48 protein-coding genes (1 of these 48 running past the window's edge) are annotated in these 57,671 nt (G+C 48.6%); 24 read left to right on the top strand and 24 right to left on the bottom strand.

What is annotated here, in order from left to right:
• From CSQ88_RS08475 to cysB, 4 genes are all read right to left on the bottom strand, one after another.
• On the bottom strand, nucleotides 1-141 hold the beginning of the coding sequence (locus CSQ88_RS08475; RefSeq protein ID WP_099397670.1) for a thiol-disulfide oxidoreductase DCC family protein. It extends 249 nt beyond the left edge of the window; 141 of the gene's 390 nt are visible here — the first part of the coding sequence; it begins with the start codon at nucleotides 139-141; its stop codon lies off the left edge, out of view.
• A 134-nt stretch (nucleotides 142-275) separates the two neighbouring features.
• Nucleotides 276-824, bottom strand: a complete 549-nt coding sequence (locus CSQ88_RS08470) for a GbsR/MarR family transcriptional regulator (RefSeq protein WP_099397669.1) — start codon at nucleotides 822-824, stop codon at nucleotides 276-278.
• 89 nt (nucleotides 825-913) lie between these two features.
• Nucleotides 914-1,729: a hypothetical protein gene (locus CSQ88_RS08465; protein WP_099397668.1), complete on the bottom strand. Its 816-nt coding sequence runs from the start codon at nucleotides 1,727-1,729 to the stop codon at nucleotides 914-916.
• Between the two features lie 151 nt (nucleotides 1,730-1,880).
• Nucleotides 1,881-2,816, bottom strand: a complete 936-nt coding sequence (gene cysB / locus CSQ88_RS08460; RefSeq protein ID WP_099397685.1) for an HTH-type transcriptional regulator CysB — start codon at nucleotides 2,814-2,816, stop codon at nucleotides 1,881-1,883.
• 183 nt (nucleotides 2,817-2,999) lie between these two features.
• On the opposite strand from cysB, the gene CSQ88_RS08455 reads away from it, so the two are divergent.
• The 11 genes from CSQ88_RS08455 to CSQ88_RS08405 all read left to right on the top strand — a co-directional run bounded on the left by CSQ88_RS08455 (nucleotide 3,000) and on the right by CSQ88_RS08405 (nucleotide 14,461).
• Entirely contained in the window at nucleotides 3,000-3,776 is a 777-nt protein-coding gene (locus CSQ88_RS08455; RefSeq protein ID WP_099397667.1) for a sulfite exporter TauE/SafE family protein, read from the top strand.
• 24 nt (nucleotides 3,777-3,800) lie between these two features.
• Nucleotides 3,801-4,484, top strand: coding sequence for a phosphoadenylyl-sulfate reductase (locus CSQ88_RS08450; protein ID WP_099397666.1), 684 nt, complete (start codon nucleotides 3,801-3,803; stop codon nucleotides 4,482-4,484).
• Nucleotides 4,485-4,813: 329 nt separating this feature from the next.
• Nucleotides 4,814-5,692 carry a BadF/BadG/BcrA/BcrD ATPase family protein gene (locus CSQ88_RS08445; protein ID WP_099397665.1) on the top strand — a complete coding sequence of 293 codons (879 nt, stop codon included), beginning with the start codon at nucleotides 4,814-4,816 and terminating at the stop codon, nucleotides 5,690-5,692.
• Between the two features lie 20 nt (nucleotides 5,693-5,712).
• The gene (locus tag CSQ88_RS08440; protein ID WP_099397664.1) at nucleotides 5,713-6,453 is read left to right on the top strand and encodes a GntR family transcriptional regulator; all 741 of its coding nucleotides are present in this window, start codon (nucleotides 5,713-5,715) and stop codon (nucleotides 6,451-6,453) included.
• A gap of 491 nt (nucleotides 6,454-6,944) precedes the next feature.
• Nucleotides 6,945-8,207 (top strand): ABC transporter substrate-binding protein, encoded by a 1,263-nt coding sequence (locus CSQ88_RS08435; RefSeq protein WP_099397663.1) that lies wholly within the window; start codon nucleotides 6,945-6,947, stop codon nucleotides 8,205-8,207.
• A 179-nt stretch (nucleotides 8,208-8,386) separates the two neighbouring features.
• Nucleotides 8,387-9,631: an ABC transporter substrate-binding protein gene (locus CSQ88_RS08430; RefSeq protein WP_099397662.1), complete on the top strand. Its 1,245-nt coding sequence runs from the start codon at nucleotides 8,387-8,389 to the stop codon at nucleotides 9,629-9,631.
• Between the two features lie 97 nt (nucleotides 9,632-9,728).
• Nucleotides 9,729-10,604: a carbohydrate ABC transporter permease gene (locus CSQ88_RS08425; protein WP_257212529.1), complete on the top strand. Its 876-nt coding sequence runs from the start codon at nucleotides 9,729-9,731 to the stop codon at nucleotides 10,602-10,604.
• Nucleotides 10,605-10,622: 18 nt separating this feature from the next.
• A complete protein-coding gene (locus CSQ88_RS08420) occupies nucleotides 10,623-11,462 on the top strand; it encodes a carbohydrate ABC transporter permease (protein WP_240928939.1) in 840 nt (279 codons plus the stop codon).
• Between the two features lie 88 nt (nucleotides 11,463-11,550).
• The gene (locus CSQ88_RS08415) at nucleotides 11,551-12,651 is read left to right on the top strand and encodes an ABC transporter ATP-binding protein (protein ID WP_099397661.1); all 1,101 of its coding nucleotides are present in this window, start codon (nucleotides 11,551-11,553) and stop codon (nucleotides 12,649-12,651) included.
• A 119-nt stretch (nucleotides 12,652-12,770) separates the two neighbouring features.
• On the top strand, nucleotides 12,771-13,508 hold the full coding sequence (locus CSQ88_RS08410) for a polysaccharide deacetylase family protein (RefSeq protein WP_180273593.1): 738 nt from the start codon (nucleotides 12,771-12,773) through the stop codon (nucleotides 13,506-13,508).
• Between the two features lie 191 nt (nucleotides 13,509-13,699).
• The gene (locus tag CSQ88_RS08405; protein WP_180273592.1) at nucleotides 13,700-14,461 is read left to right on the top strand and encodes an HNH endonuclease; all 762 of its coding nucleotides are present in this window, start codon (nucleotides 13,700-13,702) and stop codon (nucleotides 14,459-14,461) included.
• A gap of 818 nt (nucleotides 14,462-15,279) precedes the next feature.
• Here the strand turns inward: CSQ88_RS08405 and CSQ88_RS08400 are convergent.
• From CSQ88_RS08400 to CSQ88_RS08385, 4 genes are all read right to left on the bottom strand, one after another.
• Complete coding sequence (locus CSQ88_RS08400; RefSeq protein ID WP_099397658.1) at nucleotides 15,280-15,822, bottom strand: GNAT family N-acetyltransferase; 543 nt, start codon at nucleotides 15,820-15,822, stop codon at nucleotides 15,280-15,282.
• A gap of 134 nt (nucleotides 15,823-15,956) precedes the next feature.
• On the bottom strand, nucleotides 15,957-17,369 hold the full coding sequence (gene thrC / locus CSQ88_RS08395; RefSeq protein WP_099397657.1) for a threonine synthase: 1,413 nt from the start codon (nucleotides 17,367-17,369) through the stop codon (nucleotides 15,957-15,959).
• 324 nt (nucleotides 17,370-17,693) lie between these two features.
• Nucleotides 17,694-19,004 carry a homoserine dehydrogenase gene (locus tag CSQ88_RS08390; protein ID WP_099397656.1) on the bottom strand — a complete coding sequence of 437 codons (1,311 nt, stop codon included), beginning with the start codon at nucleotides 19,002-19,004 and terminating at the stop codon, nucleotides 17,694-17,696.
• Nucleotides 19,005-19,019: 15 nt separating this feature from the next.
• On the bottom strand, nucleotides 19,020-20,249 hold the full coding sequence (locus CSQ88_RS08385) for a pyridoxal phosphate-dependent aminotransferase (protein WP_099397655.1): 1,230 nt from the start codon (nucleotides 20,247-20,249) through the stop codon (nucleotides 19,020-19,022).
• A 160-nt stretch (nucleotides 20,250-20,409) separates the two neighbouring features.
• Between CSQ88_RS08385 and CSQ88_RS08380 the strand changes: the two genes are divergently transcribed.
• The 5 genes from CSQ88_RS08380 (at nucleotide 20,410) to CSQ88_RS08360 (ending at nucleotide 26,391) form a co-directional block, all read left to right on the top strand.
• The gene (locus CSQ88_RS08380; protein WP_099397682.1) at nucleotides 20,410-20,778 is read left to right on the top strand and encodes an Mth938-like domain-containing protein; all 369 of its coding nucleotides are present in this window, start codon (nucleotides 20,410-20,412) and stop codon (nucleotides 20,776-20,778) included.
• Between the two features lie 283 nt (nucleotides 20,779-21,061).
• Nucleotides 21,062-22,264: a sodium/glutamate symporter gene (gltS, locus tag CSQ88_RS08375; RefSeq protein ID WP_099397654.1), complete on the top strand. Its 1,203-nt coding sequence runs from the start codon at nucleotides 21,062-21,064 to the stop codon at nucleotides 22,262-22,264.
• 135 nt (nucleotides 22,265-22,399) lie between these two features.
• Nucleotides 22,400-23,542 carry a glycerophosphodiester phosphodiesterase gene (locus CSQ88_RS08370; RefSeq protein WP_099397681.1) on the top strand — a complete coding sequence of 381 codons (1,143 nt, stop codon included), beginning with the start codon at nucleotides 22,400-22,402 and terminating at the stop codon, nucleotides 23,540-23,542.
• A gap of 256 nt (nucleotides 23,543-23,798) precedes the next feature.
• Nucleotides 23,799-24,269: a molybdopterin-dependent oxidoreductase gene (locus tag CSQ88_RS08365; RefSeq protein ID WP_099397653.1), complete on the top strand. Its 471-nt coding sequence runs from the start codon at nucleotides 23,799-23,801 to the stop codon at nucleotides 24,267-24,269.
• 4 nt (nucleotides 24,270-24,273) lie between these two features.
• Nucleotides 24,274-26,391 (top strand): ATP-binding protein, encoded by a 2,118-nt coding sequence (locus tag CSQ88_RS08360; protein WP_099397652.1) that lies wholly within the window; start codon nucleotides 24,274-24,276, stop codon nucleotides 26,389-26,391.
• 8 nt (nucleotides 26,392-26,399) lie between these two features.
• Here the strand turns inward: CSQ88_RS08360 and CSQ88_RS08355 are convergent, their stop codons facing one another.
• From CSQ88_RS08355 to CSQ88_RS08340, 4 genes are all read right to left on the bottom strand, one after another.
• Nucleotides 26,400-26,642 (bottom strand): DUF2917 domain-containing protein, encoded by a 243-nt coding sequence (locus tag CSQ88_RS08355; protein WP_099397651.1) that lies wholly within the window; start codon nucleotides 26,640-26,642, stop codon nucleotides 26,400-26,402.
• A 184-nt stretch (nucleotides 26,643-26,826) separates the two neighbouring features.
• A complete protein-coding gene (locus tag CSQ88_RS08350; protein ID WP_099397650.1) occupies nucleotides 26,827-27,489 on the bottom strand; it encodes a DUF3226 domain-containing protein in 663 nt (220 codons plus the stop codon).
• A complete protein-coding gene (locus tag CSQ88_RS08345; protein WP_099397649.1) occupies nucleotides 27,489-28,679 on the bottom strand; it encodes an ATP/GTP-binding protein in 1,191 nt (396 codons plus the stop codon). Before CSQ88_RS08345 ends, CSQ88_RS08350 begins: the two co-directional genes overlap by 1 nt.
• Before the next feature lie 339 nt (nucleotides 28,680-29,018).
• Complete coding sequence (locus CSQ88_RS08340; protein WP_099397648.1) at nucleotides 29,019-29,786, bottom strand: helix-turn-helix domain-containing protein; 768 nt, start codon at nucleotides 29,784-29,786, stop codon at nucleotides 29,019-29,021.
• Nucleotides 29,787-29,878: 92 nt separating this feature from the next.
• Between CSQ88_RS08340 and CSQ88_RS08335 the strand changes: the two genes are divergently transcribed.
• From CSQ88_RS08335 to CSQ88_RS08325, 3 genes are all read left to right on the top strand, one after another.
• Entirely contained in the window at nucleotides 29,879-31,069 is a 1,191-nt protein-coding gene (locus CSQ88_RS08335; protein ID WP_099397647.1) for an MFS transporter, read from the top strand.
• 379 nt (nucleotides 31,070-31,448) lie between these two features.
• Nucleotides 31,449-32,843 carry an amino acid permease gene (locus CSQ88_RS08330; protein WP_099397646.1) on the top strand — a complete coding sequence of 465 codons (1,395 nt, stop codon included), beginning with the start codon at nucleotides 31,449-31,451 and terminating at the stop codon, nucleotides 32,841-32,843.
• Between the two features lie 268 nt (nucleotides 32,844-33,111).
• Entirely contained in the window at nucleotides 33,112-33,810 is a 699-nt protein-coding gene (locus tag CSQ88_RS08325; protein ID WP_180273591.1) for an ABC transporter substrate-binding protein, read from the top strand.
• On the opposite strand, the gene CSQ88_RS08320 is transcribed toward CSQ88_RS08325, so the two are convergent.
• The 8 genes from CSQ88_RS08320 to CSQ88_RS08275 all read right to left on the bottom strand — a co-directional run bounded on the left by CSQ88_RS08320 (nucleotide 33,800) and on the right by CSQ88_RS08275 (nucleotide 45,308).
• On the bottom strand, nucleotides 33,800-34,165 hold the full coding sequence (locus CSQ88_RS08320) for an MmcQ/YjbR family DNA-binding protein (protein WP_099397644.1): 366 nt from the start codon (nucleotides 34,163-34,165) through the stop codon (nucleotides 33,800-33,802). The two genes, CSQ88_RS08325 and CSQ88_RS08320, sit on opposite strands and share 11 nt — an antisense overlap.
• Nucleotides 34,166-34,217: 52 nt before the next feature.
• The gene (locus CSQ88_RS08315) at nucleotides 34,218-35,033 is read right to left on the bottom strand and encodes a polysaccharide deacetylase family protein (protein WP_099397643.1); all 816 of its coding nucleotides are present in this window, start codon (nucleotides 35,031-35,033) and stop codon (nucleotides 34,218-34,220) included.
• A 419-nt stretch (nucleotides 35,034-35,452) separates the two neighbouring features.
• Nucleotides 35,453-35,968 carry a GNAT family N-acetyltransferase gene (locus CSQ88_RS08305; RefSeq protein WP_099397641.1) on the bottom strand — a complete coding sequence of 172 codons (516 nt, stop codon included), beginning with the start codon at nucleotides 35,966-35,968 and terminating at the stop codon, nucleotides 35,453-35,455.
• A gap of 25 nt (nucleotides 35,969-35,993) precedes the next feature.
• Complete coding sequence (locus CSQ88_RS08300) at nucleotides 35,994-36,740, bottom strand: ABC transporter substrate-binding protein (RefSeq protein ID WP_099397640.1); 747 nt, start codon at nucleotides 36,738-36,740, stop codon at nucleotides 35,994-35,996.
• 751 nt (nucleotides 36,741-37,491) lie between these two features.
• Nucleotides 37,492-38,631 (bottom strand): TonB family protein, encoded by a 1,140-nt coding sequence (locus tag CSQ88_RS22945; RefSeq protein WP_180273590.1) that lies wholly within the window; start codon nucleotides 38,629-38,631, stop codon nucleotides 37,492-37,494.
• Nucleotides 38,631-39,212 carry a biliverdin-producing heme oxygenase gene (locus CSQ88_RS08285; RefSeq protein WP_099397638.1) on the bottom strand — a complete coding sequence of 194 codons (582 nt, stop codon included), beginning with the start codon at nucleotides 39,210-39,212 and terminating at the stop codon, nucleotides 38,631-38,633. The genes CSQ88_RS22945 and CSQ88_RS08285 overlap by 1 nt, the downstream gene beginning before the upstream one ends.
• 110 nt (nucleotides 39,213-39,322) lie before the next feature.
• Complete coding sequence (locus CSQ88_RS08280; RefSeq protein ID WP_180273589.1) at nucleotides 39,323-42,229, bottom strand: TonB-dependent receptor; 2,907 nt, start codon at nucleotides 42,227-42,229, stop codon at nucleotides 39,323-39,325.
• A gap of 178 nt (nucleotides 42,230-42,407) precedes the next feature.
• Complete coding sequence (locus CSQ88_RS08275) at nucleotides 42,408-45,308, bottom strand: TonB-dependent receptor (protein ID WP_099397636.1); 2,901 nt, start codon at nucleotides 45,306-45,308, stop codon at nucleotides 42,408-42,410.
• Between the two features lie 323 nt (nucleotides 45,309-45,631).
• Between CSQ88_RS08275 and CSQ88_RS08270 the strand changes: the two genes are divergently transcribed.
• Entirely contained in the window at nucleotides 45,632-47,263 is a 1,632-nt protein-coding gene (locus CSQ88_RS08270; protein WP_099397635.1) for a methyl-accepting chemotaxis protein, read from the top strand.
• Between the two features lie 33 nt (nucleotides 47,264-47,296).
• Here CSQ88_RS08270 and CSQ88_RS08265 read toward each other — a convergent pair whose 3' ends face one another.
• Together CSQ88_RS08265 and CSQ88_RS08260 are read right to left on the bottom strand one after the other, a co-directional pair.
• Nucleotides 47,297-48,268: a FecR family protein gene (locus CSQ88_RS08265; RefSeq protein ID WP_099397634.1), complete on the bottom strand. Its 972-nt coding sequence runs from the start codon at nucleotides 48,266-48,268 to the stop codon at nucleotides 47,297-47,299.
• The gene (locus CSQ88_RS08260; RefSeq protein WP_099397633.1) at nucleotides 48,265-48,750 is read right to left on the bottom strand and encodes an RNA polymerase sigma factor; all 486 of its coding nucleotides are present in this window, start codon (nucleotides 48,748-48,750) and stop codon (nucleotides 48,265-48,267) included. The genes CSQ88_RS08265 and CSQ88_RS08260 overlap by 4 nt, the downstream gene beginning before the upstream one ends.
• A gap of 215 nt (nucleotides 48,751-48,965) precedes the next feature.
• Between CSQ88_RS08260 and CSQ88_RS08255 the strand changes: the two genes are divergently transcribed.
• Nucleotides 48,966-49,763, top strand: coding sequence for a GyrI-like domain-containing protein (locus CSQ88_RS08255; RefSeq protein WP_099397632.1), 798 nt, complete (start codon nucleotides 48,966-48,968; stop codon nucleotides 49,761-49,763).
• Nucleotides 49,764-49,797: 34 nt separating this feature from the next.
• Here CSQ88_RS08255 and CSQ88_RS08250 read toward each other — a convergent pair whose 3' ends face one another.
• Complete coding sequence (locus tag CSQ88_RS08250) at nucleotides 49,798-50,331, bottom strand: 5'-3'-deoxyribonucleotidase (RefSeq protein ID WP_099397631.1); 534 nt, start codon at nucleotides 50,329-50,331, stop codon at nucleotides 49,798-49,800.
• Nucleotides 50,332-50,600: 269 nt separating this feature from the next.
• On the opposite strand from CSQ88_RS08250, the gene CSQ88_RS08245 reads away from it, so the two are divergent.
• A complete protein-coding gene (locus tag CSQ88_RS08245) occupies nucleotides 50,601-52,088 on the top strand; it encodes a glycoside hydrolase family 13 protein (RefSeq protein ID WP_180273588.1) in 1,488 nt (495 codons plus the stop codon).
• Nucleotides 52,089-52,197: 109 nt separating this feature from the next.
• On the opposite strand, the gene CSQ88_RS08240 is transcribed toward CSQ88_RS08245, so the two are convergent.
• On the bottom strand, nucleotides 52,198-53,262 hold the full coding sequence (locus CSQ88_RS08240; protein ID WP_099397680.1) for a M35 family metallo-endopeptidase: 1,065 nt from the start codon (nucleotides 53,260-53,262) through the stop codon (nucleotides 52,198-52,200).
• Between the two features lie 685 nt (nucleotides 53,263-53,947).
• Between CSQ88_RS08240 and CSQ88_RS08235 the strand changes: the two genes are divergently transcribed.
• Nucleotides 53,948-56,866, top strand: a complete 2,919-nt coding sequence (locus CSQ88_RS08235) for an HD domain-containing phosphohydrolase (protein WP_099397629.1) — start codon at nucleotides 53,948-53,950, stop codon at nucleotides 56,864-56,866.
• A 19-nt stretch (nucleotides 56,867-56,885) separates the two neighbouring features.
• Nucleotides 56,886-57,380 (top strand): molybdopterin-dependent oxidoreductase, encoded by a 495-nt coding sequence (locus CSQ88_RS08230; RefSeq protein ID WP_099397628.1) that lies wholly within the window; start codon nucleotides 56,886-56,888, stop codon nucleotides 57,378-57,380.
• Nucleotides 57,381-57,671: the final 291 nt, after the last annotated feature.

Genomic DNA, 57,671 nt, shown 5'->3' with positions numbered 1-57,671 from the left:
AGCCGCACTGCTGGTGTCAAAATTGGCTGAGCTGATATCAATCAGGGTAAAGCACTGATGGATATCACGTTGTTTAAGCCTGAGCATTTCAAAACGGCACATCGGACAGGCGTGATCATAAAATATATCGTAGCGTGGCATGGTGCGGCTCCTGATTCATCGGTGATTGAGGCCAGGGTGGGCAAGTTTTTATGCTCTTTAGTGCTCTGTTTGCCTGGGAGCCGTGCCCACCCTGAATGCTTAAACAGCTGGCGCTTTATTGACCGGCACGCCAGTTACTTCTCTTCATCTTTACCAAACATCGCGGCCAGCTGGCCTATTTTTCCACCCATTTTTAACAGCTTGAGCAATACGCTGGGTGGCAGATTTTTAAAATCGTCGTAGCCATGCAGCAGCACTTCTAAAAACTCCAGCACCTGATCCATTTTGACGCGGGTGGCGGCTTCAATCTGGGTATCGGTTTCGGCTTCAATAGCGCATTGGCGCAGCACAGTAAGGGTGGGATCCAGCTCGCGTTTTTTGCGCTCTTCGGTGATTACACGGAAGATTTCCCATACATCCTGCAGGGCAATATAGTAATCACGCCGGTCACCCAGCAGCAGCTGCACTTTTTTGATGAGGCCCCAGCTTTGCAGTTCTTTCAGGCTGTTGCTGACGTTGGATCGTACTAAATTGAGCGTGTCGCTGATTTCTTCGGCGGTTAAGGGCTGATTTACCAGAAACAACAGCGCGTGAATTTGCGCCACGCTGCGGTTCACCCCCCATTTCGTCCCCATCTCGCCCCAGTGAACGATGTATTTCTCCATAGTCGGGCTGAGCTGCATGTTATTTCCTTTATTTCTGTCTTAAGAGAAATTAAACGCCAAATGCAGATGCAATGCAAGTAAAAAGATTAAGAATGCGGATCAGCGGGCTACAGCCAGTGTGCCAGCCTGGCTAAGGCGTAGATGCACAGGCCGGTCAGTGCAAGCAGAGCCGGGGTTTGCCGTTGCCGGTTGATCAGGCAGGAGAGGGCGATTTGCAGCAGGCAGCAAACCAGCCAGCCCCATGCGTTTGGCAGCATGCCCAGCAGCCATGCCGATGGAAGAAGCGGCAGCAGCCAGCTGCAGGCTTTAAAGGCCTTTGCATGCCGGCTTTCGGCGGGGGGAGCCAGCTCGGGCAGATGGCTGAGTAAAGGCGCCAGGTGGGTGTTTATATCCTGGCGTAAGCCTTTAATCAGGCTCTGTGCCAGGGCGGGCTCCAGCTCTTTTGCTATTAAAATGCCGTAAAGGCCAAGGCTGGCTTCCGCGCCGGGCAGGGTGTTTTCTGGTTCTGCAGGCTGCGTGATGCGGGTGCGCCATATTTGCCATGCTGCACCTGTAATAGCCAGCAGCCACAGGGAAAACTGCATGGAAGCGGTAAGGCGGTTAAAGCCAGCAAGCAGGGTGATCAGGCTTAAGCCCAGCAACAATGCATCATTCAGGCTTTGCCTGATCAGATTGAATCGCTGCCGGGCGGCGGGCAGATAAAGCGCTGCGCCACTGACACCCCGCCTGATCATGCCAGGGGCAAGCAGTGCAGGGCCCAGCCACTTAAGTAAAAAAAGCCAGAAAAGGGCGCGCCGGGTGCGTGGCGCTTTGTCTTCCAGCGCGGCCAGCTCCAGAAAAAACCATTGCCGGGCCGAGCCTGATTCCAGATCAGAGAGCGCGCAGAGCAGGGCGTATTTTTCGGGTGAGTTAAATGGCTGCATAAAGGAGGCGTGATGGCGATGATTTTGAGGCAAAAAACGAGGCCAGATATGGATTGCGCCATGATGGCCGGTGCTGCGAACCGCCCTGAGGTTCGCAGCTAAGGGCGCTTGTTGCCGTGCTGCAGGGCAAGGTCATTTGCCCCGGCAACGCTTACTCTTCGGTATCGCACATCAGGGCCGCCTGTACAACTTTGCGGCTGAGGTGCGGAGCAAACAGCTCGATAAAGTCATAGGCATAGCCGCGCAAATAGGCGTCTTTACGTATCCCGATGCGGGTAGTGGAATCATCAAAGAGATGGGATGCATCAATTGCAACCAGCTGCTGGTCTCTGTCTGCTTCAAAGGCCATCGTGGCCAGAATGCCGATCCCTAATTCCAGACCCACATAGGTTTTAATCACGTCAGAATCAATGGCGGTGAGCACCACATTAGGGGTGATGTCACGGGCTTCAAAGGCCTGGTTGATTTTATTACGGCCGGCAAAGGCAAAGTCGTAAGTAATCAAAGGCCACGCTGCAACTTCTTCCAGTGTGATTTTGTGATCGAGCCGGGTCAGCGGGTGGCCAACAGGCACAACAATGCTGCGATTCCAGTTATAGCATTCAAGCATGGCCAGCTCGGAATAATGATCAATCCCTTCGGTGGCAATCGCGATATCGGCCGCGCCTTCTACAACCATTTCACTGATCTGTGTGGGGCTGCCTTGCTTGATCGACAGGCGCACCTTTGGGTAGCGCAGCATAAAATTATGGATGGTGGCGGGCAGGGCGTAGCGTGCCTGGGTGTGCGTGGTGGCAATGGTGAGGCTGCCGCCCTCTACATTAATAAAGTCTTCACCGATACGTTTTAAGTTTTGCGCCTGCATCAGCATGCGCTCAGAAATACGCAGGATTTCTTTACCGGGTGCGGTCACGTCGACGACGCGTTTACCGTTGCGAATAAAAATTTGTACGCCCAGCTCGTCTTCTAAAAGGCGAATCTGTTTGGATATGCCAGGTTGAGAGGTGTGGAGTTTCTCGGCTGCTTCCGAAACATTTAAGCCTTGTTTGGCCACTTCCACCAGATAGCGTAGCTGTTGCAACTTCATGGCAAATCCTTTCACAAAAATAACATCGCCCGAGCATAACGAGCTTTGTGGTACGCAGATGGCGCATACAAAAAGCAAAATCATGCCTACATAACCCATTCGTATAAAATCTTAACATATTCGTCTATAGAATTATAAAACGAGTTGCTATGCTTGCGAACTATTTAGTTTTCAGGCGACATCATGGAATACGGATATATTGTCGCTGGCTTGCTGGTGGGATTTATTGTCGGCATGACGGGGGTGGGCGGTGGCTCGCTGATGACGCCAATTTTACTTTGGTTTGGAATCAGCCCTGCTACTGCAGTAGGTACAGATTTACTTTACGCGGCCATTACCAAGGGCAGCGGTATTTTTGTACACCATAAAAAGAAAAATATCGACTGGAAGATTACCGGCTGGCTTGCCGCAGGCAGCGTGCCAGCCGCTGTGGCTACTTTGTTTTTGCTGAAATATCTGCACACAGATATGAAAGCCATCAACGCTTTGATTAAGCAAGCTTTGGGTGTTGCGCTCTTACTCACTGCAATTGCCATTATTTTTAAGCCGCTTTTGCTGCAATGGGGGCAAAAGCATGCTAAATCCTGGTTTCATTTACCCCCAGCCAAGCTTAATGGAATGACCTTACTGGTGGGCGTGGTGCTTGGCGCAATCGTGACTTTATCGTCGATTGGTGCTGGTGCGCTGGGGACTGTCGCTTTATTTTTGCTCTACCCGCTGATTCCTACTTCGCGCCTTGTGGGTACTGAAATTGCGCATGCCGTGCCGCTTACTCTGGTGGCTGGCCTTGGGCACGCGGGTTTGGGCCATATTGACTGGCACTTGTTATCCTTTCTGTTGATGGGCTCTTTGCCGGGTATTTATTTTGGCAGCCATCTGACGGGCAGGGTGCCTGAAGCGGTGCTTCGCCCTTGCCTTGCGGTGATGCTGGCCGTGATTGGCAGTAAACTGGTTTTTTAAGTGCCGTAAAATGGAGGTTTGAAAATGAGTTTCGAAGAAAAACTGGCCGATACGATTGCACTTCTGCACAAAATTGCTGCTGAATACAGCCCTGCCGTGTTTGCCAATTCGTTTGGCGCAGAAGATATGGTGATTACCGATTTAATTGCCAAAGCCGGGGCTGATATAGAGGTCTTTAGTCTTGATACGGGGCGTCTACCGGCGCAAACCTATGCCCTGATGCAAAAAACGGCAGCGCAGTATGCCAGCCACCCTATCAGGGTGTTTTTTCCGCAAACAGCTGCAACTGAAAATTTTGTGAATCAATACGGCATCAATGCTTTTTATGAATCTGTTGAGCTGCGTAAAACCTGTTGCCAGATTCGTAAGCTGGAGCCATTAAAGCGGGCATTGGCCGGTAAAAAAGCTTGGGTTACGGGCCTGCGTCGTGAGCAATCCCCGACACGAACTGATTTGGGCAATCAGGAATTTGACAGCGGCAATGGCTTAGAGAAATTTAACCCGCTGATCGAGTGGACAGAAAAAGAAGTCTGGGCGTACATCAAAGCGAACAATGTGCCTTACAACGCTTTGCATGACCAGCATTACCCATCCATTGGCTGCGAGCCCTGTACGCGGGCAATTTCGATGGGGGAAGATGTTAGAGCGGGCCGCTGGTGGTGGGAAGATCCGGCCAATAAAGAATGTGGTTTACATGTAAAAAAATAAAACGAATGCCTGCATCAAGCGGGCATTTTTTTTGGACAGAAGAAAACTTGTGCTCTTTTTTACGCTGCTTGCACGGGCTATGGCAAAGCACTCATGCTCTAAAAGCTCTTCAAAACGGTGGTATTTTTTATAACTTACAGCAGAATGTCTGAGTCATCCCATTGACATGGTTTATCGGTCTGGCTAGATTGGTACGGTACATCTGCTGTTTCTATGCTCTTTTTCGCGAAAAATAAGCGATTTTCACGGTTTGTACGGTGTTGAATTGGTATTACCTATTGTTTTAATTGGTATTAAAATAAAACCACAACAAGATGAAGAGACCCAAAATGAGCAAGATTCAATATTTAATCGGCGTAGATGGCGGCGGCACGGGCACACGTATTTGTATCGCAGGCCCGGATGGTATCGAAAAAATACGCAGCGATGGCGGTGCATCGGCTTTAGGGCAGGGTATTGATAAAGCTTGGCTTAATATTAGTCAAGCCATTAAGGCGGGCTTTGCTGCGCTGGGAATTGATGAGCCGGATTTTGCACAATGTGCTGTAGGCCTAGGGATGTCGGGTGTGCACAATCCGGCATGGGCGGAAGAATTTAAGCAAAAGAACCCCGGCTTTGCCAAAATTGTAGTCGAGACAGATGGCTTCTCTACGTTGCTGGGTGCAACCAATGGCCAGCATGGCGGGATTATTGCCATTGGTACGGGCTCGATTGGTGAGGCATGGTTGCCAGATGGTCAGCGGCTTGAAGTGGGCGGCTGGGGGTTTCCAACTTCAGACGAAGGCAGCGGCGCATTTTTAGGCTTAAAAGCGATTAATCATGTGCAGCGCATCATTGACGGGCGTCGCCCTGTTACTGATTTTGGCCGTAAATTACTCTCAATTACCGGCCAGACTAAAGCTGAGATTTTTAACTGGATGGGCCAGATGAAGCAGGGTGAATGTGCTTCACTCTCACCTGTTGTGATGGAGTTTGGCGCTAGTGATGAGTATGCTCGCGCTTTCTTGCAGGAAGCAGGCCGGGAAATTGAGCAGATTGGTCTGGCTTTGCGCGCGCATCATGCCGATTTGCCATTAGCAATTTGCGGTGGCGGCTTATCCGAAGCGCTGCGGCCTTATATTCCGGCAGATTTCCTTGCTAGCACGCTGCACCCGCAGAAAGATTCCTGCGCAGGTGCTTTAATTCTGATTTACCAAGCTTTAGCTTAATTTTACTTAAAGAGGCGATCATGCTGCCGCAACAAAAACTTTTGGTTCTCCGGCCTGATGCAGATAGTGCAACGCCTCTTTATTTACAACTGGGCCACAAACTGGCGGCGGCGATTCATGCGGGTTTCTGGCTTGCTGATGAGCCTTTGCCATCAGAGCGTAATTTATGTGAAATCCTGGGCGTTTCCCGCGTAACGGCCAGAAAAGCGCTGGATATTTTACTGGCCGATGGGCTGATTATTCGGCGGCATGGTGCAGGCACCTATATCACCCCCAAATTAGAGCAGCCATTAAATAAGCTGACCAATTTATCCGAGATGCTGATTCAGCGCGGCTTTACGCCGGGCTCGCGCTGGATAAAGCGCGAAGTTGCGCTGGCCAATGCCGAAGAGCAACTCAAGCTTAATCTTTCATCCAGCAGCCGTGTAAGCCGCTTGCAGCGGGTGCGAATGGCCAATGATGTGGTGATGGCATTAGAAGAAACCACGCTGCCTTTTACTTTTGTGCCTGACCCCAATTTAGTGGGCGATTCCTTATATGCTTATATGCGCGGAGCACGTTTATCTGTTGTACGTGCGATACAAAACATCGCAGCAATCAATGCAACTCAGGCTATTTCAGAATTAGTTGATGTAGCACCGGGTGACGCTATGCTGCATTTAACGCGTATTGGTTATCTGGAGAATGGAGCTGCAATTGAGTTAACTCACTCCTATTTTCGCAATGATTACTACGATTTTGTAGTGGAGCTTAATAAGTAAGTGATTGTTATATAAACTTATATTTATTTTGCCAAGTGTTTAATTTGTAGTTTTCAGTCAATTGTATTCGTTGTTGCCTACATTTTTTTTTTGTGGACCATTTACCTGCCTCCCCGCTTATCTGCTCCTTATGCCACTTCTCCTTTGTACTGGCTATTCACCATCTCGTTAATTTGTTGTAATCTGAGTCCGCGTAAGTAAAAACACTAAGTCCAGTTTTGAGTGTTTTTTTAATGGTTAATCGATGAAAAGTCTTATTTCAAGCCACTTTTAATCAGTTTACTATTCGCCAGCTTGATACCACTTTGGCCGAAGACGTTAAACCGACAGCAGGCAGGATCCGCTGGGGAAACGTCTGATGACAAGAGGATAAAGCGCGCTCAGAGCCACTTTTTCCGGTTTTTTAAATTGATTGACGCATAACGTAAATTTTCATTATGGTTGCCGCGCCAGTCTTGCCAGTACAAACGTTTTACTTTGGAGATGCAGTAATGAAATTGAAATTCATTTTAGCCGTATCCGTAGCGGTTTTTTCAGCAAGCACCATGAGTGCCTTAGCAGCAGAAAAAGTAAAAGTCGAGTATTGGTCTAACAGCCTTTCGCCAAAATACGACGCAACCATGAAAGAGCTCACCACTAAGTTCAATGCATCGCAAAATGATGTAGAAGCAGTGTGGGTTGATGTGGGTTGGGATGCTTTCCAGCAAAAAGTCATTACTGCTGTAGCCAGCGGCAATGTACCTGGTCTTGTTAATTTGCCTAAGCCTTGGATGGATCAGTTTGCTCAGTCAAAAATGATTCAGCCTATTACTAAGCAAGTTGCAGGCTTTAAAAATGTTTACACCACAGGTGCACTCCAGGATGCAACTTATGTGAGTGATAAGCAAATTTACGGTTTGCCTTGGTATCAGGTAACAGGCGTGCTGTTTTATAACAAAGATCTGTTTGCAAAAGCAGGTATTAAAGAAGAGCCAAAAACATTTGGCGATTTATTGAAAGTAGCCACTCAGATCAAATTAAAAACCGGTGTAAGTGGTTTTGCACCAAAACTTGATGAAGATACTTCCGGCTGGTTCTTGTATGAAGGTCTTGATGTTGTAAAAAATAATAAAGCGGTATTTAACAGCCCGGCTCATGTGAAATATATTGAGCAATTTAAAACAGCATATGCTGCGGGTGCTTTCCCGAAAGATGTTTTCAAGATGCAGTTTGAAGACCGTATTGCAGCTTATGGCGCGCAAAAACTGGCCATGTTTACCGATGGCGCACATGCAATCAAACGGACTAAAACTGATTCCCCTAAAGTTTATGACGCCACAGGCGTAGCGGGCTTCCCGATTGCGGGTGGCAAAACCCCTCTGGGCGGCTTCCTGTTTATGTGGTCGGTACCAACAGGTGCTAAAAACGTAGATGCCGCAGTGAAGCTGGGTAAATACCTGACCAGCGATGATGCACAGCTGGTATTTGCTAAAGCGTCTTCTACATTCCCATCTACCAATAAATCGCTGGATGATGCTTACTTCCAGGCGGGTGCCAAATCTGCAGATCCGGTAGAAAAAGGCACTGCAGTAGCCGCAACGCATATTAAAGCTTCACGCACGCTGACCGTAACAGGCCTGCCTGATGATGTGTCAATGAATAAGAAATTAAATGAAGCAATTCAGGAAGCAATTACTGGCCGCAAACCAGTTAAAGCCGCATTGGATGAAGCGGCTGCATTCTGGAATGAAAAGTTTGCAACTGTAAAAAAATAATGATCTGATTTGATTCTGTTTTGAATCAAATTCTTCCGGGTAATTTGTTGCTAAAATTACCCGGAAGAATAAAAAAACCGTAAGATTAATTGGAATAGCAATTAATCAAATGCGGTAATATAAAAGTGTGGATTTAAATCCATATAATATTTGTCGAAAAACCCAAGAGGAAAGACAAGATGAAGCTCAAAAAAATGCTGATCGTTGGCGCCGCATTATTTGCTGGTGTTAATGCACAAGCTGCAGATACAGAATTAGAATTCTGGACAATGAATCTTGCTCCAAAGTTTAATTCTTATTTCGAACAAACGACTGTGAAGTTCAATGAAGCTAACCCAGGCTTTAAAGCTAAATGGGTAGACATGAACTGGGATCAGATTCAGCCTAAGCTGACTGCTTCGATTGCTGCCGGCAATCCTCCTGCACTGGTTAACTTCAATGTGCCTTGGGTACACGAGTTTGCAGCGCAAGGCCTCATCTTGCCTGTTGATCAATATCTGGGTGCAGCTAAAGCGGCTTACTCCACCAATGCAGTGAAAGATGTACAAGTGAAAGGCCAGATGTTTGCCTTCCCTTGGTACAACTCCACACAAATCATTGCTTACAACAAAGACATTTTTGCTAAAGCTGGTATCAAAGCTGCGCCTAAGTCTTTTGCTGAATTTGTTGCCATGGGCAAGCAAATTAAAGCGAAAACCGGCCAGGCTGCTTTCGCTCCTAAAATGAGCGATATGATTGGCTTCTTCTACTACGCTGGCTTGCCAGTTGTAACAGATGGCAAGGCAGTATTTAATTCGCCTAAGCACATTGCTTTTGTTCAAACCTTTGCTGATTTGTACAAAGCCGGTGTAATGCCTAAAGATGTATTCAAAATGGCATTTGAGCAAGAAATCGCTGCCTATAACAGCGGCAAGATTGCCATGATGACCACTGCGGCTCAAGGCCTGAAGCGTACTGAAACAGACGCTAAAGCCATCTACGACAAAACTGAAGTTGCGCCATTCCCACTGGATGCCGGTAAGCTGAACCTGGGCTCATGGATGATGGACTTCGTTATTCCTAAGGGTACAAAAGATCCGGCAGCTTCGGCTAAGCTGGGTATGTTCCTGACTAACGACGAACAGCAACTGGCTTTCTCTAAAGCCACTGAATCCACCATGCCTTCTACTAAGAAAGCAAACCTGGATCCATACTTCCAGTCTGGTGCCAAGAGCGCAGACGTAGTGGACCGTGCACGTGCCGTTGCTGCTAAATCAATGGATAACGCACGTACACTGACACTGGCTCCTGGAACATTGCCGGATGAAGTAGTGATGACTAAAAAACTGCAGGAAGAAATTCAAGCTGCAGTTGAAGGCCGTAAATCTGTGAAAGATGCATTGAATACAGCGGCAGCTGCATGGAACGAAAAGCTAAAGAAGTAAAAAATAATTAGCCGTTCTGTGTGTTAATGAACGGAATTACCCCCTTGGGTAATTCCGTTTTCTCCCCGAATTATTATAATTACAGTCGAGTAGCGCCGTGAAAAACTCCAGCAGCTATACAGGCATTGCCTATTTATTTTTGGCGCCGGCCCTTATTCTGATGGGTATATTTACCTTTTGGCCAGTAGGGTATAACGCATATTTAGCGTTTAACGATTACAGCATCGCAGACGGTGCCGCCACTTGGAATAATTTCGAGCACTTTAAATATATTTATAAAGAAGAGTTATTTCACAATGCGCTGAAAAACTCCTTAATTTTTCTGCTGATTGTGCCGGTTATTCAGATTTGCGCTTTATTGCTGGCCAAATTAGTGAATAATAAATTGCCCGGAATGACATTCTTCCGTGCGGCATTTTATATTCCTGTAATTACTGCGATTTCAATTGCCGGTGTGGTTTGGGTTAACGTATATAAATACGACGGTATTCTCACCTGGTTTTTGCAAACCCTGCATCTGATCCCACAAGGCTCTGAAGGGCAGGTTGATTGGCTGGGTAACCCTGCAATTGCCTTATTTGGCGTGATGTTGTTTACCTTCTGGCGCGGTATCGGCTGGTTTATGGTGCTCTACCTTGCCGGCTTGCAAGCCATCCCTAAGGAAGTAGAAGAAGCCGCAATCCTGGATGGTGCCAACGCATTCCAGCGCTTCTGGAAAATCACTGTGCCGATGGTGAAGCCAACCATCCTGCTGTGCAGCCTGATGTCTACCATTGCAGCGATGAAGATTCTCCAGGAAGTGGTGGTGCTGACTAAAGGTCAGGCAGATACCTACACGGCCCTGTTCTATGTATACGATCAGGCGTTCCGCAATTACAACTTTGGCCGTGCCGCTGCGGCGGGGCTGGTTGTCACCTTCTTCTGCATGATTCTTGCGGCCATTCAATTTCGCTTTTTCGGCGAAAAGAAATAATTCGAGGAATAAGAAATCATGGCAATGGGTAAACAACTGCGAACCGCGCTGGCAATGACTGGCCAGTACGCTGGCCTGATCGGGTTTGGTATCTTCACTACATTCCCTTTTATCTGGGCTTTGTCTGTGGCGCTGTCGGCTGATCCTTCTAATACCTGGCTTTTCCCACGCTCATTCTGGCCTACCGATGTCAGCCTGATGTGGTTTAAGCGTGTATTTGATGAAATGCCGTTTATGACTTACATGAAAAACTCCACCTGGATGACCTTGCAAACGATTGTAGGCGTGGTGGTGTTATCGATCCTGGCGGGTTATCCGCTGGCCCGTTTGCGCTTTCCTGGGCGTAACTTCATTTTTGTGTCGATTCTGGCCACGATGATGATGCCGACCGAAGTCGCGATTATTCCTAACTTTATTACCCTGAAGCACATGGGGCTCTTGGATACCCAGCTGGGCGCGATTATTCCTAATCTGTCTACCGCCTTTGGTATCTTTTTGATGAAGCAGGCTTTTGAAGCAGTGCCTCAGGATCTGGTTGATGCAGCACGGGTAGATGGCGCTACAGAGATGCAAATCTTATGGCGTGTGATGGTGCCGGTTTCTGGCCCATCTATTGCATCACTGGCGATTTTCTCACTGGTGAATGCCTGGAATGATTACCTCTGGCCTTCGATTGTGATCTCATCCAAAGACAAATTACCGCTGGCAGTGGGTGTGTTTAATGATCTCACCGGTCCGTTTGCTACTTCATACAGCATGGTGATGGCAGCGATCGTGATGACGGTTATCCCTGTATTGATTTTCTTTGCCTTTACCCAGCGTTACTTTATTGGTGGCCTGGATGGCGCGGTGAAGTAAACAAGCGATGCTTGTTGCCCCGGCGGGGCAACATAACCCTGCACCTGCAGGCCCCCATTTAGAAATAGAGTTCGCAAGGAATCGAGATATGGCTTCGGTTACGCTAAGTAGAATCAAGAAAAACTACACCAAAGATGTATGCGTTATTAAAGGTGTGGATTTAGAAATTAAAGACGGCGAGTTTGTGGTTTTCGTTGGCCCGTCGGGCTGCGGTAAATCCACTCTGCTGCGCATGATTGCCGGCCTTGAAGACATCACCGAAGGCGAGTTAAAAATTGGCGATGTGGTTGCCAACGATTTGCACGCTTCCAAGCGTGGTATCGCCATGGTATTCCAGTCTTACGCCCTCTACCCGCATATGAGCGTGTACGACAATATGGCGTTTGCGCTGAAGCTGGCAGGTACGCCAAAAGAAGAAATTGATCAGCGTGTTAAGGGCGCTGCCGAAATTCTGCAAATGACGCATTTGCTGGATCGTAAGCCCAAAGCATTGTCTGGCGGTCAGCGTCAGCGTGTGGCGATTGGCCGCTCGATTGTGCGTAATCCAAAAGTGTTCCTGTTTGACGAGCCTTTGTCTAACCTGGATGCATCCCTGCGCCTGCAAATGCGCGTTGAGCTGTCCAAGCTGCATCAGGACCTTAAAACCACCATGATCTACGTGACCCACGATCAGGTGGAAGCGATGACGCTGGCTGACCGCATCGTAGTGTTTAACGCCGGTGTGATTCAGCAGGTTGGCTCGCCGCTGGAAATGTACGAAAACCCGTCTAACCTCTTCGTAGCAGGCTTCCTTGGCTCGCCGAAGATGAATCTGCTTGAAGCTGATCTGGTGGCCATCGAAAAAGGCTCTGCCCACGTTCGCCTGCCGGATGGCATTCAGATTCGCGCAGCTGTGGATGCATCACCATGCAAAGTGGGCGACAAAGTCACCATCGGTATTCGCCCGGAGCATATGCAGCTGGCAACTGCCGAAGCTGCAAACTCGGTGCCTGCCCGTGTTGATCTGGTAGAGCACTTAGGTGATATCGTATTGGCCTATATCCAGGTGAAAGGCATCAGCGAAATTCTGTGCATGAAATTGCCTGCCGAATCCGATGTGATTAAATTTGGCGACAATATCCATGTGGTATTCCCGGAAAAGAATTGCCTGCTGTTTGATGCGCAGGGTATTGCACTAAAACGCGTTTAATTAGCTGTTTTGAAGGAAAGCTCACTAAGTAATTAGTGAGCTTTTTTTTATCTGTCTTAATGGGATAAGGAGTGGTTATTTTGAAAAAACATTATGCATTGCTCATTGGAGTTATGGCTATGGCGGTATTAAATGCAGGCGCAGCAGAGCAGAAAATCCGCACTCCTTATTTGGATGGTTGGGATCAGGTGCCGCTGAAAGAAATGGAGCGCCAAGCTGCGGCTTTCCCTGGACAATACTGGATTGCTGGTCCTGGCGAGCGCAAACAAATCGCCCTAACTTTTGATGATGGCCCCACCGAGCAAACCAGCGAATTATTACAGGTGCTCGAAAAGCACAATATCCACGCCACTTTCTTTTGGCTGGGCAAACAAGCCGAACAGTTCCCAGAGATTGTGAAAGCCGCCGCTGCTGCTGGGCACACCATTGGCAATCATTCTTATGATCATCCTTATTCCAGCAAAATCAGCACCGAAGTCTTTACCCAGCAGCAATTTGCCCCCACACAAAAAGTCTTCCAAAGCATTCTGGGCTTTGCCCCGACCCTATTTCGCCCACCCTATGGCGATTTAAGCGATGCCGAAATGCTGAGCCTGCAAAAGAATAAAATGCATGCCATTAGCTGGTCGATTGATACACGGGATTGGCTGGTCGCCTGGAAAAAAGGCCAGCCCAGCGAGATTGAAAAAACCGTACTCGATTACGCCCACCCCGAAGCCATTGTGCTGATGCACGACGGCGGCGGCCCCCGCCAGCGCACCATCAACGCGGCGGATGCCTTTATCCCTAAGCTGAAACAACAGGGGTATGAGTTTGTGACGGTGGATAAGTTATTGGGGGTGGCTGGGAAGCAGTGAGGGTAGTGTTTGAGCTAGTTTATTTGCTAACCCCGGTTAATTAAGTGTGAATATATGAATGTAATTTCAGAAAATAATGAAATTTTGAATTCATCAGTTTCTATCTGTGGAATTGAGGGAGTATTCGGTCTTGTTATTGAGTCAAGGGGGGGGCTATAGGAACCCCAAGCGAAAGAAATACGGATTATTTCTTGGCTCTTGACGCGTTATTGCTACGGCTTCGGAATCGTGGGCTAGAGAAGATTCGTATTCACATCGTTTCTTCTAATGCAATCAAGATATGGAAGCCAGAAGATCGGATAATCGAAATTGATGGTAATTTAGATATTTCTCTCAAAGTTGAAGATTTAAAAGATTTACGTGGAAAAATATCTAAAGCTCAGCAAGAGAAAAAGGAAGATCCTACAACCAAAGGTGGGAGTCCAACAAAGCGCATATTGATTGAAGCAAATCTATCTGAAGGTGCATGGAAGGAGGTTGTCTTTGGAGTTAATCCTACAGCGGTTCCTGTATCAGAGGGGGATCTGGAAATTGATCTTGCTGAGTTTTTGTCTGAAGATGGAGTTGTAGCAAAGGAAAAGGTAATACGGGCTGTTGCACTTCGTAGGGGCCAACCAAAGTTTCGTAAAAAACTACTCACGGCTTATAAATGTAGTTGTGCGGTAACAGGTACTCTATTTTCACCAATTCTTGAGGCTGCACATATTATTCCATATATGGGAGCGAAGACTAATCATGTAACAAATGGCATTCTTTTAAGGGCTGATATACATACCCTGTTTGACTTAGGTTTATTGGGAATAAACCAGGATTATAAAGTAGTGGTTTCATCCTCAATGAAAGAGACTGAATATGAAGCTTACAATGGTAGAAGGATCATACTTCCTGAAAATGAAGCAGAGTGGCCAAGTTTGGCAGCACTTAAAAGTCGGCCATTGCCAAGCAGGCACTAATAAAAAAGTTTGGTAGGCTGGACTCTAGTAGGTTGGAGTTGAGCGCAGCGAAGCCCAACGTCTATGGTGCCAATATATAGCCGGTGCGGGTTAATTCTGCATCGGATTTTGTTTTATTAAGTGCCTTCGGCACAGTGATTTGGGTGCGGGAATCCCCCGCATGGGACTTACTTTCTTGCTTCGCCAAGAAAGTAAGCAAAGAAGGCGACCCCACGAAACACGAAAGCCCCTCTCTGCGGATAAGCAGCTCGGCGAAAAAGGCTGCGCGCTCGCTGCCTCGCTACCCCTTTTCCTAAACCCCGAGCTGCTTATTCCTCGTTCGGCGTGTTTCAAGGGGAAATTTAAGCCCTGTGCGATGCGTTGTAATATTGATTGATTGGGTTTGATTATTTGCTAAAGCTAAAGCCAAAGTTAGAATTAAATTTAAGAAGAAAAATTAACTTTTTTCTTCTTCTGTATGTTTTTTTATTTATTTGTTGTTATTTATTGTTAGCAATTTGAATTACTAATTATTTCAAAATTTGTCGCATGGGGCTTAATTATCCCCTTGAAGCACGCCGAAGCGAGGAACAAGCGGGCGGGGTTTCGGCGAGGACTGTTTGAGCGAGCTTGCGAGCGAGTTCCGCAGCCGCCGCTCGATTGTCCGCAGATGAGGGGCCTTCGTGCTTCGTGGGGTCGCCTTCTTTGCTTACTTTCTTGGCGAAGCAAGAAAGTGAGTCCCCTGCGGGGGATACCCGCTCCTAAATTAATGTGCCGCAGGCACTAAATTTGAACTTATAGAGTTAACTTGCTTAATCAGCTCGACAGGCTGGGTTTCCTTATTGCTGCTGTGCTGTGCGAAGTCCAACGCTTGCACTAAGTCTGCGCTGCAGCAGGATGTGCTCTTCAGGGATGGCCCAATCCGTTTGGCTGGTTGACACCTGCGCAAATTCAAGTTGTTCTAGAAGGCGGATGCTGGGTAAGTTGTTTAGCGCTACACCCGCAATCACATGCTTATAGGCCAAGTGCTGGGCGGTGCTGGTAAGGAGAGCACCAATGGCTTCTTGTGCCAGACCTTGATGCCACTCGCTTGGTGTCAGCCAGTAGGAAAGCCAGCAGGTCTCTGCTGCTTGTGTGGCAATAAGCGCCACCGTGCCGATGCAGGTATCGCTGCCAGTTACGGTGATGGCCCACAGCTGTGGGGCGGTGGCGGTTATGCGTTGCAGCCATGCTGCAAGTGTGGATTCGCGCTGCATGCGGGCAAGAGGCAGATCTGGTGGAAAGCGGGGATCAGCAAGACCTGTTTCTATGGCTGGCAGATCAGCTATTGTTGCCGGGCGCAGCTGGAGTCTTGAGGTTGAGATGATGGGCCAGTGCGGCACAGTGCTTCCTTAGATAGCTAACAAATATCAAGCCTTCAATCACTGGAAATGGGGGAAGGCTGCCGCTTTTGCCATGCTGGCTAAGCGAGCGGTGTGCAAGCAAACACTTTGCACACCGCCAGATAGCCAGCTTGTTAGGCTTTAATTCTTTCCACCAAATACGCCTTCAGCGCCGCAACATCGGCTTCCAGCACATCAAAGCGCTGTGGTAAATCTTCTAAGTTTTGCAAGGCAGCCGGGCGTTGTGGTTTCTGGCCGGTGGCTTCCAGCATGGTGTCTTCAAACTTGGCTGGCAGGGCGGTTTCAAGAATCACCATGGCGATGCTGGCATCTCTGTGCTCAATAGCTGCTTTATAGCCATCGGCGGTGTGAGGGTCGATTTCTACGCCGTAGGTTTCAAACACGCTGCGGATATTATCGAGGCGATCCTGATGCGTGCTGCGGCTGGATCTGAAGCCATATACATCACGCATTTTGGCAAAATCGTCCGCGCTTAAATCAAAGCCTATGCCTGCATCGATGCCTTTCCACAGAGCGGATAATTTGCCTGCATCACGGCCCAGCAAATCGAATACAAAGCGCTCCAGATTAGAAGCCTTGGTGATGTCCATCGAAGGGCTGGATGTTTCGAAAGTGCGGTCAAGGCCGCGTGGATGATAGCCGCCGCTGCTGAAAAACTCGTCCAGCACATCGTTTTCATTGGTGGCTACAATCAGGCGGCGAATCGGCAGGCCCATCTGCCGCGCCATATGGCCCGCACAGATATTGCCAAAGTTGCCCGATGGCACGCAGAAATCCACCGGCTCGCCCACGGTTTTGGCTACGGCAAAATAGCCTTTGAAGTAGTAGCAAATCTGCGCGACAACGCGGCCCCAGTTGATTGAATTCACCGCGCCAATTTTGTAATCCTGCTTAAACGCGGCATCGTTATTGATGGCTTTGACCATATCCTGGCAGGCATCAAACATGCTCTTTACCGCGATATTGTGGATATTGGCGTCTTGCAGGCTAAACATCTGTGCGCGCTGGAAGGGGCTCATTTTGCCAGCTGGGCTGAGCATAAATACATTCACGCCCTTTTTGCCGCGCATGGCGTATTCCGCCGCTGAGCCGGTATCGCCTGAGGTTGCGCCGACGATATTGATTTCTTTACCTTCTTTGGCCAGCACGTATTCAAACAGATTGCCCAGCAGTTGCATCGCCATATCTTTAAAAGCCAGCGTCGGGCCATTAGAGAGCTGTTGCAGATGCAAATTGGGGGCCAGCGTTTTGATCGGAGTGATGTCGGCCGAGCCAAACACCTCTGCCGTGTAAGTCTTGCTGACCAGTGCTTTTAGATCTGCTTCCGGGATATCGTCCACAAACAGACGGATCACTTCAAAAGCCAGCTCGGCATAGGGCAGGGGAGCAAGGCGTTCTAAATCGGCTTGCGTCAGGCGCGGGCACTCTTCAGGCATCACCAGGCCGCCATCGGGCGCTAAACCGCCGAGCAGGATTTCAGAAAATGACTTAGGCGGCATACCGCCGCGGGTAGAGATATAGCGCATGATTTTTAGACCTTTCAATAAACCCTAAAGTCTGTAGACACGGAGAAGGGCAAGCACGAGGAAAACCAAATGAAACTTGCGTTGATTAGAGCTGCATGGGGCGGGTGAAACTTATCAATTTAATCCCTACGCCCATGTAGGTTGGGTTAGCTGATTTGTCGGCCTTGGGGCCACAAATTAGCGTAACCCAACATTTAAGCGCAAAAGAATGTTGGGTTACGCGATAAAGCTGCTAACCCAACCTACAGTTTTCTCAGCTTTTCCTCGCCTTTGCTTTTCCCCGTGTTTTCTGTGTCTACAGAACTTTTAGATTTAGAACTATGGTTAGCCGTTTAAATGCTCAAGGCGTAAGCGCACAACGGCGCCGGTGATGCTTGGCAGGGCTTCGATGCCTTTGATGGCGGTGTTCACACGCTTTTCTACCGCCAGATGCGTGATGATGATGATATCGGCACGCGCTTCACCTGCAATCGGGCGCTGCAGCATGGCATCAACCGAAATACCGTTGTCGGCTAAGAGGCGCGTGATATCGGCCAGCACACCAGGCTTGTCTTCGGTGTTGATGCGCAGGTAGTAGCAGGTTTCGATTTCGTCGATAGGCAGAATCGGCAGATCGGCAATTTGCGATGGCTGGAAAGCCAGATGCGGCACTCGCTGCTCCGGGTCTGCGGTATGCAGGCGGGTGATATCCACCAGATCGGCAATCACGGAAGAAGCGGTTGGCTCGGCACCTGCGCCCGGGCCGTAATACATGGTGGCGCCGACGGCATCACCCTTCACCAGAATGGCATTCATCACGCCATCTACATTGGCAATCAGGCGGCTGGCAGGGATCAGCGTTGGGGCAACGCGCAGCTCAATGCCCTGCTCGCGGCGGCGGGTCATGCCCAGCAGCTTGATGCGATAGCCCAGCTCTTGCGCGTACTGAATATCAATGGCGGCCAGCTTGCTGATGCCTTCCAGGTAAGCCTTATCAAATTGCACCGGAATACCAAAGGCAATCGCGCTCATGATGGTGAGCTTATGCGCGGCATCGTGGCCTTCGATATCAAAAGTAGGATCCGCTTCGGCGTAGCCAAGGCGTTGCGCTTCTTTTAAAACATCGGCAAAGGCAAGGCCCTTATCGCGCATTTCGGTAAGGATAAAGTTGGATGTGCCATTGATAATACCGGCCACCCATTCAATTTTATTGGCGGTCAGGCCTTCACGCAGCGCTTTAATAATCGGAATGCCGCCTGCTACGGCGGCTTCAAATGAAACCATCACGCCTTTTTCGGTGGCGCGGGCAAAAATCTCATTACCGTACTCGGCGATCAGTTTTTTATTGGCGGTGACCACATGCTTGCCATTGGCAATGGCCGCCAGCACCAGGTCTTTGGCAATGGTGGTGCCGCCAATCAGTTCAACCACAATGTCGATTTCCGGGTTGTTCACTACATCCATGGCGTCGTCTGTCAGGGTGATGCCTTCACCACAGAGCTCACGGGCACGGACCAGATCACGGTTGGCCGCCATGGTAATTACAATCGGCCGGCCTGCACGGCGGGTTATTTCGATTGCATTACGCTTAAGAACAGTAACTGTTCCGCCGCCTACGGTGCCTACACCGCATAAACCGACATTGATGGGTTTCATTTATTAGTCCTTTGTTTAATTTGTACCGTGACGTTTTCGATAGTTTTCTAAGAAGCGGGCAATACGGGCAATCGCGTCGGTCAGATCATCGACATTGGGCAAAAACACCACGCGGAAGTGATCAGGCTGTTGCCAGTTAAAGCCTGTGCCTTGTACCAGCAGCACTTTCTCTTCTTGTAACAGCTCTAAAATAAACTGCTGATCATCGCTAATCGGGTAAATAGCCGGATCAAGCTTGGGGAACATATAGAGCGCTGCTCTTGGTTTTACACAGCTTACCCCCGGGATCTCCGTGAGCAGCTTGTAGGCCAGATCGCGTTGCTTAGCGAGCCTGCCTGTGGGTTTTACTAAATCATTAATACTCTGATATCCGCCCAGCGCGGTTTGAATGGCGTATTGGGCCGGCACATTGGCGCAGAGCCGCATGGTAGCGAGGATATTGAGCCCCTCGATATAATCTTTGGCTATTTTCTTATTGCCGGATACAAACATCCAGCCCGCCCTGAAACCACAGGCGCGATAATTCTTGGATAAGCCGTTAAAGGTTACAAACAAAATATCATTGGCTAAGGACGCAATCGAGGTATGCGTTACGCCGTCGTAAAGCACTTTGTCGTAGATTTCATCGGCATAAATAATCAGATTGTTTTCACGCGCAATTTGAATAATGTCTTTCAGTAGCGAATCAGGATACAAAGCACCCGTTGGATTATTCGGGTTGATAATCACAATGGCTTTGGTTTTGGCGCTGATCTTGCTGCGAATATCTTCCAGCGACGGATACCATTCATTGGCTTCATCGCACAGGTAATGGCGCGGTGTGCCGCCAGCCAGGCTGACTGCGGCTGTCCAGAGCGGATAATCCGGCATAGGCACCAGCACTTCATCGCCGTCATTGAGCAGGCCCTGCATGGCCATCACAATCAGCTCGGATGCGCCGTTGCCAATATAAATATCGTCTACCGTCACATCACTGATGTTTTTAGACTGGGTGTAATGCATGACGGCTTTACGTGCCTGAAACAGGCCTTTGGAATCAACATAGCCTGCAGAATTAGGCAGGTTGCGAATCATGTCCTGCACGACTTCTTCGGGGGCATCAAAGCCAAAAGAGGCCAGATTGCCAATATTCAGCTTGATAATACGCTGGCCTTCTTCTTCCATCTGACGCGCTCGCTCAGGAACAGGCCCACGAATCTCGTAACAGACATTTTGTAATTTGTTTGATTTAAGAATGGTAGTCATGGCAGCGGCTTATGGGCTAGGACCTTATATTCTAACGAAAGATTGCGCTGTACTGCACTTAATGTGATTACGAAAACAAAAAAATGAATACAAAGGCGCTGCTAAAACCTATTCATCAGTGCTTAAGTTAAAATACGGGGTCTTTAATTGGGAAATCATCATGAAATTACAACATACCGCAGTCGAAAATCTGAATCAGTTCTCGGGCTATGGTGAGGATTTTGTGCGGGTCAATACCGAGCAATATCAGGGCAATGTGCTGGTTACAGGGACAGAAGTCCATGTCTGGCGGCCACTTGGCTTTGATGATTTAACCGAGGCGGATTTCAGCGCCGTGCTGGCCTATAAGCCTGAGGTGGTTTTATTGGGCACAGGCAAAACCATTCGCTTTCCGCATCCGCGCCTCTATAGTGCATTAGCCGCCGCGCATATCGGGCTGGATGTGATGGATACCGGCGCGCTGTGCCGCACCTTTAATATCCTGACATCCGAAGACCGGAAAGTAGTGGCGCTGATTGTGCACAATTAATTGGGCAGCGCTTGAGTGGATGAAAATATGAATTAAATTCCATATAAATATTTTATTTGGATCATTAAAATGATCACAACCATGGTGATTGCATAAAAAAGATCAATAGCATTATTTATCCACGGTTATTTTACCTTTATGACAAATTCGCAGATTTAAGTCGGGTTTTCCGCGCTTGTATTTAATAAGGATGACTTGTTTAATCGCAATCTGAATAAATTGGCAAAATATTCTTATGTAATATTGCAGTGTCATTGAATATATCAATACAATAAGGATGAATATGCTTCAACTCGATTTTTATGGCACCCTGGTCGCCGCATCGCTGGTTTTATTATTAGGCCGCAAAATTGTGGAATGGTCTGCGCCGCTGCGTAATTACAGCATTCCGGAGCCTGTGGTTGGCGGCTTGCTGGTTGCTGTTTTATTGCTGCTTGGACGGATGAGCTTTGGTGCTGAAGTAAAGTTTGATACCGGCATGCAAACGCCGCTGATGCTCGCATTCTTTGCCAGCATTGGTTTAAACGCAGATCTGGCCAGCCTGAAAAAAGGCGGCCGCACCCTGGTCATCTTTACTGGCGTGGTGGTTTCCATGCTGATCATGCAAAACATCGTCGGGATTGCCGCAGCCAGCGCCATGGGCATCAGCCCGCTGCTTGGCTTGTTGGGCGGATCAATCACCATGTCGGGCGGGCATGGCACAGGTGCAGCATGGAGCACGGTGTTTGGCGAGAAATACGGCCTGGCATCTGCCACCGAAGTGGCCATGGCTTGCGCCACATTTGGCCTGGTGATGGGCGGGCTGATCGGTGGCCCAGTGGCACGTTACCTGGTTAAAAAAGTAAGCATCCCCGGTGCTGAGCATAATAGTGACGACACGCCCACAACCTTTGAGCAGCCGCACGCTGTGCGCCTGATTACTCCCCAGGTTTTTATCGAAACACTTGCCCTGATTGCCATCAGCCTGATGGCCGGATCGGCGCTGGCCACGGTCTTAAAAGGCACGGCCTTAGAATTGCCGGGCTTTGTATGCGTGTTATTTATTGGCGTGGTACTCAGAAATGGCTTATCGGCTCTGGGTATTTACCAAGTCTTTGATCGCGGCGTATCGGTGCTGGGCAATGTAAGCCTCTCGCTGTTTTTAGCCATGGCCCTGATGACCTTACGCCTGTGGGAGTTAGGCTCATTAGCCCTGCCTATGTTGGGCATTTTGGCGCTGCAAGCCAGCGTGATGGCGCTCTTTGCCATCTTTGTAACCTTCCGCGTGATGGGTAAAAACTACGATGCCGTGGTGCTGGCTGCTGGTAATTGCGGCTTTGGTCTTGGCGCTACACCTACCGCCATCGCCAATATGCAAGCCGTAACCGAACGCTTCGGCCCATCCCACATTGCTTTCTTAGTTGTGCCTATGGTCGGCGCATTCTTTATTGATATTGCCAATGCGATTCTGATTAAGCTATTTTTATTGTTGCCGATTTATGGGTGATTCACTTTAATAGCAGGAAGACAACAAGAGAAAAGCTCTGCCAATTTGGCGGGGCTTTTTTTTGCATGCCATTTCACAACACTGTCACAGCGCTCGCTTAAATTGAGGCATCTTCTTTTTTTAGCCGCCTATCCTATGTCGCTGATTAAATTTTCTATTCTGACTACCGTTTCAGTATTTGCTGCTGCGCTGGGTTTAAGTGCATGCAGTAGTGATGATACTGAGGCTTTGCCTGTTGTGACTCAGGTGGTGCCTAAGCCTCTGCCTGCGAAGCTGGTGATCGGCCATCGCGGGGCGTCGGCTTTGCGGCCGGAGCATACGATTGCGGGCTATACCAAGGCCATTGAGATTGGTGCAGATGTGATTGAGCCTGATTTGGTGAGCACCAAAGATGGCGTTTTGGTTGCGCGGCACGAGAATGAAATTTCTGGCACGACCAATGTGGCGGATAAGGCGGAATTTGCCAGCCGAAAAGCCACCAAAATCATTGATGGCGTAAGTATCACTGGTTGGTTTACCGAAGACTTTACGTTGGCCGAGCTTAAAACATTGCGTGCCAAAGAGCGTATTCCGGCTAATCGCCCGGAAAACGCTAAATACGATGGGCAGTTTGAGATCCCTACTTTCCAGGAAGTAATGGATCTGGCTAAGGCTAAGACCAAAGAAACAGGCCGTACGATTGGTATTTATCCGGAAACAAAACACCCCAGCTATTTTAAATCGATTAATCTTCCGCTGGAAAAGCGCCTTGTTGATGCCTTGCATGCCAATGGCTATAAGGGCAAAACAGCGCCGGTGTTTATTCAGTCTTTTGAAGTGGCCAATCTGAAAGAAATTCGTGCCTTAACTGATTTACCGATTGTTCAGCTTTTATCAGGCACTGGCCAGCCGGAGGATTTTCGTCTTGTCGGGGATAAGCGCAGCTATGCCGATATTGCCACTGCTGCAGGGCTTAAAGAAGTTGCAACTTACGCAAATGGCATTGGCCCTTCTAAGGACATGATTATTCCGCGGGACGCCAATAATAATCTGGGCACACCGACTAGCCTGGTTAAAGATGCCCATGCCGCTAATTTAGTATTGCATCCTTATACGTTCCGCCCGGAAAACCCTTTTTTACCGGCTAATTTACGCAAAGGCGATGTGAAATCACTGACCGAGCGTGGTGATCTGGCCGCCGAGCTGACTGTGTTTTTACAGGCAGGCATTGATGGTTTCTTTACTGACGATCCTGCAGTGGGGCGTGCGGCATTGGATGCATATTTGGGGAAAAAATAAATCGAATCAGCTTCGGGTTTATTGGGTTTAATGTATTTGAAGCCGGTTGATTAAATCCGCTGCATGGCTGTGTTAATAGCAGTTATGTTTTGATATTGAAAGGCAACGCCAAAAGGTGTTGCCTTTTTGTATTTAAAAATAAATTCAAGGCACTATTACAGTAGTGCAGGGGGCTTGCTTATATTGCATTGCAATGACCTGAAGCCGTTTTTTACATTACAATGCTTCAGTGCTTATGCCGGGCGGGGAGTATTAAATGTTTCGTACTGTTTTTCTGAGTTTATGCCTGATGCTGTTTGCTTATCCGGCTATTGCAAAAAACGATAAAATTATTCTTACTGTCCGCAGTAAAACCAGCCCTGATATTCAATTTGATGGCGCCCGTCTTGATCAGATGCCCCAAGTCAGTATGACGGTACAAACGCCATGGTATCCTAATCCGCAGACCTTTGAAGGGCCCTTGCTTCGTGATGTATTAAAGCTAGCAGGCATTGAGGGCGGCAATGTTAAAATAATGGCCCTGAATGATTATGCAATTAGTTTTCCAGTCAGCGACGCGCTGCAATACGATGTTATTCTAGCGCGTAAGCATAATGGCAAAGTGATGTCTTTGCGTGAAAAAGGTCCGTTATTTTTAATGTATCCATTTCATAAGCATAAAGAATTGATTAAAACTCAATATTTTCGTCTTTGCAGCTGGCAGCTGAACAGCATCACAGCAGAATAATACAATGACACGATTTAAAAGAATATTAAGCATTATTTGCATAATATTACTCGCTAATTTCAGCCTGATTGTTCATTTTGAATTAGAGCAAAAAAGAGAGCTTGACCGTGCCAATCAATTTGGCATGGATAATCAGCTATGGCAGTTTTTTCAGCTGAGTAATGAGTACTATCGCCTGCGTGAAGTAGTGGGCTATGGCCGGCGTGATCAGCTGGATAAAGTTAATTTGCGCTTTGATATTTACTACAGCCGGATTGACAGCTTTGCTAAAAATGAAATTGAAGCCTCGGCACTTTTTAAAGATAAGAAACTGCAGCTCAGGCTGCTGATGCCTTTGGTTCAGTATATTCATGATGGTGAAAAACAATTAAGCCAGGGCTTTGCCTCTGAAAAAGAATGGGTTAAATTTCAAAAAGAAACAAAATTGCAGCAGGATGCTGTTAATAATTTAGTGCAGGAGGCCCGCACTCAGGATGCGCAGGCCGTTGATGAATACAGAAAAAATATTACCCACTGGGGTGAGCTGCGTATTTTATTGGCGACGACTCAAATTTTATTCTTAATCTTTTGTGCTGCATTTGGGCTTTATGCGCTGTGGCGATCAGAGCAAAACCGAAAAAAACTTGCCGAGCTGGCTGAAACATTGCAGGAAGCAAGGCAGCAGGCCGAAATTGCCAATGCCACAAAGAGCCGTTTTTTAGCCCATATTAGCCATGAGATTCGCACCCCATTAACGTCTATTTTAGGCTATGCCGACAGGTTGTTGCGTAATAAAAATATGGGCGAAGAAGAAAAGAAAGAAATTGGTTATATTGCAAACAGTGGTACTCATTTATTAAGCTTGCTTAATAATGTGCTGGATTTGTCTAAATCTGAGCACAATAAAATTTTGCTGATTATTGAAACAATTAATCTGAATCAGCTGAAAAATGAATTAGAAGTTATGTTTAATATGATGGCTAAAGAAAAAGGAGTGGCTTTTAAGGTTATTTTAAGTGAAGGCCTGCCCGAAAATCTGAGCCTGGATGCGGGTAAATTAAGGCAGATCCTTATTAATTTACTGGGTAACAGCCTTAAATTTACTCAATATGGCGCGATTACTTTAACGTTATCGGGTGAGTTGCTTTCCCATTGCTATCGTTTAAATGCCGTGGTGGCCGATACGGGATGTGGTATTAAAAAAGAAGATCACCCGCGTATTTTTTCGCCTTTTGAGCAAAGCAAAGAAGGGCAGCTGGCTGGCGGTACAGGCTTAGGCTTATCTTTAAGCCGGGATTATGCAAGGCTGATGCAGGGGGATATTACTTTCAGCAGTGAGGAAGGTAAAGGCAGCGAGTTTTTTGTCTCTATTGAATCACAGATTGTATTTGCTTCTTCAGCGCCAGCACGTATTTTTCAGCCTCAGCAGCAAGCATTATGCGGGCATACCATTTTGGTGGTGGAAGATGAAACCATTAACCGGGAAATGATATGTGGTATTTTGCAGGATTTCGGTGCCCGTGCATTGCAAGCGGGTAATGGGCTGGAGGCTATTTTGCAAGTAAGCCAGCACCCGGAAATTGACAGCATTATTATGGATTACCAAATGCCGGAAATGGATGGCATGGCCGCTGCGGGTATTTTGCGCGAACAAAAATGGAAAAAACCAATTTATCTGGTTTCAGCCAGCCCGATAGAAGAGTTACAGCATGCCGAGGGCTTTAATGCATTCAGCGGGCATTTAAGAAAGCCATTCAGGATTGATGAACTTATTCGCTTACTGAGCAAACGTTATAAATCTATTTTAAATTCTAAGCAGGTCTTGTTAGATCACCATGCTGCAATGGCGTCATTGGGATTTAAATCAGACCGCTACTTAGCATTAAGCCATAAGGGCTTAAACAGAATTGCAGAATTAGAAGAGCTTTATAAAAAAGCAATCGGGCAGCAGGAACACAGCGAGGCAGCCCGCTATGCGCACAGCGCCAAAGGGATTGCCTTGCAAATTGGCGCAGAAACACTGGGCCAGTATTGGGCCTCGCTTGAAGCATCGCCAGAACACAATGCCTTGAATAAGCTCAGCCAGCTGCGCATTGCCACGTTTAATGAGCTGGAAAAGCTGCAGGCAATACATGCCAGCTAGCCGGCGCTTTATGCAAAGGCGAAATTTTGCTCTGCAGGAGACAGTTTCTCGTTGGCAAGCAGCATAAAGTGGCTGTTTTGCAGTGCCTGAATAACGGCCAGATCAGTGTCATCAATCTGCCATTTTTGCCCGCGCTCTAAAATAACATCGTGCCCATCATGGCTAAGCCATAGCTGGCCCGCAGCGCAGTGAATCCATGATTTTGCCCGGATAGAAAATACTTCGGCTGTTTTAAGATGAGTGATTTGCATGATGGCCTCGCTTTCATCGGATTACACCACTATACGAGGGCCGCTGATTTGCGTTTAGTCACAAACTGACGCTAATTTAATCGTACATATTGGCAATTTATGCAATTGTAATGCTGAGATTGAGGGGCTTCTGTGTGCCTTGTGTATAGATACTTCCTAAAATGAACGCTTAGAGGATTATGAGTTAACTAAACACATGGTGTAACCATGCTATAAAACCGGCATAAAGTGGAGCTGTCTGGTCTAGCAATTTGCCATCAATGGCGTAGTAAAGCCCTTCCCCTGGCTTTTCTTGCCATGCCAACCATGTTGCGATCTTTGCCTTTGTTTGTCTGATCGGTTTAAATTTTTGAGTTGCCAGAGCGTTAACTGTGGTTTGTGCGTGCTGATAAAGAGCGATGTCATTAGCGTGAATACAGTGTTCAATCCAGTTTTCTAACATGCCCTCATCTTGATTGTTTGGCATGACCCATAAGCCAAAGTCTGCAAGCCCGTCGGTATGTTTGAATGTGAGCCCACCATTAGGCAGCCGTGCTGGTTCTGGATCAAAGCCATAGGTTTGAATTTTTTTAGCAATTTGATTGATGGTATTGTTAAGTCCATTGCCATCGCTAATTTGGTCTGCATCAACAATTAGCGCGAGGCGCTCTAATTTACCATCATACAAATTGGGTAATAGTATATCTAAAGTATTGATGGCTCCTTGCTTTGAACTTTTATACCCACCTTCGTCTGTTGCTACTGAAACCGTAATGGTAAGGTCTAAATTATGTGCTTTACAAAATTCTTGGAAAAAGCTTTTATCACTTTCTCCCTCTACAAGTAATTTTTTCTTGGAGTTAGCCATTATCGAACCTCAACATCGGCTTGAGTAATATTTAATAGTTGTTTCTCATCAAATACCGTAGCAATCACCTTGCCCTGATTACTAGTAAGCATGCTCCGCCCCACTCGGAATAACACACCTTCTGATTGCGTATTTTCTACGGCCACTTTGGCGAAGCTTTCAATACAATCCCAGCTATGGGTGGTTGCAAAGACTTGGATGTCTAATTTTTCTGCTAAATCAAATAAAAACTGCCAAATTTTTTCTTGCACACTGTAATGCAAGCCATTTTCAAATTCATCAATAAGCAGAAAACCACCTTTTGCAGGATATACTTTTAATAATAATTGCAATACTCGAACCATGCCATCGCCCATGCTGTTGAGCGGAATGGCTTTTGTTTGATTCTTGAGTTTTACAATGGCCGTGCGCTTCATTCCAAATTTGCGTGCTACATTGTTGCTTATGAAGCTAGAAGTATTTCCTACTCCTTCATTGTTTACGATGAATGCAATATTTTCGAAGTCATTTGCTATAAACTTTAGGCCTTCCCTTATAAAATCCCCATGATCAGAAAATTGTATAGTATCCCAAATATTGGCTAGCTCATCCATTGAAATAAACTGGGTAGGGATATAGCTACTAGAAATAGCTTCTGAAGCTTCAAACCAGAAACGGTTACGTCTTATTGGGCTTGTGTTGAAATTAATAAATTTATTGGTTTCATTTTTTGAAACTAAAAGGGCTTCTGAGTCATAGTTAATATCATTTTTAACTGCGTCATATTTGTTTAAAACATAATAGTTAGGTGATGGTCGATCATCAGTATATTTCTCAGAATTGATTTCATTTGTTTTTAGAAGGCAGTGTTCAATTGTTAATTTTGATGAGTTATTTTCTAACTCCCCAATTGATATTTTAGTACTATCGTCGAAGGGGAATATCCTTCCTGTGAAAAAATGCTCAAAGGGTAAATCAAATGAATCGTCAACACTATCAGACTCTTTTAGTCTAAATCGTTCATCATGGCCTGATGCTATTTCTTCTAACACTGCTGGATGAGCATTGGCCGCATAAATCCGTAAAGCTTCTAATACTGAACTTTTCCCTGAATTATTCTTTCCAACAATAAGATTGATGCGGCCAAGTTTGCTTACCTTGAAGTCTTCAAGGGAGCGGAAGTTTTGAATATGTAGTGATTTCAGATGCATTTTATTCTCCGAGCATGGCCGCAATGACTATCTTTTTAAAGCAATAATTTAGCGGGTTGACTTGCGTAATTTATCATATTTTAGGTGGTTTTTTGTCTCGATTATTGGAGTACTTCTGTCTGTTGTTGATAAGGATGTAAAAATTCTGATTGATTAGCCTAATTATGTTTTAAAGCATGGTAACAATTTAGCGTCGACACAATGCAGGGACGAACGAAAAGTGCGAGTTAAATCGGATGGCTTAGTTTTCTTCGTGTAGCTCTGTGTCCTCCGTGTTCTCTGTGGTTCAAGATTCGGGTTTTTGTATGCACCTGAGTCCTTATAAGAATAGCAAAGGCGTTACTTAAAAAACTCACTCGGTGCCACGCCAAACTGGCGTTTAAACATGGCGGTAAAAGCGCTGGGGCTGGCGTAGCCGGAATCGAGGGCGATATCAATCACGCGCTCTCCGCTGGCGAGGCGCTCCAGTGCTTTTAATAATCTGGCTTGCCGCCGCCATTCGCCAAAAGTCATGCCGGTGGTTTTATTAAAGCGGCGTTGCAGTGTTCTGGCATCCACGCCCATTTTTAACGCCCAGTCACTGCTGCTGCGAATATCATCCGGCGAGGTGAGCAGCTCGTCGCAAATCAGGCGCAGGGCCTGGTCTTCCGGCATGGGCAGCACCATGGGCAGGGTGGGGATGCTGATGATTTCGTCGAGCAGCAGCCGGATAATACGGCCTTCGCGGCTGTCGTGCGGATAAGCCTGATCAAAGTTCACTGCGGCCAGAATCAGCTCGCGCAGCAATGGGGTGATGGCTAATACGCAGCAGGGCAGATTGGGCAGGGCGTCGGGGTGGATATACACCGTGCGCATTTCTACAAAAGCCAGCATATGCACTTCATGCCATACACCAGCCGGCAGCCAGATGCCCCGGTTGGGCGGCACGATCCATTGCCCGTAAGGCGTAATCACGCGCATTACGCCGCTGATGCCGTACAGCAATTGCGCCACTTCGTGCTGATGGCGGATGGTACTGCTGCCCGATTCACGCTCGCCGGCTTTGCCTATCAGCAGTGCATTGCCCAGCTCACGCGGCGGGCCTAAGTTTTCTATTTTTGGCGTCATGTCGTTTTCACTATAGTTACTGCCTTATCTGCGCAAGACAGGCGTGATCAATGACCTTAACATGCTTCTATTAAAACAAAAAGGTAAATGTCATGACCACGGCAGAGATCAGTCCCGCAATCGGGGCTACGCGCTATCGCGTGCTGGCGGCAATTAGCAGCGCGCATTTTTTAAACGATATGTTGCAATCCTTAATTCTGGCGCTGTATCCGCTGCTAAAAGGCAGCTATCACCTCAGCTTTACCCAGATTGGTTTACTTACGCTCACATACCAAATTACGGCTTCCATCTTGCAGCCGCTGGTGGGTAGCTTTACCGATAAGCATCCGCAGAAATTTGCACTGGTTGTGGGCATGGGCTTTTCAATGTGCGGGCTGTTATTGCTCTCGCAAGCGGCTACCTTTGGCTTGTTGCTCTTGGCGGCGGGGCTGACCGGCACCGGCTCGGCGATTTTCCACCCCGAATCATCCCGAGTGGCGAGGCTGGCTTCGGGCGGGCAGCATGGGCTGGCGCAGTCGATTTTTCAGGTGGGGGGCAATGCGGGCAGTGCTTGCGGGCCTTTGCTGGCCGCTTTGATTGTGATTCCTCTGGGGCAGGGCAGCCTGGCGTGGTTTTCACCTGCGGCCCTTTTGGCCATGGGGGTGCTTTGGCAGATCAGTATCTGGAAAGCGCATCAGCAAAAAAATGCCGGCAGCAAAGCGCATCTTGCGATTCAGCCCTTGCCGCAGCGCCAGACGCTCTACGCGATGGTGGTGCTGATTGCCTTGGTGTTTACCAAGTATATTTATATGTCCAGCTTTCATAGCTATTACACATTTTATCTGATCGAGCGTTTTGCCCTCAGTGCGCAAGCGGCGCAGCTGATGTTGTTTATCTTCTTATTTGGCGTGGCGCTGGGGACGATTCTGGGCGGGCCGATTGGCGACCGGATAGGCCGCAAGCGGGTGATCTGGTTTTCTATTTTAGGCTCGGCTCCGTTCTCTATGGCGCTGCCCTATATGGATTTAAACGGCACCATTGCGCTGAGTTTTATTATTGGCGTGGTGATGTCGTCGGCGTTTTCAGCGATTTTAGTGCTGGCGCAAGAGCTGCTGCCAGGAAGAGTAGGCATGGTATCGGGCCTTTTTTTTGGGCTGGCTTTTGGCGTGGCGGGCATAGGGGCTGCAGTCATTGGCAGCTTTGCCGACCAGTATGGGATTGCCAGCGTCTACCACTTTACAGCGTTCTTGCCTCTGGGCGGGATGATTGCATTGTTCTTGCCGGATATGAAAAAGGCGCACTAAGCAGGTGGGGGGATGCTGCCGTTCAGGCAGAAAAACAGCATTTTCCCCTTCTGTTTTTAAAAAGGCAGAGTGTTGTTTTGTAAGGTTTGATCTGCATGATTCATGACGCAGTTTTCTTTGTTTTGTGATTTTAAATTTTGTTTTTATTTTATTTTTTGGCATAAAAAACTAAAATATTTTTATATTTTGGGATAAAACCCATTTGCATACAGCTTTCACCAGATTGCACTCATAAGTGATTACTGTAGTATCCCGCCCCTTTTATTGCACTGGTTTGAGCGTGTTTTAAATACATCGCCAGCCCGCGTATTTTAGTTGATTGCTGTGCATCTTCTGCTGAGCTGGCAGCAAGCTGCAGGCCATAAATGGGATTGGGAATATGAGTTTGATGCGCAAGAAAAGCGTTCAGGACATGCTGGTATTTGCCAGTACGTCAACGGCGCTTCGCAGGGAGCTGTCTGCTTTTGACCTCACTATGCTGGGTATTGGCGCAATTATTGGCACGGGCATCTTTGTGCTGACGGGCACAGGGGCGACGGTTGCAGGGCCGGGCCTCGTACTGTCATTTATCATTGGCGCGCTGGCCTGTGGTTTTGCTGCACTTTGCTATGCCGAATTTGCCTCCATGTTGCCGGTTTCAGGCTCAACCTATACCTATGCTTATGCCACTTTGGGCGAGCTGATTGCCTGGATGATAGGCTGGGATTTAATGCTGGAATACCTGCTGGCTTCTTCTGCCGTATCGGTAGGGTGGTCAGGTTATTTCCAGAGCCTGCTGGCCGGGTTTGGGATTCACTTACCCGATATGCTGACTGCCGCAGCGGGTGCCGTGCCAGGCAAAAGTACGTTTTTTAATCTGCCCGCATTTGCCATTGCGATGGTGATTACTGCTTTACTGGCTTTTGGGATTAAAGAATCAAAGCGCGTCAATAATATTGTGGTGCTGATCAAGGTGGCCGTGGTGCTGCTATTTATCGCGATTGGCGTGTGGCATGTTGAGCCAGCGAACTGGAGCCCGGCATTGCCTTTTGGTTTTTCTGGCGTATTTCATGGCGCGGCCATCGTGTTTTTCAGCTTTTTGGGCTTTGATGCGGTGACCTGTGCGGCTGAAGAAGTAAAAGACCCGGCTAAAGATATCCCTAAGGGCGTGATCTGGTCGCTGGCCATTTGCTCCCTGCTCTATGTGATTGTGGCCGCGATTATGACCGGCATTGTGCCTTATGCTCAGTTTGCAGGTATTGATCACCCCGTATCACTGGCACTGCAAGTAGCCAAGCTCAACTGGTTTGCAGGTTTTGTGGATCTGGGGGCAATTCTGGGCATGATGACGGTGATTCTGGTGATGACCTACGGCCAGACCCGCATCTTGCTGGCCATGTCCCGCGATGGCCTCTTGCCGAAGATTTTCTCTGAGATCAACCCGCGCTACGGCACACCTTATAAAGCGACCTGGCTGATCGGCACAATGATTGCGCTAATTGCTGGCTTTGTGCCGCTGCATACCTTGGCCGAGCTGGTGAATATCGGTACGCTGGCGGCGTTCTCCCTGATTGCGATTGCCGTGATTGTGCTGCGTCAGCGTGAGCCGGATTTGCCGCGTAAATTTGTCTGCCCGGGCGTGCCCTATGTGCCGGCATTGGCGGTGATCTTTTGCGTGTTTCTGATGACGCAGTTGTCTGCAATGACCTGGCTGTGTTTTGCTATTTGGTTAGCTTTAGGTTTGATGGTGTATTTTGGCTATTCACGCCATCATTCATTACTGCATAAGGCATAAGGCCCGATCAAACGGCGCAGCTTTTTAAGCTGCGCCGTTTTTTATTGCGTAAACCCCATTAAGAACGATCTGAAAGGGCTGATTACAGTGCTTGAAGCATAAGCTATGCTGAACAAAATCCCGGCGTGGTAAAAATGGCTCAGAACCGAGGCAGGCTATGTATTCCTTACGCGTTGTATTCTGTGTGTTGCTGGCGCAATGGTCTGCTGTTGCGGTAGCTGGCTGTTCCAGGCCATTGATTGTGGCCAGCAGCCCGATCAGTATTTTTATGGAAATTGATGAATCAGATCGTGTCAGCGGCGTGGTGCCTGATTTTTTAGCTGAAGTTTCAAAAACAACAGGCTGCCAGTTTGTTTACGAAGTGATGCCCAGAATACGTGCGCTGCGGATGTTTGAAGCAGGAAAAATTGACATCATTGCTGCATCAAAAATAGATAAACGGGATGCGGTGGGCGATTATATCAATGTGATTTCAGAGCCGCCCAGTTTGATTTTATTAAAAGATCATCCAGATGCGGACACACCGCTTGATGCATTAATGCAGGGAAAGCTGCAGGTGAATGTGGTACGGGGCTTTGATCTGGGGCCGGAGTATATGGCCTTGCTGGCACAATTAAAGCAAAAAAATAAATTAGAAGACGTGCTGGATACCGATATTATCGCCCGTAAAATGCTTGAAAAAAGATGTGATGCAACGGTTGTTGGGGCATCTGCATTTGCAAAATCGGTCGAAAGGTTTCATTTAGAATCAAAATTACATGCTGTTCCGATAGCGGCAATTCCTGTTGTTAATTCTGGCTTTTATTTGTCTAAAGCCAGTATGCAGGAAAAAGACAGATTTTTTTTGAGCGCAGAATTAAACACCAGACTTAGGAATGGAAGGTTTAAAGAAATATTTATGAAAAGAGTGAAAGGCATGAATGATCTCTATCATTCTGTGGTTTTTGAAAATGGCACTAAGAATTAACGGGTTTTATATTTTTCTGTGTTTTCTTAGTCAGATTGCTGAATGCTTTTTGGTAGGATTCATCAATCAGCATTCTGATAAAACCGCTTTCTTTTGATGTTAAATCACTGATACTGATCCAGTGAAAGCGCTGCATATAGCGTGCAGGCTTAATTCCTTCCTGATCGGTCAGCTCTAAAAAGCGCTCAGCTGCGCTGCGGATACTCAATCGCCCTTGCTCTGGCTGGCTGGTTTTGAACCAGGCAAATTGCTTATCGCCCACATAAAAAACATGAATATTGGCCGGGGCAGCAAATACTTTTTCACTGGCCCCGGCGAGTGAGCGGCAATAGTTTTTTGTGGCTTCTATATCCATCGCACACCTATTTTGTGCGCTCCTTTGCAAAGGAGCGCAGCGTGATATGCCATTATTTAGCGGCAGGCGCTGCTGCCAGCTTTGCAGGGATATTCAGTAATTTATCCACGGTGGTAAATTGATAGCCCTGTTTTTTTAGCTCCGGAATCAAACGCGAAGTCGCCAAAATAGTGGGTTTGCGGCCACGCCCGCCGGAATCGTGCATCAGCACAATCGCTTCCGGGTGGATATATTGGCGGATTACGTTTTCGATGGCATTGCTGGCCAGCTCGTCCATTTTGTTTTGATGGGTATGAAACCAGTCGGCACTGTCTACAGACCACAAAATGGCTTTCATGCCTTTGCCTTGCAGGCTTTTAATTTGGCTGTCATTTAAAAAGCCATAGGGGGGGCGCATCATAGCGGGCTGAAATCCCACTACTTTTTGATAAGCCTGCTGGGTTTTTTCCAGCTGATCCTGCCACCACACACCGCCGTCTTCCAGCTTGCTTAAATCGGGGTGGTTATAGCTGTGGTTGGCCAAGGTATGGCCTTCTGCCAGTGCACGGCGCACGGTTTCAGGGAATTGCTCAATCTGGCTGCCCTGCCAGAAAAAGGTGACTTTTACATTTTCTTTTTTAAGTAAATCCAGCAGGGCGGGCGTATCGAGGCTGGGGCCATCATCGTAGGTAAAGGCAATTTCCTTGCGATCTCCCGGCCCTTCCAGAAAATATGTTCCGGCAAACTCTTTAGCTTGCCTGTCCAGCACTGCAGGGGGGATTTGCCCCCAGTTTTCTACAAAAGGCGTGCGCAGCCGGGGCGGGGTTTGCGCATTGGCAATGCCGGCGGATACTAAAACGCCTACAACGATGCGACTGATGTTTTTCATTGCTTATCCTTTTGGCGGTGGCCGCCAGGTAAATTAAATCAGTAATTAGCTTTTTGGCATCAATATAAATGAAGTGATGATAATTAAAAGCAAAAGAATCAGCAGCCAGCTTGTTATTCTTGCAGCTTTGCATAATTTTTGATGGTATTGGCTGGGCAGCTGCTGCACGATATCAGATCTGATTAATGGCGGGATAACGTGCAGTGACTGAAATTCAATACCAATATTTGAATCCATTGCGCCGTTGTTGGCCGGCAGCAGCTGTGGGTAGCAATCTTTAAAAATAGTGTGTAAATGGCAGCACAAATATAAATACACAAACAGCACTGGCAATACGGATAAAAAGCAGGCAGGCAAAATATAATTATTCATAATATCAAGCACAGAGGCCACCGTGGTATGAATGATGAATTGCTGATTTAAACAATGGGCTGAATGAATTTGTATAAATATACGGTAGGACGCAGCCCTCCGTTAGGGCTTTGTGCATAGTCCGGGATGCTGCCTGCTGCTTTCCAGCCTGCATGCCGGTAGATTAATTCTGCATCCGATCCTGCCTCGGTATCGAGTACCAGCAGGCTGCGGCCTTGCTGAACTGCAAATGCTTCTGCCGCTTTCATTAATTGGCTGGAAATCCCCTGGCCCCGGTATTCGCGCAATACAAACAGCTTTTGAATCTCGGCGCGGTGCTGGCCGTTTTGTTTGCCACATAATGCTAATTGCACCGACCCGGCTACTTTTTCATCTTTTATTGCCACCCATAAATAAAGACCGCTGTGCAGTTCAGAAAAAACCTGCTGCCAGTATTTGTCCGCATCCTGTGCAGAGAGCGGGGCAAGAAAGCCGACCGATGCACCGCCATCCACGGCATCCTTTAACAGGCTGCAAAGGTCGTTAATTAAAGCGGTGTTGCCAGGCTGAACAAGGGAAATCATCGCAGATCGCTTTTAAAGATGAGTTTTAATTTTGAAAATCAGAGATATATTTTTGTCTTAGCCGGTCTAAGCGGCCATCTTTACGAATTGTATTTAATGCCCTGTTCATTTTACGCACAATGGCAGGAGGCGTGCGAAGGCTGATGCCATACCAATAGTCTGTTTGTCCTGCGACCAGATGTACAGGCACTATTTCATTTTTTATTCCTAATTTTTCTGCATTGTATGCGGCAGCCCAATTAAGGGAAAGCAGCAGATCAAACCTGCCATACTTTAATTTACGCATATTGTTTTCATCATCGCTTGCTAAATCAAGCTGATCAAAACCCTGGCGTATTAAGCTTCTGGCCGCTGCGGATTCACGAACCACACCAATATGATAAGCGCGTGCATCATCTAATTTATTAACCACAATATCTTTGCGCTTTGCCAGCTTGTAAAGCAGGATGCGCCGCGAGCTGATCGGGCCCAGCCACTGAAATTGCCCTTCACGCTCTGGCGTGCGCACCATAGAATAAATCAGCGTATTCGCTTCTTTTTGCGCCCGGCTATAGGCCCGTGGCCATGGCAGTATTTCTTTTTTTAGGGTGATGCCAGAATCAAGGGCGATTAAATCTAGTAATTCTGTTGAAAACCCGGTTACTTTTCCATCCTGCTCGTAATTAAGCGGCGGTAAATATTCGGTTAAAGCATTAAGCTGTTCTGCCGCCTGAACATAGAAACTTATGTTCAATATAAAAATAAAACAAAAGACTTTCTTATAAATAACCATATTGACTCATAAAGTACCAGCCCCTTAAATGGGGAATGAGCCATATTTTATTGTATAAAGATGATAAGTTAATGACTTGATGGATCCGCGACCTGCTTATTTGCTGTTAAAGTATTTGCAGAGTCATTACTCAATCTTGTTCACGCCATAATGTGGTTTTACATTGGGTACAGATTATTTTTCTTCTGTAGTCACTTATTTGCACAAGGCCAATATCCATCCGCCCGGTATGCCTACAATTATGGCAGGTAATAATGTTGTTTTTTGCAGGGTGTCTGGCTAAATAAACATCTAGCGTAGGCAATTTTTCCCATTCAGATTGCGCCCCAGGCATATAACTAAAATAATAATAAATAGCGGCAAAGAGGGCGAGAGGAATCAGTACAGAGAGCAGTATCATTGTTTTATCGCATATCAAATGAATAAAAGTAATTTAGCCTGATGTTTTTTTATTTAACCGCTTACGTGCGTCAGCACAAAGTCATTTAATAACTTTTTGGCTAAGTTGCAACACGAACCGTGCCAAGATTACACCGCTTTAAGGGTTTTTGCTATAGATTGTGAGTTTTTTGAAAGGTTTGGTAAGCGAGGCTGAATAGTGTGGCTCAAGCCTGATGGATGGCTTAGTAATTGATAAGCACATGCTCAAATGCAACGCAACATGCCGTTTCCTGTGCCCGCAGAATAGAACTCGAGTTATTAGCCAACTATATTGTGCTGATGATTGGGAAGCACAATGCATATTTTTACTTTAGTTTGCAATAAAAAACTCAAAAGGCACCAGTAGCTCCAGCTCGTCCGGGCGCTCTGGCGGGATGCGGGGCAGGGGGGAGGCGCGGCTGAGGGCTTCCATGGCGGCTTTGTCGAGTGCGGGCACGCCGGAGCTGCGCTCTAGTTTTGCACTGAGCACCTGGCCTTCGCGATTAATCATGATGCGTAAATAGGCCACGCCCTCGTCGCCGCGCATACGGGCTGCTGCAGGGTAGCGGCGAAAGCGCTCTAAGCGGGCAAGCACCTTGCCTTCCCAGCTGTTGCTGCCGCCGCTGGCCTGCTGATTAGAGGCCGGGGGCGCTGGCGGGGCGGCTGCGATGGCCGCGGTTTTATTGAGCGGGCCTGTTTCTTTGCTGGCCGCAGCTTCCGTGGTTTTGGGCTGAGCTGCGGCGGCAAGCGGCGATTCGGCCTGTGTTTTACTCACGATACTGGGCTGGGGCTGGGCTTGTGGCGTGGGTTTGGTGTCTTTGGGGGCAGGTGCCGGGGCTTGTTTCGCTGCGGCTTTGCTGACCTGTCTGGCTTCGTTTTGCTCCAGCGGAACAGCAGGCGCAGGTGTTGCGGCCTCTAAAAGCGTGACTTCTATTTGCTCGCTTTCATGTGCCGGGTGAGGGGGGACAGTGCTCCAGTTGCTGACAAAATAGCTGAGCAGGCCAAGGTGTAATAAAAAGCTGATGGCAAAGCTGCGCCTGATTCCTGATGTGGGCTTTGCCGGGCAGGCAGCAGGGCTGCCCGCCTCTTCAATCGTTGATGGGCGGCGGATCAGATAAATAGCCACGATCAGCTCGCAAACTGCCACGCCCGCCACCACCCACTTTGGGGCGGGGGTGAGGGCGAGGATGATCAGCCCCAGCATCATGCCCAGGCAGGCCGATATTTTGGCGCTTTTGGGCACAAGGCGGTTGGCCCGCCATGCGCGCAAAGAGGCACCAAAACGCGGATGTTGCAGCAGCCATTGCTCAAACTTAGGCGACGATTTGCTAAAGCAAGCCAGTGCCATCAGTAAAAAAACCGTGGTGGGCATCACGGGCAGCATCGCGCCAATAATGCCGAGCACCACCATCAGGCACCCCAGAATGGTGTAACCCCAGCGTAATGGTGCGTGCAGTCCGCCTTGATGCATTAATACACCTGATCCAAATGATTATTCATGCGTGAGAAAGCGGCTTTGGCTCCGGCCACCATACGCGCTTCTTCTTCCTCTGAGAGTAGTACACCATCAAGCACCGCAGTAAATTCGCGCCAGTTTTTAGCGCGGCCTTCTGGCGCGCCTGCCAGATGGCGGGCTCCGAATGTTTCGGACATCCCGAGCGCACCGGCCATTTTTAATAAAATCGCCGCGCCGAGTTTAGAGCCTTCGGTGACATACATCCAGCCCAAAGCAGTGGGAATATCTTGCTTATGCTCAAGGGCTGGCAAAGTATCGTGCGCTGGCAGTGCACGTTTCAGATCGGTGATATCTGCCGCGATGCGGTCATAGCGGCGGCGTTCCGCCAGATCAGGGAACAGGGCGGCCAGATTCGGGTTGTCATAAAGCGGATCGCAATCTCTTAAAAAGCCGTACTGGGCAATCAAAAAACGTGCGTAGTTGTCTTCGCTGGCAAAAGGCTTATTGGCCATGATGCGCTTATCTAGCTGATCGTGTGTGTCTGTGGTTAAGGCTTTAAGTTGTTGAGTACGGCTTAGTTCGGCTACAGCATTCATAGTGGTTTATTTGCTCAGGTAATAAAAAAACAGGGTTAAAAAAAATCTATTTTGGGAACCGCCATCCTGATGCGTGCGGCCAAGGCTTTGCCTGCCGCACGGGAATGCTCTTAAAACTTCATTCCCAAAGACATCCTTACCGTGCGGCCCGGGCCTGGCATCAGGCTGAGCGAGAGCGGATCAAGGTAGTAACGGTCGGTGGCGTTATCGATGGTCATATCGACCTGGGTATCGGCGCTGATTTTGTAGCTGGCAAAGACATCAATCAGGCTGTAGGGCAGGGTTTTGATCTGTACCGCCGTGCCGCTGTAGTCCTGCCAGGTTGCGTCTTTCTCTTGGGTGTTTAATGGGCCACTGACGTAGCTTGCACGCAAGCCCATAGTGAGTTTCTGATCCAGTAAACGCGCACCTAAAGTGGCATTGGTGCTGATTTGAGGCGGGATCATATTGCTAACATAAGACGAGGTAAAACCAACGGGCGAGCAGTCTGGGGTTTCGCTGAGTTTGGGTGTGTGAACTGCTTTACTCCGCAGATAGCCTGCCATTTTTGAATCGCAAATCATGGCTTTGTGGTTCAGGGTGGCGGCTAATTCACCAAAGAAATCACCTCTGTCGTAAGACGATTGCAGCTCAAAGCCAGACACGCTGAAGTTGTCGATATTGGCCATCGAGAAATTCTGCTCCCACGCTTTTTTGCCGGAAATCTGCACGCGGGTGATGTAGTGGTCGGTGCTGTTATTAAAGTAAGCCACTTTCAGGCGCAGCTTGTCTTCTGCTGTAAATACGCCATCTTTAATAAAGCTGATCCCCGTTTCCCAGTTTTTGCTGTGCTCGGGCTCCAGCGGCGAAGAGAAAGTGGCCGAGAAGCCTATGGTGGATTCATATAGGCTGGGCATACGCAGCCCTTCGGTGTAGCGCAGATAGCTGCTGATGTGCTCGCTTAGTTTAAATGTCAGGCCAAATGCAGGTGCAAAGCCGCTGCCTTCACGCTCTATCGGTGCGCTGCGGCTGAATGCGCCGGGGATATCGTCGTGATAAACCATATCGTCAACGGTGGATTCGTGTACCTGGCTGCGACTGATTTCTACCGGATCCTTGTCTTTATCATGCTCCAGAACAATTTTGTCGGCCTTGAGCGGGTTTGTTGCATCGCTAAACTGGCCGTTTTTGTCCTGATGCCAGAGCACGGTGCCGATTCGCTCATTTTGATCGTCATATAAATAGATACGTTTCCAGCCCAGTGGATCTTCAAGCTGGGTAGCCGTGGTATTTCTGTCCTTGCTGCGATAACGCAAATAGCGCCCACCGGCTTCTACTGTCAGCCAGTTTGAGGGCTGCCACAGCATATTCAGAAAGGCGCTTTCTTCATGCCGCGTGCCGCTGCGTAAGGTGCGGTTATGATTGATATCATCCATATCGATCTTTACGCGGTCGGAAGGGGCGATATCTTCTTTTTGCAGCGAAAAGCCATAGTTCAGGCTGAAAGCACCATAGGCATTATCAAAGCGCGAGGTATTGCTTAAATCTGCGCCATAGCGCTGCGATTGGTTTTTAGCCAGATAGAGTGTTTCTACACATTGCTCGCATTCGTGCTCCCAGCTGGTGGGCTTGCCCTCGTGCGGGTTGCGGAAAACATCGCCATTGCGGGCGGCGCTTTCCATATCGGTGTGCCACAGATTGGCTTTCAGGCTGATCAGCGGATTGTCTGCAGGCTGATACTTATAACGTGCTGTCCACGCATCGGTGCTGACTTCGCTTGGTTTCCATTGCTTAATAATGCCGGTGCTGTTACGCAAAATTTGCGAAGGCATAATTTCGCCATAGGTACTTTTAAAATAGCGGTAGCTCAGCTCTAAGGCTTGATCGTCGCTTAGATTGAGGGTGGTTTTCAGCAGGGCAGAATCGGTGGTGTTTGAGGTATTTAAAACCTCGTCCCCTGCATGATAGAAGCGGGTGATGCCGTCATCCTCGCCATTTTCATCGATATTCTGGTAGCTGCTGAAGCCATTTTTACCTGCAAAATAATTGCCGGTACTGCGGTGGCTGATGGCGGCAATCAGATCAAAATCATCCTGGCGCGTTGCATAGGCAAGGCTCAGAAAACCGCTGCGCGGGTCCAGGATATTGTTGCGGTCTGTGCGCGGCGTGGTTTCAAAATCAGTGGGCGCTTCCTTGCTGTTGTCCTGCAGGCCGGTGCGGATTCTGAAACCGCTGCGCTCACCCGGCTTTAAAATATCTTCGGCACGCAATGTTTGCATGCTGACCAAGCCGCCAATCGCGCCCGCGCCTTCAGCGCCCATGCTTGGGCCTTTGGCAATATTGATTTCGCTGATCAGCTCCGGATCGATATAGCTGCGATCGGCAATCCCTGCATAGCCACGGTAAACGGTGGAGGATTGCAAGCTACCATCAATCAGCACCGGCACACGGCCCTGGCCCTGCATGCCGCGGATATTTACATCCACCGCACCACTATTACGCGCGTCGCCCACCACCACGCCGGGCGTGCCTTTTAAAATATCGGCAGGAGAGGTGCCACGGAAGCGATCGATGTTTTCTCGGCTGATATGTGCGGAAGAGCCTGCTTTTACATAGGGGCGATCGCTGGCTTCGATTTGCTCATCACTTAAAAACGCTGCTGCCGCGCCACTGACTTTAACCGTGCCAATGGCAACGGCCTTATCAGCTTGCGGCTCCTGCTTTAAAACAATCGTGCCATCGCTGTTTACTTCGGCGCGCAAGCCGCTGCCGCTCAGTAATTGGCGCAGCGCATCACGCAGGTTGTAGCTGCCTTTAAGTGCCGGGCTTTGGCGGCCAGCGGTGAGCCTAGCATCCACGAGCAGCACCATGCCCGACTGGCGGGCCAGCTCGCTCAATGCACTGCTCAGAGGCTGGGAGCTGATATTAAATTCAATCGCGGCAGGCTGGGCAGCAATGCCTTGTGCAGGCACAGCAAATGCAAGGCTTAAGGCCAGAATTAATGGCCGAATCGCCGCGCGGCGGCAGGATGCTCTCATGGGATTAGCTCTCATTTAGGAGTGATTTTAAGAATCATTACCAACTAAACGAATGAGGCTGAAGAATCCTGACGTTGAAATGAAAATATTTTTTAGCCGGAACAAAAATGCTTAATGACGGTGCAAATAAGGACACCCAAGGGGTGTCCTTATTTTGTTTACGCTAAGGGATTGATATTTAGAATTTAACAGCAAAAGACATCCGCACGGTACGCCCAGGCCCTGGCATCAGGCTGAGTGTAAGTGGGTCGAGGTAGTAACGGTCGGTTGCGTTATCAATGGTCATATCCACGCGGGTATCGGCATTGATTTTGTAGCTGGCAAACAGATCAACCAGGCTGTAGGGCAGGGTTTTAATCTGCACCGAGGTGCCGCTGTAGTTGGTCCAGAGCTTGTCTTCTGTGACATTGAGCGGGCCACTGACATAGCTGGCTCTGAAACCAAGCGTGAGTTTCTGATCCAGCTGGCGCGTGCCAAAGGTTGCATTGGCCATGACTCTTGGCGGAATCATATTGCTGACGTAAGAGGCGTTAAATCCAACGGGTGAGCAGTCTGGTGTTTCTCTGGCTTCTGGCCAGTCTTCGCCTTTTTCACGGAAATGCGCTGCCATTTTAGAATCACAAATGGTACTTTTTTGATTCAGTGTGGCCGCCAACTCACCAAAGAAATCACCACGGTCATAGGAAGACTGGAACTCAAAGCCGGAAATGCTGTAGCTATCCAGATTATGCATGGTGAAATTCTGCATCCCCGGTACGCCTTTAAAGCTGCGGCGGGTAATGTAGTTTTCGGTGTTGTTATTAAAGTAAGCCACTTTCAGGCGCAGTTTGTCCTCTTCTTTAAATACGCCGTCTTTTACAAAACTAACGCCCGCTTCCCAGTTTTTGCTGTGTTCTGGCACGAGCGGCGAAGTGTAACGCGCAGAGAAACCCACGGTGGATTCATACAGGCTAGGCATGCGCAGGCCTTCGGTGTAGCGCAGATAGGTGCTGGTGCTGTCGGTCAGTTTATAGGTGGCGCTAAAGGCCGGGGCAAAGCCGCTACCAGAGCGTTCAATCGGCGCGGTGTGTGTAAATGCGCCGGGGATTCTGTTGTAAACCACTTCGCCTGTGGTACCCCATTCCTCCACTTTGCTGACATCAATGGGCAGGCCTTCCTCTCCTTCATTAGCAGGAATAAAGGTGCCCTTGCCGTTGAGCATCGGATTGGTGGCATCGGTAAACTGGCCATTTTCATCCTGATGCCAGACGGCGTAGCCGAGGTGGTTTTGATCCTTATCCCACATCTGGATGTGCTGCCAGCCTGTTTTCTCGCGCACAGGGGTGTTGGTCACATTACGGTCTTCACTGCTGTAATGAATATAGCGGCCACCGGCTTCCAGTAATAGGCGATCGCTGGCCTGCCATTGCATATTCAGGAAAGCGCTTTGTTCATTACGAATACCGCTGCGTAGCGTTCTGTTGTTTTCAAAGTCTTCCTGCGTTTTTTTAACGCTATCGGATGGCGCGATGTTCTCTTTTTGTAAAGAGAAACCATAGTTCAACTGCACCGGTCCCAGTGATGTTTCAAAGCGAGAGGTGTTTGATAAATCTGCACCATAGCGCTGGGCCTGGTTTTTGGCCAGATACACGACTTCTACGCAAGTCTCACAATCGCCATCGCCCGGATGGGGTTTCCCTTCCAGCGGGTTGCTAAATACATCGCCATTGCGAGCGGCGGTTTGCATATCGGTGTACCACAGCCCGGCTTTCAGATTGACGAGCGGGTTATCGGCTGGCGCGTATTTATAGCGGGCCGTCCAGGCCTCGGTGCTGACTTCGCTGGCTTTAAAATCATGCAGCACATTGGATTCACTGCGCCAGATTTGCGAAGGCATGATTTCGCCATAATTGCTCTTGTAATAGCGATAGCCCAGCTCTAAAGCCTGATCTTCACTAAAGCGGTAAGTGCCTTTAAGCAAAGCAGAGTTGGCGATATTCATGGTGTTAAACACCTCGTCGCCCGCGTTGTAAAACTTGGTCAGGCCGGTGTCTTTCCCCCATATATCAATTTCTTGATAGCTGGTGTAGCCATTTTTACCGGAGTAGTAATTGCCATTCTGGCGATGGCTGATGGCCGCAACCAGATCGTAATCATCTTCTTTCAGGGCGTAAGCCAGGCTAATAAAGCCATCACGCGGGTCTAGAATGCTGTTGCGATTGCTCCTTGGCGTGGCTTCATATTCGTGGCGTGCTTCTACGCTATTGCTTTGTAAGCCAGTGCGCACTCTGAAACCGCTGCGCTCACCCGGCTTTAACACATCTTCAGGTTTAAGCGTTGTCATGCTCACCATGCCGCCAATTGCACCAGTGCCCTGGGCATCCAGGCTTGGCCCCTTGGTGATATTGATTTCACTGATCATTTCCGGATCGATATAACTGCGATCGGCCACGCCAGAGTAGCCACGGTAAATGGTAGTGGCTTGCAAGCTGCCATCAATCAGCACCGGTACACGGCCCTGACCTTGCAGGCCGCGGATGTTCACATCCACGGCGCCGCTATTACGCGCATCACTCACCACCACACCCGGCGTACCTTTAAAAATATCTGCCGGTGACGTACCACGGAAGCGATCGATGTTTTCGCGGCTGATATGGGCAGAGGAGCCGGGCTTGATATAGGGGCGATCGCTCGCTTCAATTTGCTCATCGTTTAAAAAGCCCGCTGCCGCACCGCTCACACGAACGGCTCCAATGCTCACTGTATTGCCGGTGGAGGCCGGTATAGCTTTAATGATTATCGTGTCTTTGCCCTGAATATCGGCCCATAAACCGCTACCATTGAGCAACTGACGCAGCGCATCCCTCAGGCTGTAACTGCCTTTTAAGGCCGGGCTTTGGCGGCCACCGGTCAGCTTGGCATCTGCCAGCAACACCATGCCGGACTGGCGGGCGAGCTCGTTGAGGGCGCTGCTCAGCGGCTGGGATGTGATATTTAATTCAATCGGGGCAGCCTGGGCTGTATAGCTGGCGGCAGACGCTGCAAGGCTTAAAGCCAGGATTAAAGGACGGATCGCCGTGCGGCGGCAGGACACTTTCATAGGGTTTCACTCTCTCGTTTTGTGATTTTAATAATCATTCTCAATTAAAACGAATTAAGAGAGCTTACCCTGACGTTGTTGGAGAAAAATTTATATTACACACCGGGGTGGCAAGCAGGCGGAGTATGGAAGAGGATGGCGCAAAATTGCTTAGCGTTTGATCAATGCGGTTGGCTTAATACTGACAACAAAAATTTCAACTACTCTAAAGAAAATTTTGTTTTGCTTAACAAGTGACCGGACTGGGGTTTCAGTAAAAGGAAGGAGATGCAGTTTACATAGAGGGTGATGCTTACTTTGAACACACAAACAGAGGCAAATTAATGGGTTTCCTAAATAAAATTAAAATTGGTGCTCGATTAACGCTGGCTTTTATGGTGATGCTGGCGTTTATATTTATTCTATTTCTGAGTGTTCGGGCAGGTTTATCCAGTATTGATCAGGCCATGCATCAAATTGTGCAGGTTGAGGCAAAAAAACAAAGTTTCACGGCTGATTTAGACCGGCATTCGCAAAATGCCGCCTTGTTATTACTGCAAATTGTAACAACACCAGAGCGTCAGGCTCGTGTGCCTCTCTATACCGCGATGGATCTGGCAGGCAAGCAAGCCAGTGTTTCATTTAAAAACTTGCAAAGCTTACCCTGGGCAGGGGAAAGAGCTGCATCATTGCAGAATTTAGCCACGCTGCGCGAAAAGTATCTCCAGGCCTTTACCGACACGGTTGATTTAATTGAGCTGGGAGATCAGGCCGCTCTGGCCAAACAGTATGCCAGCCACACTGAGCCATCTTTGCACGCTTTGCTTAAAGGGACTGCTGAATTAGCAGCAATGCAGCAAACCAATATGGCGGAAGAATTAGCCAGCGTATTGCAGCGTATGAGTGATACGCGTTCCTTACTCTGGATTTTGAGTCTGTGCGCTTTAATCTCCGGGCCTTTTTTTGCATGGGCAGTGACCCGCAGCATTATTCGTCCGCTGGATCATGGTGTTGCCGCGATGGCGGGCATGGCCGCTGGCGATTTACGCTGTCAGCTGACTATTCATGGCCGTGATGAAGCCGCCATGATGCTGACGCAGATGCAAAAAATGCAGATTAGTCTGGCCGCGATGGTGCTGGAGTTACGCGATTCGGCGAACCAAATTTCAAGCTCAGCTCAGTCTGGTCAGCAGGGCGCTACAGACGTTGCCAATGGCGTAGCCAGCCAGCAGCTTGAGATTTCCCAGATTCATCGGGTGGTAGGAGATTTCGTCAATAAGCTGCATTTTGCTGAAAAAACGGCTTATTCAGCCCAGCAGCAATCACAGCAAGCGGCAAGTTTAGCTGGGCGTGGCCATCAGCTGATTGAAACCGCTTCGCGGGAAATTGCCGCGATTGCCGGTACGATTCAAAGCAGTGCAGATGCCGTTGATGTTTTGCGGCAGAGGGCTAATTCGATGCGCACGATGATCAGCTCAGTAACCGAAATTGCCGAACAAACGAACATGCTGGCCTTAAATGCGGCGATAGAGGCCGCCCGTGCGGGTGAAGCTGGCCGTGGCTTTGCCGTGGTAGCCGACGAAGTTAGAAGGCTGGCAGATCGAACCTCTGGCGCAACCCGCGAAATCTATAACGTGATTGAAGCGATGGACCAGCAAACCAGTGAGGCTATTTTTCAAATTGATCTGGGAAGAAATGAAATGGCGCGGGCGGTGGCGATGATTGGAGAAATTGTGGACCCCCTTACTCAATTACAGCAGGGGGCCAGCCAAGCCACCGCAGATTTGGATCTCTTAAGTCAAAATATTTCCGAACAAGTGGCTGAAAGCCAGGCTATTGCCAATAGTGTGGATGCCATTTCTCAATCTGCCGATAGTAATCTGCGCATTACCCGGCAAGCCAGCCTGGATAGCAGCCAGTTATTTGAAATTAGCCTGCAGTTACAAAAACAAATGCAGCGTTTTCGGCTGTCATAAACCGGGTGCTTTGAATCTCTGTGCTCTGCAGGCTTAAGGTGCGCTTATTTCACCTTTGTTGATTTTTACTGGCAAAACCTGCGGTAAGGCCTGAGTAAATTGCTGCAGTTTTTTAATCTCAAAGCTGCCAGATATACGCAGCTTGCCGATTTCAGGATCGGTAATATGCAGGCCAGTAGGGGTATAGCGTTCAAATTCGGCAATGGCATTGGCCAGCGTGGTGTTATCAAAACTTAATCTGCCCTGGCGCCAGCTGCCTACCGCTGCCGGAGCAATTGCTTGCACAGGGCTCAAGGCATTATCTGCCAGTGTAACGGCTTCACCTGCACGCAAAATAAGCCCCGGCAATGCGGCTGGTTTGGGCTGAACAGCCACCTTGCCGGACTGCACCGCAACCTGAATCTGCTTTTGAGTATTTCTGACTGAAAACTGTGTGCCCAGCACACTCACCTGGGCCTGATCAGTAATGACATGAAAAGGGCTGCCTTTGCTGACATGAAACATCGCCTGGCCTTTGATTAAACGAACTTCACGTTTATCCCGGTACAGCGCTATTTCTACCTGGCTGTCGGTATCAAGCTCTAAGTGGCTGCCATCGGGTAAATATTGTTCCAGCATTTGCCCGCGTGCGGTTTGTATTTGCTGCTTGTAGCTGGGCAAGCTCAGCCACAAATAACTACAGGCTAGCACCGATAGCGCACAGCCGGTAAGCAGGCGCGGCGTGAAATAAGCAGAGATCAGCTGCTTATAACGCTCACGCCTTGCCTTTGCGGCAAGTTGCTTGCGCTGCTTTGCAAAATGCTGGCTGCAGGAGGGGGGCATTTCACTGATCAGGCGATTGAAATTTTGCATCTCCTGCCATGCCTGCTGATGAGCCGGGTGGCTGGCCAGCCATTCCTGAAAATGCTGTGTTTCAGCGGGGCAAAGCCCTTGTTCCTGGCGTAACAACCATTGTGCTGCTGCGGTATCCGGATCAATCTGGGTGATCTGTGTTGAGCCGCTCATTTTCCACCCCGCTCAGCCATGCCTTTTTTGCAGCTTACCATGGCGTTAATAATGTGTTTTTCCACCATATTAATCGAAATGCCCATCTGCTTAGCAATCTCCGCATGGCTTAAACCCTCAAACTTATACAGTACAAAGGCTTCTTTGCTGCGCGGGGGCAGGCCATCAATCAGCTCCAGTAATAGCTTCATTGACTGCCTGCCCGCAGCCCGGTGCTCCGGCTCATCGGCACGGGAGGCGGGCAGCTCAAGTTGTTCATAGTTATCATATTGGCGCGACTGATTCTGGCGGTATTGATCAATCACGATATTTTTGGCCGTGGTGTAGAGCAAAGCCCCCAAACCTGCCCCGCCATCCTGCGGAACCTGCTTGCTGGCAAGCACCCGTGCATAAGCCTCCTGCACTACATCCTGAGCCTTATCGCGGCAGCCAATCGAGCGGGCAATAAACAGATGCAAATCGTGATAATAACGCTCAAACACCGAACACAACCCAAAGCAGAAAAACGGCGAATCATACCGTTTGAAATGAGGGATAACAAGAATCATTATTATTTATAATAATGACAAGTGGTTTGTAAGTTGCGGTAAGGGCGTGTAAAAAAATTGCCGCTGCAAAAGGATATTTTTGAAATTGGCCTATTGACCTTGCCCCTGCGGAAAGGTTGATACTGGTATTTCTGCTTACGAGAACACTTATGCTTACGATTGGACAACTTGCCCGCTGCTATGGCCTGAGCACTAAAACGCTGAGGCATTACGACAGCATTGGTTTATTCAGCCCCGCCTTCACGGGCAGCGATAACGGCTACCGCTATTATTTGCCCGCCCAAGTCACAGAGCTGGGGCAGATTGTTCGCCTGCGCCAGTTTGGCCTGCCGCTGGAAGAAATCCGCCAGCTCTGGCAAGCCGGAATGGATGATCAGGCATTACGCCAGCTGTTGCAGTCCCATTCAGAGCGGTTGCAAGGCGAGATCAAGGATAAGCAGGAGCAGATCACCCAAATTCAGATTTACCTTACCAAAGCCCCAAGGAGCCCCGCTATGCAAACCCCTGAAATTGTTACCCGTGCTGCTTTCCGTGTCATTGGCCTTGTCTGGACTCCACAAGATGAAGGCAGTATCCCTGACATGTGGGGGCGGTTTTTGCCTAGAGAGCATGAAATCGCCGCTATCAGCCTAGGCAGTTGTTATGGGCTTTGCCAGCCCTTAGCCGATGGACAATGGCGCTATCTGGCCGCTCTGGAAGCAGCCGCAGATGCTGCGGTTCCTGATGGTATGGTGGCGCTGGATATACCAGAGCAACGTTATGCCCGCTTTGAACATATTGGCCCGGTGAGTGGCATTGCAGATACTTTCAGGTCCATTCACAGCAGCTGGCTGCCAGCTGCAGGGCTTAAAGCGCTGGATGGTATTGAGTTTGAATATATGGATCAGCGTTTTCTAGCCCCGGATCACCCGGATTCAGTGACGGAGCTATTTATTCCAGTTGGTTAATTTATAAAATAATTATTGCTGCTTTAAACATAAACTAGCTGCCAGCAAAGATTTCTTTTGCTTCCAGCCAATTGTTGATTCTTTGGTAGCTGGTTTCGTTTATGTTTTTTTCCGAGGTAAATAAATAGCCCTGCCCAGAGAAAGTATCGATATGCCTTGAGCTGTCATCAATGAGGTAATCGCAATTTAGCATCCCTTTATACCCACAGAAAATGAAGTTCATTTCATTAATAAAAGGAAAATTATGCTTCAGCCAGTCATACTTGGCATTAAAAGAGGAAGGATATTCCATTGCAGCGCTTGCAAAGTATATTTCGTAATCTTTTGACAGCTCAAAGATGACCTCTACGGCATTTTCAATGACATTTAAATCGCGAAAAAAATCAGGATGATGGGGGAAAGAGCGAACTGTATTGACGTGCTCTTTTAAAATCACGTCGTAAATTTTTTTTCCTCTGAGCATCTCTTTTGAAAGCGTAATTCCAAATTCATTTTTGTACCAGGTGAGATGGCGTTGCAAGGTGTCTGCAACCGTGTCGTCCATATCAATAGCGATACTTTTTTTCACTGTACATTCCTCATAGAGCTGGCGGGATGAAGATCATTGCTCATGTTAATTGCTTACTATATTTTTTCTTAATTTTATCATTTTACTTGAGATTGTTGGCAGTTTGATTGCAAGCTATGGGCAGTATAAATTACCTTACTTTGTTAATCAGCCTGCTGCTTGGCTCGTATTTAAGCGCGCACAACTGGGCTTTTTATTCAATAATCAAACCATCGTGCCCGCGTCAGTTTGCTGATGGGTTTATTGTATTTTTCTTGCCCGAGTCCATTATGAAAACCACCCTGGATGCCGCCACCAAGCAAATGGCGAGTCAGATTATTTATCAGATTTTCCCTGAGCGCTTTGCCATCGGTGGCGCTCTTGCCAGCAGCGTGAAGTTGGCGCAGGCGGCGTATGCCCATCCGGATGTGGTGAAGCGGGGCTGGGACGACAGTACGCTGGATCAGCCTTGGGGTATGCAGTTTTTTGGCGGGGATCTGGATGGCATTGCCGAAAAGCTCGATTACCTGCAGGACTTGGGCGTCACCGGCGTTTATTTAACGCCGGTATTTACCGCGCCGAGTAATCATAAATACGATGCGGTGGATTTTTTTAGCATCGACCCGATGTTTGGTGGCGAGCCTGCCTTGCTGCGGCTGATTGAGGCATTACACGCCAAAGGCATGAGCCTGACGCTGGATGCGGTGCTTAATCATGTATCCGACAGCCATCCGTGGTTTTTGGCGGCTAAGGCAGTGGATGCGGGTAAGCGTGATTGGTTTAGTTTTAAAGACGATGGCAGTTATCTGTGCTGGCAGGATTATGGCCTGATGCCGGAGCTGAATCTGAGTAACCCAAGCGTTCGCGATGTTTTATACCGCCAGCCAGATAGCCTGGTGCAGCACTGGCTGGCTAAGGGCGTGGATAACTGGCGCTTTGATGTGGCGCAGGATGTGGGTATTGCCGTGGCGCAGGAAATGGCGGCTATTGTGGCTCAGCGTTTTCCGAAAGCTGGTTTGCTGGGCGAGTTAAATGGCTTTTCCAGCAGCTGGTTTGAAGCGGGTGGCGGCTTTAAAGGCATGATGAATTACTGGTATCGTACCGCCACGCTGGCCTGGCTGGCTGGCGAGATTGACGCGCTGCAAATGAATCATGCGCTTAAAGACGCCAGAGCAGCTTACGGCCTGAGCGGCCTGCTTTGCTCGTGGAATATGCTCTCCAGCCACGATACGCCAAGGCTGCTGACTACGGTGGGCAGTGTAAAAAAAGCGCAGCTGGCAATGATTATGCAGTTCACCCTGCCCGGTATCCCGCTGATTTATTACGGCGAAGAAATCGGTATGGAAGGCGGGGCAGACCCGGATTGCCGCCGCCCCATGCGCTGGAATCAGGCAGATTGGAATCACGCACAGCGCCAGTTTGTGCAGCAGCTGATTGCGATTCGCCAGCGCACCCCGGCATTACAGTACGGTGATGTGCAGGTATTGGGCGACAGGCTGGCAGGCAATGCACTGGTGTTTTTGCGTGCTACGGATGTGATCGGTGAGGCGGTGTTGGTGATTGTTAATTTATCTGACCGGCCATTACAAACTAGGCTGTTAATCCCTTACTCACACTGGTACGACGGCGTGCCTTTGCACGACGCGCTGGGTAATGCAGCGGATACCAAAGTGCAGGCAGGCAGCGTATTGCTGGATATTCCCGCGCAAGCTGCGGCGATCTATCTGCCCGGCGAGCCTTACCAGCATTACAGCTTTTTTAAAGCGAGAAATCGCTGAGTTTAAGCTTGATTTCTGGATCACCGGCAAACACATTCGGGGATGACGGGCTAATTCTTGCTGCTCTGGCGAATCAACCCCATACAGGATTGATCCGCCAGCATTTCAATTAAGGCAGGTTCGGTGTGTTTTCAACAAAATACTCGTGTGAATCGGCATTCATAATCGCTTTGGCCGGATCGCTGATGGCCAGCTTTTTAGCGCCGGATTGCCCGTAAACATTGTCTTTGGTTGAAGCCACTGCATAAAAATGGCTCATTTCATGGACCAAAGTGCCGCCTTTAGAATCAGTTCCTGTCATCGGGGCAGTCCAGAAGGCGTTGCATACGTAAATTTTGTAAGGTTGGCTGGGGTAAACGTAGGCAAAGTAAGAATCTGTGCAGCCGCAATCCACGGTAACCGGTTTATTTAAGAAAGCATCTTTAATCGCCACGTAATGCGCTTTGACTGTGGCGTAGCGTGATGAATCGTATTTACCAAACCATGTGGAATAACGTGCGCTGCTGGCCCCTGTCGACATATAGTCATCACCGCTGGCCGACATGGTTTGCGCTGCGCTGAATGCTGTTTTTACCTGTGCAGATTGCGATGCGGAGCATTTATTAAAGGATAAGCTGCCTCCGGCAAGGCTGGGCTGGACGGGCTCACTGCTGATGGTGCCTCGTGGCAGGCTGCCATCTATCCATACTGAAATGGCATCTGATGGCGCAATGTCTGCTTCTGTATTTACAAGCCCTTTTGCATCGCTTCCTGCGTGCGGCGCATCAACATGATATTGGATGGTGTAATTGCCCGTTACGCGCATATCGTAGAGTGCAGATAATTCGACTTTCTGCTGGTAGCTGGCTCCCGGTTTTAATTCAAAATAATCACTGGCCTTAGGTGCTGCGCGTTTTACCATGGGCCCCAGGTAATTTACTTTTACGCCATCACGATATACATCAAATAATTCGGTTTGTGCGGCAATAAAAGGGGTATGCCACTTTAAAATATACTGAGGTGCTGATGAGGTATTTTTCATCGTAACATTCACAAATACATCATCGCTTTCAATTAATGTGTTTTTGTCTGCGCTAAGGCTGACTTGTATATCTTTAGAATCTGCGCTGGCGCTAAATGACAAAAAAACTGCCAATATTGCGGCACATATCCGAAATCCATTTTTAATATTCATTCTTTGCTCCACATATTTAAATGGTTGATTAAAAAAAGGAATAAAACGCCGGGCACAGACCTTCATTACGCCAATAATGGCGCAGGTTAATTGTTGAAAAAAGACAAGTGGCTGTGCCAGATCACCTTAGCAAATAAACATGCAGGCAATGAATAAAAACAAGTAATTGTCTTAATGAAATAGAAATGATGCTTTTTATATCCTGATACGGGGTGATAATTTATTTTTTTGCTAATAAGTGATTGTCTTACAAGGTTTATTTACGCCTTTGCATGGCAGGACTGATTTTGAGTATCACAGTGATGGGTTTACACAGATTCTCCGTTAAATTATTTAAAGCTGGCCATTTAAGTGTTTTTTAGCTTGCAACGTCCGGCAAGATGATAAGTGCAGGCAACGCTTGATTTGCTCTGCATTTGTAAGCAGTTTTAATGCCTGACTTATAGAATTTTCTGTCTTTTCTTCTTTAAATTTTAATGAATAATTACAAGTTTCAATGTTTTAAATTGTAAATAAAGAAAGCCATGGTCTAGCATAAAAAGGATATGGGCGGTTGTCTGGGAAAGGGCTTGCCTGAGTGCTGGAATAACAAAAACAAACTGCATTAAAGCCCTGACTCTGTCTTCACGGAACGCCAGCAAATAAAAACGGCGTGTTTTTCTTCAATTTTAAAGGGAAGAAGAGGATGGGTAACGGGCCGCATTCTTTAGCGCGGGGGCATAGCTGGCCCATTAAGCTTTCAATCGCTACGGTAGTGGTGCTCTGCATGCTGGTGCTGGCAGTCGGGGTGATTGGCATTGGCTGGAGTGGCGCACGCAGCACCCTGCTTGATACTGCGGCCAGAACGGCAAGAGATGCAGGCCAGCTGATTACAGAAAAATCTCGCCGTATGCTGGAGCCGGCGCAAGCCACATTACGCATGCTGGTGGCCGATCCGATTGCAAGTGCAACAACCTTGGAAGACCGGCTGCTCAGGCTGGGTACGCTGTCTGATGTGCTGACGGCCAATGAGCTGATGTCATCCGTCTTTGTGGGCTATAGCGATGGCTCATTTATGCTGGTTCGTCCGCTGGACAGGGAGGATCTGCGTAAAAAGTTTAATGCGCCGCCTATGTCTAATTTTATGGTGCAATCGGTGCAAAGCCAGCCCAATGGCGAGTTTAAACGCGAGTTTTTATTTTTTAATGCCAGCCGCACTCTGCTGGAGCGCCGTAGCCAGCCAGATTACCGTTTTGATCCCCGTACACGTCCCTGGTATAAAGCTTCTGTGCTAACAGCGGCACCGCAGCTTTCTGAACCGTATATTTTCTTTTCTTCCCGGCAAATTGGCGTAACGCTCAGCCAGGCCAGCCAAAATGGTAAGGCGATCTTTGGTATTGATGTGGTGCTGGATGATTTGGCCAATAGTTTGGAAGGGCTGAAAATATCACCGAATACCCAGCTGGCCCTAGTGAATGAGAAGGGCAGGGTGTTGGCTTACCCCGATATGCAAAAAGTATTGATTAAAGGTGGGGATAAATTTGAATTTAGCACGGTGGATGGTCTGGCTGTCCCCAGCCTGAGCAAGCTCAATGCGCTGGGTTTGGATAAGGGCAAGGTGGCTGCTTTTGAAGTAAACGGGCAGGAGTGGCTGGGGGCTTCTTTGCCTTTCGATGTGTGGCAATCGGATGGCATGCGCTTACTGGTGGCCGCGCCCAGTGATGATTTGCTGGGCGGGCTGCGCGGCAAACTGCTACATCTGATCGTTGTGGTGGTGGTTTTGGCTTTGCTTTTAATGCCGCTGGGCTGGTGGGCCGGGGCAAAAATTGGCGAAAGTATGGATAAGTTAACGGCTCAGGCACAGCGCATGAGCCGTTTTGATTTCAGCCAGAGCCAGCTTAAAACCACCATGGTGCAGGAGGTGAATGATCTGTCTGGCGTGATGCACGATATGGGCCAGACCATCGAGACTTTTTTACAAATCAGCCAAGATATGGCCACTGAGCCCAAAGTAGAGCACATGCTGAATAATGTGCTGGATCAGATGGTGATGGCCACGCGCTGCCTGGCAGGCGTGGTTTATTTACTGAATCACACCAGCCATAAAATGGAGCGGGCCGTGGCGCATGGTGATTTGTGCGGGCATGAAGAAAAGTGCTTTATGTATACCGATCAGCAGCAGGCGATTCCTGAAACGCATCAGGTGGCTGAGGGCGTGGTTGAAATGCAGATTGAGCTGCGCGGCCGCAGTGGCCTCTTGGAAGGGCTGCTGATTTTACAGTATCAGGATGATGACAGCCATGCTGATAGTGCGTTTACCGGGTTTGTGCATAAGCTGTCTGGCATGCTGGCCGTATCGATAGAAACGCGTCAGCTGATTGATGCACAAAAAAAACTGCTGGATGCGGTGATCAGGCTGATGGCCGACGCGATTGACGCCAAAAGCCCTTATACCGGTGGTCATTGCGAGCGGGTGCCCGAGCTGGCCGGCATGCTGGTCGATCAAATGGGGCGGGAAGAAAGCGGCCCCTATGCCGGTTTTAAAATGAGTGAAGATCAGCGCTACGAGTTTCACTTGGGCGCGTGGTTGCATGATTGCGGCAAGGTGATCAGCCCCGAGCACATTATTGATAAAGCCACCAAGCTGGAAACCATTTACAACCGCATCCACGAGATACGTATGCGTTTTGAGGTGATGTGGCGCGATGCCGAGCTGGATCATTGGCGGGCGGTGGCTTTTGGCGGGGATGAAGAGGCTTCTTTTGCCGTGCTGAAACAGCGCCAGCAAGTCTTACAGAATGATTTTTCTTTTGTGGCCCGCTGTAATGTGGGCGGCGAATTTATGGCCGATGAGGATATCCGGCGGCTGCAGCAAATAGGCAGGCAAACATGGCTGCGATTTTTTGATAAGCAATTGGGCCTGTCTGCTGACGAAAACCGCAGGCTGGGTGACTATGTGCCTGAAAAATTGCCGATCGCTGAGCAGCTGCTGGCTGATCGCAGCGACCATGTAGTGCCATGGGGCGAGCGTAAGCCTGCGGTAGAAAAAGGCGACCCGAATAATCACCATGGCTTTGATATGGAATTGCCAAAGCACGCGCAAAATATGGGCGAGCTGTACAACTTATCGATCCGGCGCGGCACACTGACCGAAGAAGACCGCTTTAAAATCAACGATCATATTGTGCAGACACTGATTATGCTACGCAGTCTGCCATGGCCCGCACGGCTGGCGAAAGTGCCGGAGATTGCCGCCACTCACCATGAAAAGCTCGATGGCAAGGGCTATCCGCGGCGCTTGTCGGCAGATCAACTCAGCACGGCAGACCGGGTGATGGCGCTGGCCGATGTGTTTGAAGCGCTCACCGCCGCAGACCGCCCGTATAAATCACCCAAAACACTGACCGAATCGCTGAAAATTATGGCGTTTATGGCCAAAGATCAGCATATCGATGCTGAGCTGTTCCGGTATTTCTTACACAGCAAATTGTGGCTGGTCTTTGCCGGGAAATTTATGCGTAAAGAGCAGATCGATGAAGTGGATATTGCAGCAATCGAAAAATTACTGCCTATAAAGGAAGAGCCGGTTTCATCCCGGAGTAAACCGGCAGAACTTAAAAACTAAGCCGATGCGAGCTTACTTTATGACTGCTTACCGCGTATATCTGCTGCTGGTTTTGCTCTTTACCTGGCCTGCGCTGGCGCTGGATGCCCCGGCCGGAAAGGTGATTCTCACCATCAGTGGCAAGGTGGGGGAGAAAAACGCAGGCAATACCGCAGTATTTGATCTGGCCATGCTGGAAAAACTGCCGCAGCAAAGTTACAGCACCCAAACCCCATGGGAAGCGCTGCCTGTTAAATTTAGCGGCCCCTATTTACGCGATGTGCTGGCGGCGGCCAGGGCCAGTGGCACTGTGATTAAGGCAGTGGCGGTTAATGATTACAAAACCGAGATTCCTTTCAGTGACACCCATCGGTTTAATATGATTCTGGCGCATAAAATGAACGGCCAGCCGATCCCTGCCCGCACCAAAGGCCCGCTGTTTATTGTTTACCCTTACGATACAAAGCCAGAGTTGCAGACCAAACCTTATTACTACCGATCGGCGTGGCAGGTTAAATCGCTGGTGATTGAATAGGCCACCCACTGAGCGGTAAATTGCTGAGCGCGGGCGATGCCCCATGTGCGCTAACCAATTTGGTTTTTAGTAGCAAACAAAGAAAAAAGAGGATGACTACGCTCTGAGCACGGGGCTTAAATCTCCCCTTGAAACACGCCGGAGTGAGGAACAATCGGGGCGGGGTGAAGTGGTCAAGTATTTACAGACACCAAGATCGGTTTTTTTGCTGCCATTGTTTGTTCATAAATAATGGGCGGTAAATTGCCTCTGGCTGAGTGCAAACGGACGCAGTTGTAAAAGCCGGCGATG

This window comes from Iodobacter sp. BJB302, assembly GCF_002735645.1.
In the GTDB taxonomy this organism is placed as follows: domain Bacteria; phylum Pseudomonadota; class Gammaproteobacteria; order Burkholderiales; family Chitinibacteraceae; genus Iodobacter.
The sequence above is the reverse complement of the archived record's forward strand: the minus strand, read 5'-3'. Positions and strand labels throughout refer to the sequence as shown.

What these genes read in the sequence shown, in the direction of transcription:
- CSQ88_RS08350 (WP_099397650.1), bottom strand. Translation starts at nt 27,489, where the DNA reads ATGGCTAACTCCAAGAAAAAATTACTTGTAGAGGGAGAAAGTGATAAA.
- CSQ88_RS08355 (WP_099397651.1), bottom strand. Translation starts at nt 26,642, where the DNA reads ATGCAAATCACTCATCTTAAAACAGCCGAAGTATTTTCTATCCGGGCA.
- CSQ88_RS08285 (WP_099397638.1), bottom strand. Translation starts at nt 39,212, where the DNA reads ATGAATGCTGTAGCCGAACTAAGCCGTACTCAACAACTTAAAGCCTTA.
- CSQ88_RS08410 (WP_180273593.1), top strand. Translation starts at nt 12,771, where the DNA reads ATGGCGGTATTAAATGCAGGCGCAGCAGAGCAGAAAATCCGCACTCCT.
- CSQ88_RS08275 (WP_099397636.1), bottom strand. Translation starts at nt 45,308, where the DNA reads ATGAAAGTGTCCTGCCGCCGCACGGCGATCCGTCCTTTAATCCTGGCT.
- CSQ88_RS08230 (WP_099397628.1), top strand. Translation starts at nt 56,886, where the DNA reads ATGACTGCTTACCGCGTATATCTGCTGCTGGTTTTGCTCTTTACCTGG.
- CSQ88_RS08360 (WP_099397652.1), top strand. Translation starts at nt 24,274, where the DNA reads ATGACACGATTTAAAAGAATATTAAGCATTATTTGCATAATATTACTC.
- CSQ88_RS08245 (WP_180273588.1), top strand. Translation starts at nt 50,601, where the DNA reads ATGAAAACCACCCTGGATGCCGCCACCAAGCAAATGGCGAGTCAGATT.
- cysB (WP_099397685.1), bottom strand. Translation starts at nt 2,816, where the DNA reads ATGAAGTTGCAACAGCTACGCTATCTGGTGGAAGTGGCCAAACAAGGC.
- CSQ88_RS08255 (WP_099397632.1), top strand. Translation starts at nt 48,966, where the DNA reads ATGCTTACGATTGGACAACTTGCCCGCTGCTATGGCCTGAGCACTAAA.
- CSQ88_RS08305 (WP_099397641.1), bottom strand. Translation starts at nt 35,968, where the DNA reads ATGATTTCCCTTGTTCAGCCTGGCAACACCGCTTTAATTAACGACCTT.
- CSQ88_RS08240 (WP_099397680.1), bottom strand. Translation starts at nt 53,262, where the DNA reads ATGAATATTAAAAATGGATTTCGGATATGTGCCGCAATATTGGCAGTT.
- CSQ88_RS08315 (WP_099397643.1), bottom strand. Translation starts at nt 35,033, where the DNA reads ATGAAAAACATCAGTCGCATCGTTGTAGGCGTTTTAGTATCCGCCGGC.
- CSQ88_RS08330 (WP_099397646.1), top strand. Translation starts at nt 31,449, where the DNA reads ATGAGTTTGATGCGCAAGAAAAGCGTTCAGGACATGCTGGTATTTGCC.
- CSQ88_RS08450 (WP_099397666.1), top strand. Translation starts at nt 3,801, where the DNA reads ATGAGTTTCGAAGAAAAACTGGCCGATACGATTGCACTTCTGCACAAA.
- CSQ88_RS08335 (WP_099397647.1), top strand. Translation starts at nt 29,879, where the DNA reads ATGACCACGGCAGAGATCAGTCCCGCAATCGGGGCTACGCGCTATCGC.
- CSQ88_RS08345 (WP_099397649.1), bottom strand. Translation starts at nt 28,679, where the DNA reads ATGCATCTGAAATCACTACATATTCAAAACTTCCGCTCCCTTGAAGAC.
- CSQ88_RS08470 (WP_099397669.1), bottom strand. Translation starts at nt 824, where the DNA reads ATGCAGCTCAGCCCGACTATGGAGAAATACATCGTTCACTGGGGCGAG.
- CSQ88_RS08440 (WP_099397664.1), top strand. Translation starts at nt 5,713, where the DNA reads ATGCTGCCGCAACAAAAACTTTTGGTTCTCCGGCCTGATGCAGATAGT.
- CSQ88_RS08365 (WP_099397653.1), top strand. Translation starts at nt 23,799, where the DNA reads ATGTTTCGTACTGTTTTTCTGAGTTTATGCCTGATGCTGTTTGCTTAT.
- CSQ88_RS08280 (WP_180273589.1), bottom strand. Translation starts at nt 42,229, where the DNA reads ATGAGAGCATCCTGCCGCCGCGCGGCGATTCGGCCATTAATTCTGGCC.
- CSQ88_RS08370 (WP_099397681.1), top strand. Translation starts at nt 22,400, where the DNA reads ATGTCGCTGATTAAATTTTCTATTCTGACTACCGTTTCAGTATTTGCT.
- CSQ88_RS08270 (WP_099397635.1), top strand. Translation starts at nt 45,632, where the DNA reads ATGGGTTTCCTAAATAAAATTAAAATTGGTGCTCGATTAACGCTGGCT.
- CSQ88_RS08465 (WP_099397668.1), bottom strand. Translation starts at nt 1,729, where the DNA reads ATGCAGCCATTTAACTCACCCGAAAAATACGCCCTGCTCTGCGCGCTC.
- CSQ88_RS08385 (WP_099397655.1), bottom strand. Translation starts at nt 20,249, where the DNA reads ATGACTACCATTCTTAAATCAAACAAATTACAAAATGTCTGTTACGAG.
- CSQ88_RS08235 (WP_099397629.1), top strand. Translation starts at nt 53,948, where the DNA reads ATGGGTAACGGGCCGCATTCTTTAGCGCGGGGGCATAGCTGGCCCATT.
- CSQ88_RS08390 (WP_099397656.1), bottom strand. Translation starts at nt 19,004, where the DNA reads ATGAAACCCATCAATGTCGGTTTATGCGGTGTAGGCACCGTAGGCGGC.
- CSQ88_RS08435 (WP_099397663.1), top strand. Translation starts at nt 6,945, where the DNA reads ATGAAATTGAAATTCATTTTAGCCGTATCCGTAGCGGTTTTTTCAGCA.
- CSQ88_RS08300 (WP_099397640.1), bottom strand. Translation starts at nt 36,740, where the DNA reads ATGGTTATTTATAAGAAAGTCTTTTGTTTTATTTTTATATTGAACATA.
- CSQ88_RS08420 (WP_240928939.1), top strand. Translation starts at nt 10,623, where the DNA reads ATGGCAATGGGTAAACAACTGCGAACCGCGCTGGCAATGACTGGCCAG.
- CSQ88_RS08445 (WP_099397665.1), top strand. Translation starts at nt 4,814, where the DNA reads ATGAGCAAGATTCAATATTTAATCGGCGTAGATGGCGGCGGCACGGGC.
- gltS (WP_099397654.1), top strand. Translation starts at nt 21,062, where the DNA reads ATGCTTCAACTCGATTTTTATGGCACCCTGGTCGCCGCATCGCTGGTT.
- CSQ88_RS08340 (WP_099397648.1), bottom strand. Translation starts at nt 29,786, where the DNA reads ATGACGCCAAAAATAGAAAACTTAGGCCCGCCGCGTGAGCTGGGCAAT.
- CSQ88_RS08325 (WP_180273591.1), top strand. Translation starts at nt 33,112, where the DNA reads ATGGAAATTGATGAATCAGATCGTGTCAGCGGCGTGGTGCCTGATTTT.
- CSQ88_RS08265 (WP_099397634.1), bottom strand. Translation starts at nt 48,268, where the DNA reads ATGAGCGGCTCAACACAGATCACCCAGATTGATCCGGATACCGCAGCA.
- CSQ88_RS08455 (WP_099397667.1), top strand. Translation starts at nt 3,000, where the DNA reads ATGGAATACGGATATATTGTCGCTGGCTTGCTGGTGGGATTTATTGTC.
- thrC (WP_099397657.1), bottom strand. Translation starts at nt 17,369, where the DNA reads ATGCGCTATATCTCTACCCGCGGCGGTATGCCGCCTAAGTCATTTTCT.
- CSQ88_RS08380 (WP_099397682.1), top strand. Translation starts at nt 20,410, where the DNA reads ATGAAATTACAACATACCGCAGTCGAAAATCTGAATCAGTTCTCGGGC.
- CSQ88_RS22945 (WP_180273590.1), bottom strand. Translation starts at nt 38,631, where the DNA reads ATGCATCAAGGCGGACTGCACGCACCATTACGCTGGGGTTACACCATT.
- CSQ88_RS08320 (WP_099397644.1), bottom strand. Translation starts at nt 34,165, where the DNA reads ATGGATATAGAAGCCACAAAAAACTATTGCCGCTCACTCGCCGGGGCC.
- CSQ88_RS08430 (WP_099397662.1), top strand. Translation starts at nt 8,387, where the DNA reads ATGAAGCTCAAAAAAATGCTGATCGTTGGCGCCGCATTATTTGCTGGT.
- CSQ88_RS08415 (WP_099397661.1), top strand. Translation starts at nt 11,551, where the DNA reads ATGGCTTCGGTTACGCTAAGTAGAATCAAGAAAAACTACACCAAAGAT.